55 protein-coding genes (2 of these 55 cut by a window edge) are annotated in these 57671 nt (G+C 33.7%); 33 read left to right on the forward strand and 22 right to left on the reverse strand.

The window, feature by feature from the left end; genetic code table 11:
- The 5 genes from ACZ0AH_RS16335 to ACZ0AH_RS16355 all read right to left on the reverse strand — a co-directional run.
- On the reverse strand, positions 1-1110 hold the 5' portion of the coding sequence (locus tag ACZ0AH_RS16335) for a DegT/DnrJ/EryC1/StrS family aminotransferase (RefSeq protein WP_463476860.1). The gene continues 33 nt to the left of window position 1, outside the view; 1110 of the gene's 1143 nt are visible here — the first part of the coding sequence; it begins with the start codon at positions 1108-1110; the stop codon falls past the left edge of the window.
- A gap of 176 nt (positions 1111-1286) precedes the next feature.
- A complete protein-coding gene (locus tag ACZ0AH_RS16340) occupies positions 1287-2258 on the reverse strand; it encodes a GNAT family N-acetyltransferase (protein WP_463476861.1) in 972 nt (323 codons plus the stop codon).
- Positions 2259-2326: 68 nt separating this feature from the next.
- Complete coding sequence (locus tag ACZ0AH_RS16345) at positions 2327-2929, reverse strand: trimeric intracellular cation channel family protein (RefSeq protein ID WP_463476862.1); 603 nt, start codon at positions 2927-2929, stop codon at positions 2327-2329.
- Between the two features lie 90 nt (positions 2930-3019).
- Complete coding sequence (locus ACZ0AH_RS16350) at positions 3020-3862, reverse strand: hypothetical protein (protein ID WP_463476863.1); 843 nt, start codon at positions 3860-3862, stop codon at positions 3020-3022.
- 301 nt (positions 3863-4163) lie between these two features.
- Positions 4164-4907, reverse strand: coding sequence for an RDD family protein (locus ACZ0AH_RS16355; RefSeq protein WP_463476864.1), 744 nt, complete (start codon positions 4905-4907; stop codon positions 4164-4166).
- 20 nt (positions 4908-4927) lie between these two features.
- Between ACZ0AH_RS16355 and ACZ0AH_RS16360 the strand changes: the two genes are divergently transcribed.
- The 15 genes from ACZ0AH_RS16360 to nudK all read left to right on the forward strand — a co-directional run bounded on the left by ACZ0AH_RS16360 (position 4928) and on the right by nudK (position 22378).
- Positions 4928-5893 (forward strand): stage II sporulation protein M, encoded by a 966-nt coding sequence (locus ACZ0AH_RS16360; protein ID WP_463476865.1) that lies wholly within the window; start codon positions 4928-4930, stop codon positions 5891-5893.
- A 671-nt stretch (positions 5894-6564) separates the two neighbouring features.
- Positions 6565-6840, forward strand: a complete 276-nt coding sequence (locus ACZ0AH_RS16365; RefSeq protein WP_463476866.1) for a hypothetical protein — start codon at positions 6565-6567, stop codon at positions 6838-6840.
- The gene (locus ACZ0AH_RS16370) at positions 6833-7606 is read left to right on the forward strand and encodes a DUF4129 domain-containing protein (RefSeq protein ID WP_463476867.1); all 774 of its coding nucleotides are present in this window, start codon (positions 6833-6835) and stop codon (positions 7604-7606) included. Before ACZ0AH_RS16365 ends, ACZ0AH_RS16370 begins: the two co-directional genes overlap by 8 nt.
- Positions 7599-8804 carry a DUF4350 domain-containing protein gene (locus tag ACZ0AH_RS16375; RefSeq protein WP_463476868.1) on the forward strand — a complete coding sequence of 402 codons (1206 nt, stop codon included), beginning with the start codon at positions 7599-7601 and terminating at the stop codon, positions 8802-8804. Before ACZ0AH_RS16370 ends, ACZ0AH_RS16375 begins: the two co-directional genes overlap by 8 nt.
- A gap of 44 nt (positions 8805-8848) precedes the next feature.
- Complete coding sequence (locus tag ACZ0AH_RS16380; protein WP_463476869.1) at positions 8849-9862, forward strand: AAA family ATPase; 1014 nt, start codon at positions 8849-8851, stop codon at positions 9860-9862.
- A gap of 84 nt (positions 9863-9946) precedes the next feature.
- A complete protein-coding gene (locus ACZ0AH_RS16385; protein ID WP_463476870.1) occupies positions 9947-11278 on the forward strand; it encodes a DUF58 domain-containing protein in 1332 nt (443 codons plus the stop codon).
- Positions 11279-11396: 118 nt separating this feature from the next.
- Positions 11397-12482, forward strand: coding sequence for a phosphoglyceromutase (locus ACZ0AH_RS16390; RefSeq protein ID WP_463476871.1), 1086 nt, complete (start codon positions 11397-11399; stop codon positions 12480-12482).
- 24 nt (positions 12483-12506) lie between these two features.
- Positions 12507-13439, forward strand: coding sequence for a DUF2167 domain-containing protein (locus ACZ0AH_RS16395; RefSeq protein ID WP_463476872.1), 933 nt, complete (start codon positions 12507-12509; stop codon positions 13437-13439).
- 202 nt (positions 13440-13641) lie between these two features.
- Positions 13642-14433, forward strand: a complete 792-nt coding sequence (locus tag ACZ0AH_RS16400; RefSeq protein ID WP_463476873.1) for a TrmH family RNA methyltransferase — start codon at positions 13642-13644, stop codon at positions 14431-14433.
- Between the two features lie 16 nt (positions 14434-14449).
- Complete coding sequence (locus ACZ0AH_RS16405) at positions 14450-15988, forward strand: serine hydrolase (protein WP_463476874.1); 1539 nt, start codon at positions 14450-14452, stop codon at positions 15986-15988.
- 952 nt (positions 15989-16940) lie between these two features.
- A complete protein-coding gene (locus tag ACZ0AH_RS16410) occupies positions 16941-19163 on the forward strand; it encodes a RelA/SpoT family protein (RefSeq protein WP_463476875.1) in 2223 nt (740 codons plus the stop codon).
- Between the two features lie 23 nt (positions 19164-19186).
- The gene (locus ACZ0AH_RS16415) at positions 19187-19729 is read left to right on the forward strand and encodes a hypothetical protein (RefSeq protein ID WP_463476876.1); all 543 of its coding nucleotides are present in this window, start codon (positions 19187-19189) and stop codon (positions 19727-19729) included.
- A gap of 184 nt (positions 19730-19913) precedes the next feature.
- On the forward strand, positions 19914-20372 hold the full coding sequence (locus ACZ0AH_RS16420; RefSeq protein ID WP_026981862.1) for a Fur family transcriptional regulator: 459 nt from the start codon (positions 19914-19916) through the stop codon (positions 20370-20372).
- A gap of 96 nt (positions 20373-20468) precedes the next feature.
- Positions 20469-21740 (forward strand): adenylosuccinate synthase, encoded by a 1272-nt coding sequence (locus tag ACZ0AH_RS16425; RefSeq protein WP_463476877.1) that lies wholly within the window; start codon positions 20469-20471, stop codon positions 21738-21740.
- Positions 21741-21796: 56 nt separating this feature from the next.
- Positions 21797-22378: a GDP-mannose pyrophosphatase NudK gene (gene nudK / locus ACZ0AH_RS16430; RefSeq protein ID WP_463476878.1), complete on the forward strand. Its 582-nt coding sequence runs from the start codon at positions 21797-21799 to the stop codon at positions 22376-22378.
- 15 nt (positions 22379-22393) lie between these two features.
- Here nudK and ACZ0AH_RS16435 read toward each other — a convergent pair whose 3' ends face one another.
- Genes ACZ0AH_RS16435 through ACZ0AH_RS16470 form a run of 8 tightly spaced genes read right to left on the reverse strand, consistent with a single transcriptional unit; the run spans position 22394 to position 31267 of the window.
- Complete coding sequence (locus ACZ0AH_RS16435) at positions 22394-23113, reverse strand: urease accessory protein UreH domain-containing protein (RefSeq protein ID WP_463476879.1); 720 nt, start codon at positions 23111-23113, stop codon at positions 22394-22396.
- A gap of 3 nt (positions 23114-23116) precedes the next feature.
- A complete protein-coding gene (gene hypD, locus ACZ0AH_RS16440; RefSeq protein ID WP_463476880.1) occupies positions 23117-24193 on the reverse strand; it encodes a hydrogenase formation protein HypD in 1077 nt (358 codons plus the stop codon).
- A gap of 1 nt (position 24194) precedes the next feature.
- Positions 24195-24821, reverse strand: coding sequence for an FKBP-type peptidyl-prolyl cis-trans isomerase (locus ACZ0AH_RS16445; RefSeq protein ID WP_463476881.1), 627 nt, complete (start codon positions 24819-24821; stop codon positions 24195-24197).
- Positions 24822-24825: 4 nt separating this feature from the next.
- A complete protein-coding gene (hypF, locus tag ACZ0AH_RS16450; RefSeq protein ID WP_463476882.1) occupies positions 24826-27102 on the reverse strand; it encodes a carbamoyltransferase HypF in 2277 nt (758 codons plus the stop codon).
- Positions 27103-27108: 6 nt separating this feature from the next.
- On the reverse strand, positions 27109-27618 hold the full coding sequence (locus ACZ0AH_RS16455; protein WP_463476883.1) for a HyaD/HybD family hydrogenase maturation endopeptidase: 510 nt from the start codon (positions 27616-27618) through the stop codon (positions 27109-27111).
- A complete protein-coding gene (gene cybH, locus ACZ0AH_RS16460) occupies positions 27615-28373 on the reverse strand; it encodes a Ni/Fe-hydrogenase, b-type cytochrome subunit (protein WP_463476884.1) in 759 nt (252 codons plus the stop codon). The genes ACZ0AH_RS16455 and cybH overlap by 4 nt, the downstream gene beginning before the upstream one ends.
- A gap of 16 nt (positions 28374-28389) precedes the next feature.
- Positions 28390-30126 carry a nickel-dependent hydrogenase large subunit gene (locus ACZ0AH_RS16465; RefSeq protein ID WP_463476885.1) on the reverse strand — a complete coding sequence of 579 codons (1737 nt, stop codon included), beginning with the start codon at positions 30124-30126 and terminating at the stop codon, positions 28390-28392.
- Positions 30127-30142: 16 nt separating this feature from the next.
- Positions 30143-31267: a hydrogenase small subunit gene (locus ACZ0AH_RS16470; RefSeq protein ID WP_463476886.1), complete on the reverse strand. Its 1125-nt coding sequence runs from the start codon at positions 31265-31267 to the stop codon at positions 30143-30145.
- Between the two features lie 203 nt (positions 31268-31470).
- Here ACZ0AH_RS16470 and ACZ0AH_RS16475 point away from each other — a divergent pair, with 203 nt between their 5' ends.
- From ACZ0AH_RS16475 to ACZ0AH_RS16515, 9 genes are all read left to right on the forward strand, one after another.
- Complete coding sequence (locus ACZ0AH_RS16475; protein WP_463476887.1) at positions 31471-31812, forward strand: hydrogenase maturation nickel metallochaperone HypA/HybF; 342 nt, start codon at positions 31471-31473, stop codon at positions 31810-31812.
- A 5-nt stretch (positions 31813-31817) separates the two neighbouring features.
- Complete coding sequence (gene hypB / locus ACZ0AH_RS16480; protein ID WP_463476888.1) at positions 31818-32648, forward strand: hydrogenase nickel incorporation protein HypB; 831 nt, start codon at positions 31818-31820, stop codon at positions 32646-32648.
- Positions 32649-32652: 4 nt separating this feature from the next.
- On the forward strand, positions 32653-32889 hold the full coding sequence (locus tag ACZ0AH_RS16485) for a HypC/HybG/HupF family hydrogenase formation chaperone (RefSeq protein ID WP_463476889.1): 237 nt from the start codon (positions 32653-32655) through the stop codon (positions 32887-32889).
- Positions 32890-32898: 9 nt separating this feature from the next.
- Positions 32899-33915: a hydrogenase expression/formation protein HypE gene (gene hypE / locus ACZ0AH_RS16490; RefSeq protein WP_463476890.1), complete on the forward strand. Its 1017-nt coding sequence runs from the start codon at positions 32899-32901 to the stop codon at positions 33913-33915.
- 148 nt (positions 33916-34063) lie between these two features.
- Entirely contained in the window at positions 34064-35011 is a 948-nt protein-coding gene (locus tag ACZ0AH_RS16495) for an alpha/beta hydrolase (protein WP_463476891.1), read from the forward strand.
- 7 nt (positions 35012-35018) lie between these two features.
- Positions 35019-35594, forward strand: coding sequence for a hypothetical protein (locus tag ACZ0AH_RS16500; protein WP_463476892.1), 576 nt, complete (start codon positions 35019-35021; stop codon positions 35592-35594).
- Between the two features lie 86 nt (positions 35595-35680).
- A complete protein-coding gene (locus ACZ0AH_RS16505; RefSeq protein ID WP_463476893.1) occupies positions 35681-36562 on the forward strand; it encodes a L,D-transpeptidase in 882 nt (293 codons plus the stop codon).
- Between the two features lie 277 nt (positions 36563-36839).
- Complete coding sequence (locus ACZ0AH_RS16510; protein WP_463476894.1) at positions 36840-37430, forward strand: TetR/AcrR family transcriptional regulator; 591 nt, start codon at positions 36840-36842, stop codon at positions 37428-37430.
- Positions 37431-37549: 119 nt separating this feature from the next.
- A complete protein-coding gene (locus tag ACZ0AH_RS16515; RefSeq protein ID WP_463476895.1) occupies positions 37550-38698 on the forward strand; it encodes an FAD-dependent oxidoreductase in 1149 nt (382 codons plus the stop codon).
- Between the two features lie 333 nt (positions 38699-39031).
- On the opposite strand, the gene ACZ0AH_RS16520 is transcribed toward ACZ0AH_RS16515, so the two are convergent.
- The 6 genes from ACZ0AH_RS16520 to ACZ0AH_RS16545 all read right to left on the reverse strand — a co-directional run bounded on the left by ACZ0AH_RS16520 (position 39032) and on the right by ACZ0AH_RS16545 (position 45332).
- Positions 39032-39424 (reverse strand): hypothetical protein, encoded by a 393-nt coding sequence (locus ACZ0AH_RS16520; RefSeq protein ID WP_463476896.1) that lies wholly within the window; start codon positions 39422-39424, stop codon positions 39032-39034.
- 5 nt (positions 39425-39429) lie between these two features.
- Positions 39430-40902: an IMP dehydrogenase gene (gene guaB, locus ACZ0AH_RS16525; protein ID WP_463476897.1), complete on the reverse strand. Its 1473-nt coding sequence runs from the start codon at positions 40900-40902 to the stop codon at positions 39430-39432.
- Between the two features lie 269 nt (positions 40903-41171).
- On the reverse strand, positions 41172-42572 hold the full coding sequence (locus tag ACZ0AH_RS16530) for a DUF5723 family protein (RefSeq protein WP_463476898.1): 1401 nt from the start codon (positions 42570-42572) through the stop codon (positions 41172-41174).
- On the reverse strand, positions 42569-43120 hold the full coding sequence (locus ACZ0AH_RS16535; protein WP_463476899.1) for a hypothetical protein: 552 nt from the start codon (positions 43118-43120) through the stop codon (positions 42569-42571). Before ACZ0AH_RS16535 ends, ACZ0AH_RS16530 begins: the two co-directional genes overlap by 4 nt.
- Before the next feature lie 149 nt (positions 43121-43269).
- Positions 43270-44136 carry a hydroxymethylglutaryl-CoA lyase gene (locus tag ACZ0AH_RS16540; RefSeq protein WP_463476900.1) on the reverse strand — a complete coding sequence of 289 codons (867 nt, stop codon included), beginning with the start codon at positions 44134-44136 and terminating at the stop codon, positions 43270-43272.
- 161 nt (positions 44137-44297) lie between these two features.
- Positions 44298-45332: a quinone-dependent dihydroorotate dehydrogenase gene (locus ACZ0AH_RS16545; RefSeq protein ID WP_463476901.1), complete on the reverse strand. Its 1035-nt coding sequence runs from the start codon at positions 45330-45332 to the stop codon at positions 44298-44300.
- A gap of 367 nt (positions 45333-45699) precedes the next feature.
- Between ACZ0AH_RS16545 and ACZ0AH_RS16550 the strand changes: the two genes are divergently transcribed.
- The 6 genes from ACZ0AH_RS16550 (at position 45700) to ACZ0AH_RS16575 (ending at position 51922) form a co-directional block, all read left to right on the forward strand.
- Complete coding sequence (locus tag ACZ0AH_RS16550; RefSeq protein ID WP_463476902.1) at positions 45700-46290, forward strand: hypothetical protein; 591 nt, start codon at positions 45700-45702, stop codon at positions 46288-46290.
- A 39-nt stretch (positions 46291-46329) separates the two neighbouring features.
- Complete coding sequence (locus ACZ0AH_RS16555) at positions 46330-47550, forward strand: OprO/OprP family phosphate-selective porin (protein WP_463476903.1); 1221 nt, start codon at positions 46330-46332, stop codon at positions 47548-47550.
- A gap of 79 nt (positions 47551-47629) precedes the next feature.
- Positions 47630-48592, forward strand: a complete 963-nt coding sequence (locus ACZ0AH_RS16560) for a DUF6515 family protein (protein ID WP_463476904.1) — start codon at positions 47630-47632, stop codon at positions 48590-48592.
- A 102-nt stretch (positions 48593-48694) separates the two neighbouring features.
- A complete protein-coding gene (locus ACZ0AH_RS16565; protein ID WP_463476905.1) occupies positions 48695-49825 on the forward strand; it encodes a formylglycine-generating enzyme family protein in 1131 nt (376 codons plus the stop codon).
- A gap of 230 nt (positions 49826-50055) precedes the next feature.
- The gene (gene pepT / locus ACZ0AH_RS16570) at positions 50056-51333 is read left to right on the forward strand and encodes a peptidase T (RefSeq protein ID WP_463476906.1); all 1278 of its coding nucleotides are present in this window, start codon (positions 50056-50058) and stop codon (positions 51331-51333) included.
- Position 51334: 1 nt separating this feature from the next.
- The gene (locus tag ACZ0AH_RS16575) at positions 51335-51922 is read left to right on the forward strand and encodes a YdeI/OmpD-associated family protein (RefSeq protein ID WP_463476907.1); all 588 of its coding nucleotides are present in this window, start codon (positions 51335-51337) and stop codon (positions 51920-51922) included.
- Between the two features lie 522 nt (positions 51923-52444).
- Here the strand turns inward: ACZ0AH_RS16575 and yajC are convergent.
- The 3 genes from yajC to ACZ0AH_RS16590 all read right to left on the reverse strand — a co-directional run bounded on the left by yajC (position 52445) and on the right by ACZ0AH_RS16590 (position 55128).
- Positions 52445-52720 carry a preprotein translocase subunit YajC gene (gene yajC, locus ACZ0AH_RS16580; protein WP_463476908.1) on the reverse strand — a complete coding sequence of 92 codons (276 nt, stop codon included), beginning with the start codon at positions 52718-52720 and terminating at the stop codon, positions 52445-52447.
- A gap of 133 nt (positions 52721-52853) precedes the next feature.
- Positions 52854-53765, reverse strand: a complete 912-nt coding sequence (gene nusB / locus ACZ0AH_RS16585) for a transcription antitermination factor NusB (protein WP_463478115.1) — start codon at positions 53763-53765, stop codon at positions 52854-52856.
- A 253-nt stretch (positions 53766-54018) separates the two neighbouring features.
- Positions 54019-55128 carry a Glu/Leu/Phe/Val family dehydrogenase gene (locus ACZ0AH_RS16590; RefSeq protein ID WP_463476909.1) on the reverse strand — a complete coding sequence of 370 codons (1110 nt, stop codon included), beginning with the start codon at positions 55126-55128 and terminating at the stop codon, positions 54019-54021.
- Between the two features lie 203 nt (positions 55129-55331).
- On the opposite strand from ACZ0AH_RS16590, the gene ACZ0AH_RS16595 reads away from it, so the two are divergent.
- From ACZ0AH_RS16595 to ACZ0AH_RS16605, 3 genes are all read left to right on the forward strand, one after another.
- Positions 55332-57110 carry an ABC transporter ATP-binding protein gene (locus tag ACZ0AH_RS16595; protein WP_463476910.1) on the forward strand — a complete coding sequence of 593 codons (1779 nt, stop codon included), beginning with the start codon at positions 55332-55334 and terminating at the stop codon, positions 57108-57110.
- A gap of 69 nt (positions 57111-57179) precedes the next feature.
- Positions 57180-57548, forward strand: coding sequence for a PUR family DNA/RNA-binding protein (locus tag ACZ0AH_RS16600; protein WP_029268690.1), 369 nt, complete (start codon positions 57180-57182; stop codon positions 57546-57548).
- Between the two features lie 117 nt (positions 57549-57665).
- Positions 57666-57671, forward strand: the 5' portion of a protein-coding gene (locus tag ACZ0AH_RS16605) for an alpha/beta hydrolase (protein ID WP_463476911.1). The gene runs 825 nt beyond the window's last position; the window shows 6 of its 831 coding nt (coding positions 1-6); it begins with the start codon at positions 57666-57668; its stop codon lies off the right edge, out of view.

Raw genomic sequence — 57671 nt, forward strand, 5'->3', positions numbered from 1 at the left:
AACTTCGTCATGTGTCAAAACCGGACTTATTGGTAAACTCAAAACTTCGTTATGAATTTTCTCTGTAATTGGAAAAGATAAATTATTCCATCCCGAAGTCTCGGGAGAAAACGCTTTTTGTTTGTGTGGCGGAATTGGATAATGAATTACGGTCTGAATAGTATTCTGAGATAAATATTCCTGTAAAGCTTCTCTGTTTTGGGTTCTTACAACAAATAAATGAAAGACATGATTGTTGGACAAATCCCAAAACGGAAGTTTGATTTTGTCATTTTTAATTTCAGATAAATATCGTTTTGCAATGTTGCGCCGTTTATCATTATCAGCATTTAAATTCGGCAATTTCAGGTTTAAAAAAGAAGCCTGAAGTTCATCTAATCTTGAATTTACACCAATATATTCGTTATGATATTTTTGTTCGGAACCATAATTACGAAGCGAAAAAAGCACTTTTGCCAATGCTGAATCGTTTGTGGTAATTGCTCCGCCGTCGCCTAAACAGCCTAGGTTTTTTCCAGGGTAAAAACTATACGCTTGCGCTGATTGTTGATTGCTGTCTGCATCCGTAGCATTTGGAATTTGGGATTTTAAACTATTGGAATTTGCAACAGCACCATGAGATTGCGCACAATCTTCTATTATTAAAAGATGATTTTGATTGGCAATTTCATTTATTTTGTCCATTTCAGCCAATTGTCCATATAAATGAACGGCTAAAATTGCTTTGGTTTTTGAGGTGATTTTTTCCTGAATCAAATCAGGATTTATGTTGTAGGTTTCTAACTTTGGCTCGACCAAAACCGGAATTAAATCGGCTTGTAAAATGGCTAAAATACTGGCGATATAAGTGTTCGCAGGAACGATAACTTCATCGCCTTTATGGAGTTTGCCAAGTTGAATATACCCTTTAAAAATCAATACTAAAGCATCAAAACCGTTCCCTACTCCAATACAATATTGGGTTTGACAATATTCGGCGAAAGCCTTTTCAAATGTTTCCAGTTCTTTTCCTAAAATATACCAGCCGTTTTCTAAAACCAATTTCAGCTTTTCCTGAAATGCAGTTTCATACGGTTCATTTATTTTTTTAAGATCCAGAAATGGTATCATATTTTTTTATTTTCCACAGATTATTTAAACATATAGAAACAGATTTTCTAACCCAAAAATAGGCGTTTCACTGATTAAAATACACATAGCTATGTGATAGAAATATATATTTTTGCTTCTTTTTAAAATCATAAAAAACTATGTTTCTATGTGTTGAAAAATTTATGCACACCAAACTATTTAATAGCTATTTTATAAAAATCCTGATTGTAAACCGTACAGCCTAATTCTTCTTTTTGTTTTAAAAGTCCGGGATGATAGCCGCTTTCATTTTCTTCATTTACGATTCCCATATCAAAAAAACGTTTGCCTTTACGTTTGTATTTATGCATCAAATTAATGAATAAAAAATCGAGCGCCCTAAATTCTTCGCCTTTTTTTGAGGTTGCTCCGTATTGCGATTTAATTACATTTTTAGTCTCAAAAATAGTAATTCCGGCAATAATTTCATCGTTTTGATAAACGGAATATTGTCTGATATTTTCAGGGAATTTTTGTTTTAAATGCGCTATTTCTTCTTTTGTATGAACTGGTTTTGCATTGAATTTCTCTAATAATCTTGGCTCGAGGATTTCATCCCAAAAAGGTTCAAAATCTTCTTCTTCGACAATATCCAAATCAAGGTTTTCGATTCTTCTAAAGTGTTTTAATTTACTTTTAGAAATCTGCAAAGGCAATTCTAAATTTGCTGCCAGATTCATTTCTTTCCGATCCGGAATTGCTCCTCTTTTAAACAAAAAGAAATCTATTTCGGAATTTCCTTCCGGAAAATAAAAACCCGGAATGGGTTTATAATAAAAGGTTTCAATCGCATTTTCTTTCAAAAAAGATAAAATTTCATCTAAGATCAATTCTACTTTTTCTGCTTTTAATTTAGATGAAAAAACCAAACCTCCATAAGTAAGTCCCTGATGCGAATAAACTGATTTTCCTTGTTTATTGGCTGGCAAAACGGCTTTTAATTTTTGATCTTCAAAAACAAGAAGCGAAAAATCTTCAAAACGATCCTGATGATATTCCATAAAATCTCTTTGGAATAAAAACGTAGCATTTTTGGCCTGATCAATAAAGTCATTCCAGATTTTGTAATCGTTCTGATTGTATTTTTTTACAGTATATTTTGTCAAAGTGTGTTTTTCTTTTGCCACGAATTTCACTAATTAACCCGAATTAATTAGTGAAAATTCGTGGCATTCGTGGCGAATATTTTTAATCTTTATTTGTGATCAAATGCGGGTAAATACCATTTGAATTTTACGGCCATTAATCTCGCCGTAATAATAACTACAGAAGTTAAAAGGTATAAAATATCATTATCTAAATTAAGTTTTTTCAAAGCAAAAAACACGATACCGCCAAAAATGCAAATCGTAGCATAAATTTCCCTTCTAAAAATAGTTGGGATTTCGGTACACAAAATATCTCTTGTAACGCCTCCAAAACAAGCCGTCATAGTTCCTAAAGCAATACAAATTACGGGATGTAAACCTATCGAAATACCTTTTTCAAGACCAATTAAAGTAAAAACACCAAGTCCGATTGTATCAAACAAAAACAGCGAAGTTCGCAGTTTATCAAACTTTTTCCTGAAAAGAATCGCCAGGCCAAAACCCAAAATAATGACATAAACATATTGCAAATCCTTCATCCAGCCCACTGGCGTTCTGCCAATTAAAACATCACGAAGCGTTCCGCCGCCAACCGCTGTAACAAATGCAATGATAAAAACCCCAAACGGATCGAGTTTTTTGTGCATTGCCGTTAAAGCGCCGGACATCGCAAAAGCCATTGTACCAATAAGATCTAATAAATGAAACATTTTATTTTTTTTAGGTTCAAATGTACAAAGTTGCAGAGACGCAAAGATTCAAATTGCCTTAAATTATATTTTTTTATTATACTTTAGGGTTTATTTTTTCACGTAAATCGGGCTTCTTTTCAATAAATACGTGATAGAATCCATCCAGCTGTCTTTTACAGCCAGAAAAGGTTTACGGGTTTGCGAGTATATTTTGGTGTTATTTTTATACATATCAAAATACACCGTGTAGTAATAATAAACTTGTGTATTTGCTGTTGTAGTCGAAATATCGTTTGTTTTAACCTTTTTATTGTTGTCGCTAACTTTAGCATTTCCGCTGTTATAAGTAGTTGCGGTTGTTCCTGAACCAATTGTGTACGAAACTTTTGCAGCTACAATATTATCAACGCCCAGGATTTTTTCAAGATCTTCAATTGGTGTTTCATCAATATTAGTATGATCGATTCCGGCTTTATGCAGTAAACTATTTGTGGTTCTTAAATCCTGAACCGTCAACGGAAAAATATTAGACGCTTTATCTAACAATTTGTTATACATATCGTTCTGAGCAAATTTTGCCATATCTTCAGAACCTTCCTGCGTATCCGAATTCACATACGGAACCGGCAATACCGCAATCGTATTTGGTTTTAATTCTGCAGCAACAATAGATTGATTTGAAGTTGTTTGCGTATTATTTCCCTGACTTACATCAAAAGTTTGTGAGCGTCCGCTGGCAAAATCAATTCGGGCAATTTGCGAAACATCAAGTGAAATCTGAAGCGTTTCTCCCGGCAAAGAATATTCGACCGTTTTATCAGACATTTTTGCAATCGTACATTCAATAATCTGATAATCCCTTTTTATAATTTTGTCCAGTTTTTTTGTTTGGGCAAAAGTAAAAGCCGAAACAAACAACATAATAACGGCAAAAGCTTCTTTTATTCTCATAATCTTGCTAATTAGTCTTTCCTACTCTTTGGCTTTTCGGTTACGCCTTCAAATAAACAATTGTTTTTAAAAAATTACTTACAAACAAAGTTAAGAAATCATCTTGCGTTTACGATAAAATATAGCGCAGTAATTTATTTCTAATTTGATAATAATAAGAATAAGGAGCTATTTCCTGCTGTTCCTTCCAATCTTTTGTGCCTCCCGAAGCCTCGGACCGGCACAAAAGGATTTTCCCTCCCATGAGGGCTAGGGCACCCGTTTTCAAAAGAAATAAAATTTAAATTAAGAAAAAACAACCTTACATATTCTGTGTATAAAAGTTGTAATCTTTTAGAATAACACGAATAAAATCATGATTATTACCGGATTGGTTTTTGATTCCGGTAACACTTTCAATTTTCGAAACCAATTTATAAATTACTTCATGATCGTTTTTAGCATCGGCTTTCTTGAAAGTTTCCTTGATAATTCGCATATCATTATCAGATAATTTAATCACCAAAGGATAAGTTGGCACATACGCGCTTCCTATTTCTTCCAGAATCGTATGGCTAATATCAATCTTGTTTTTTAAAGTAATAACCGCCGTTCCGGCAACCATATCGCCCAATCGCTGTCCTTTTTTGCTTGAAATTACTGTAATCAAAGCCACAACTCCGTACAAAATCGTAATATCAATCAGTCGAAAAAACCAACGCATTAAATAATCGCCAAAACCGGCCTGATAACCGTCTATTTTTACCACTTTTATCTTAACGAGCCGTTTTCCAAACGTTTGACCTTCAAAAACACTTTCTAATGTTATCGAATAAATCAAAATTGGAAAATAAAGAATTAAAAAAATGGAAAAAACAGACCAACTATCTAATTTATTCATTACTTTTTCAAAATGAAAAACATAAAACAATAGTCCCGAAACGACTATTCCGTAAGAGATTTTAATCGCCAAATCAATGAAATACGAACCTATTCGTTCACCAATAGATGCCGCAATAAAATTTATTTTAACATTTTGTGTTGTGTTTATAGATAATTCTGACATATTTTATATTTTAGCCTGCAATGAGAGAAGTCGCCTTCATAAAACAAAATAAAGAAAAATGGCTGGAATTTGAGCTAGCTATTTTTGGTAAAGCTAAAAAAAATCCTGACGAGTTAGCAAATTTGTACATTCAAATGATGAATGACTTGTCGTATGCCCAAACGTATTATCCCAAAAGCAAAACCGTAATTTACCTAAATCACCTTGCTTCGCAGATTTACCAAAAGATTTACAAAACCAAACGTACCGAAAAAAACAGGTTTCTTGAATTCTTTGTAACCGAAGTTCCGTTGCTTGTTTACGAATACAAACGTTATTTGATGTATGCTTTTGTCCTGTTTTTCCTGACAGTTGCTATGGGAGTCGTTTCAGCAAGATACGACCAGAATTTCGTACGCCTGATTTTGGGCGATGGTTATGTAAACATGACGTTAGAAAACATCAAAAAAGGAAATCCAATGGCCGTTTACGGTTCCGGAACCAATTGGGGAAGTTTTATTGGCATCACGATGAACAACCTTTATGTAGGCGCAAGATGTTACATTTATGGCATTTTTGCAGGAATTGGAACTTTCTATATTTTTCTGCAAAACTCATTGATGCTGGGCGCATTTCAGTACTTTTTTTATGATCAGGGCGTTTTCTGGAAAAGCGTTCGCGGAATCTGGATACACGGTTCTATGGAAATTTTTGCCATTGTAATCGAAACTGCAGCAGGATTTATTCTGGGCGCGTCGATATTATTTCCTAAGACATTTTCGAGAATAAATTCTTTAAAAATAGGTTTCAAAAACAGTTTCAAAATATTCCTGAGTACGTTTCCTTTCACCATCAGTGCAGGATTTCTCGAAGGATTTATAACGCGGTATTCTATTGATATGCCAAATTGGTTAAGCAGTTTTATTATATTATTTACATTAGGTATAATTTCGTTTTATTACTTGATTTACCCTTTTATTGTGCACAAAAAAATAACTTCATTATGATGTTTGAACTCTTCAAAAAAAGACAATTAGGCGACTATTTAGTAGACACTTTTGCATTTTTAAAAACTCTTGGAAAACACTTTTTTAAGATTTTCTTTATCATCAATGGTGCTTTTTTAATTATAGTAGCTGCACTGGTATATTGGTTTTTGAAAATTACTTTTCTGGGCTTAGTAAATGACAATTCCGTACAAAGCGGACCTGATTTTTTGCATTTTGTCGATTATAATTATCCGGTTTTAGGGGGCTTTATAGCTGCATTTTTTATTCTAATACTAGTTTTATCCCTATTCAATTCCTCTTATCCAATTTTATATTTAAAATTACTGGCCCAAAAAAGCAACAATAATTTTACTCTAAATGATGTTCTAAAAATCTTTAGACAAAACATATGGAAAATAATAAAATTTGGGATCGGTTTAATATTTCTTGTCGTTCCTGTTTTAATTGTAGTTATAATTATAATATTTCTGCTGTGCTTTATTTTAGTAGGCTTTCCAATTTTGCTAATTGCGATACCAACTTTATTTACATGGTTAAATTTTAGTTTTTATATCTATCTAACCGAAGAAAAAGGTTTTTTTGAATCGTTAAAATATGCCTATTTTTTACTAAAAAAAGATTTCTGGTCCACCATTGGAAATACTTTTTTAATATTAATAATGATTCAGATGATACAAGGATCTATCACAATGTTTTTTTACTTTATCGGAATATTTTTCTTTTTTGTCAGCGCAACAGGAAACTCCAGTTTCGATGTAGCGCCATATGAAGCTTCTCCAATTCTGTCTGCTTTTATCACGCTTATATTTGTTTTATTGCTAACATTAAGCAATATTTTTAATAGCATAATTATGATAAACCAAGGAATTGCGTATTATAGTTTAGGAGCAGAAGATAAAATTTCGACGCAGGAAATTGAATTAATAGGAAACGATAATGAATAGATTTTTAATCCTTTTATCTTTTCTTTTATTCTTTGGTATTTTGCATGCTCAGGATTCTTCGGCTACAGCCGAACCTCCAAAAATAGCTGCCGTAAAATATACTGAGAAAGATATTCAAATTGATTCAACTACTGTTGAAGCTAAAACTTTTTCTAAAAATTTCAAAAAAAAATATACAGATCCAGAATTTGTATATGAACAAAAAGCGCCCGAAAAAAGTGCCTGGGATCATTTTAAAGAATGGCTGGCAAATTTACTGAGTCATATTTTTACATTCGAGAACACAAAATCATCGCTCAACTTTGTCGCAATCCTAATTAGGGTTTTGGCGGTTTTGATTATTATAATCGTAATTTATTTTATTGCAAAAGCTTTAATAAATAAAGAAGGCCAATGGATTTTTGGAAAAAATTCGAATAAAAGAACCGTTTATTATTCTGATATAGAAAAAAATATTCACCTTTTAGATTTCGAAAAACTAATAAAAGAAAGTATACTTTCCGGCGAAAAAAGAATCGCTATCCGATATTATTATCTTTGGTTATTAAAGATTATGGCGCAAAATAATTATATAGAATGGGATATCGAAAAAACCAATTCTGATTATTTGTATGAACTGCAAAGACCGGTTCATAAAGAAGAGTTTACTTATTTGTCTTATCTGTACAATTATATTTGGTACGGCGAATTTGATATTGACGAAAACACCTTCATAAAAGCCGAAAACCGATTTAAAAACGCCATAAAAATGTTTAGCAATGGATAAATCTGTCAAAATTTACATCGCTATTCTGGTTTTTGTTTTAGCCTTAATTTTAATAGCAGATCGCGATCAGGCAAAACCTGTCGATTGGCGACCAACCTATTCTGTCAATGATAAAATACCGTTTGGGTTATACATTTTTGATAAGGAAATTGGCAGTCTTTTCAAAAAACAAAAAATTGAAAGAATCCCGACCTTAACGCCTTATGAATATTTAGATTCAAAATATGATGAAGATACTTTAGTAGAAGATTATAAAATAAAAGGAACATTTTTAAATATCTCAGAACAAAATACGATCGATGACCAATCGATTAAAGAAATTTTTTATTTTGTATCACACGGAAATAATGCTTTTTTAAGCATGAAAACCTTTCCGAAAATTTTATTGGATAGTTTAAAAATACAAGTTGAGTCTAATTTTCTTCAAACAGAAAGCACTTCGCTTTGGCTGGCAAATAAAAAAGTAAGTTCTAAAAAGTATCTTTTTAAAGCACCACTAGAAGATTATTTTTCTAAAATTGATACTTTAAATACTACCGTTTTAGGCTATCAGGGAAATACTAAAAATCAGAAACATATCAACTTTATTAAAATTCCTTATAAAGGCGGTTATTTCTTTTTACATACTCAGCCTGTTGCTTTTACGAATTATAATTTGCTAAAAGACGATCATTATCAATATGCTGAAAATGTATTGTCTTACATACCAAAAGGCGGTATTTTCTGGTACACAAAAGGGCAAACCAGCGAATCGATTTCTGAGTCGCCATTGCGCTATATTTTTAGTCAGCCGGCATTAAAATGGGCCTGGTATTTCTTTTTAATCGGAATGTTGATTTTTATGGTTTTTAATGCCAAACGAAAACAACGAATAGTTCCAATATTGAAACCGTTGCCCAATTTAACCGTTGATTTTACCAAAACCATCGGGAATTTATATTATCAGGAAGGCGATCATGAGAATATCATCGATAAAAAAATCATTTATTTTCTGGAAAAAATTCGAACTGAATATTTGATTGATACCACGAAATTAGATGACGATTTTATCAAAAAAATGCATTATAAAACCGGAAAAGAGGAAAAGGATATTCGGGAACTTGTATTTTTGATAAACGAACACAGAAATAGTTATCACGGAAGCCTCGAAGAAGATTTAATCCGAATTAATAATGCTATTGAAAAGATTTTACATTAGATAAAAAACACAACCAAATTCAGTCAAAAGAAAACATACCAAAAATGGACGATATCAATACAACAGAAAACGAAATCACAAATGAAAATGTGAATTTTGAAACCAGAATAAATTTAGCGCCGCTTTTAGAAAGCATCAGTTCTATCAAAAAAGAATTGGAAACCGTGATTGTGGGACAACACAAAATGATCGATCAGCTTTTGGTTGCGATTTTGTCAAACGGACACGTTTTGCTTGAAGGTGTTCCGGGAGTTGCCAAAACGATTACAGCAAAATTATTATCTAAAACGTTGAATATTGGCTTTAGCCGAATTCAGTTTACGCCGGATTTAATGCCTTCGGATATTTTGGGAACTTCGATTTTTAACTTAAAAAGTTCAGAATTTGAATTCAAAAAAGGGCCAATTTTCTCTAATTTAATTTTAATTGATGAGATCAACCGTGCTCCTGCCAAAACGCAGGCCGCACTTTTTGAAGTTATGGAAGAACGCCAGATCACCATTGACGGATCTGCGTATCAGCTTGAAACTCCGTTTTTGGTAATTGCAACGCAAAATCCAATTGAGCAGGAAGGAACTTATCGTTTGCCGGAAGCGCAATTAGACCGTTTTTTATTCAAAATCACAATTGATTATCCAAAATTAAACGAAGAGATTTTAATCATTCAAAGAGAACATTTATTGCAGGATCACGGAAAGTTAGAAGCTATTAAAACCGTACTTTCCGGACAGGAAATCAAAGAATATCAAGCTTTAATCAAACAAATTAGAGTAGAACAAAATTTATTAGAATACATCGCCAGAATCGTGGTAAACACGCGCGAAAATGCCTTTTTATATTTAGGAGCTTCGCCACGTGCTTCAATCGCAATCCTGAATGCTGCAAAAGGTTTTGCTGCCATTCGCGGATGCGATTTTGTTACTCCGGAAGATATTAAGGAAGCTGCAATCCCGGTTTTGCAACACCGTGTTATTGTAGCGCCGGAACGTGAAATGGAAGGCATTACAAGCTCAGAAATCATTAAACAAATTATCGAAACGGTAGAAATACCAAGATAATTGTTAATGGTTAATTATTATGTTAATACTATATTAACCGAGAATTTGAAACTTGAAACTTGAAAAACCTGAAACTTTAAAACTGTGAAATTTATAAAAAGTCTATATCTAAACAACTTCTTTTTCTATGTGCTTTTGGGCATTATCGGAATGTTTGTTTGCGCTTTTATTTTTCCGAATTTATACAATGCTGTTTGGTTTATTGTTTTGGTTTTAGCAACATTTTTGGGGCTTGATGTCATGCTTTTATATTTTGCCAGAACAGGAATTGAAGCTGAAAGAATTGCACCGGAAAAACTCTCAAATGGTGATTTGAATCCGATAAATATCAAGATAAAAAATCGTTATACTTTTACGATTTCAGTTAAGATTATTGATGAAATTCCGTTCCAGTTTCAGGTACGGGATTTTAAAATCCTGAAAACAATTAAGGCTTCCGCCGAAAAAGAAATTGGATATGATTTGCGTCCAACAGAACGTGGAGAATATTTTTTTGGAAATCTAAATATCTACGTTTCTTCGCCTTTAAAATTAATTTCAAGAAGATTTGCTTTCGATAAAGATCAAATGGTTCCAACATATCCGTCGTATATTCAATTGAGGAAATATGATTTGCTGGCTTTTTCGAATAATTTATACCAATACGGAATCAAGAAAATCCGCCGAATTGGTCACACAATGGAGTTTGAACAAATTAAAGAATATGTTCAGGGTGATGATCTTAGAACTTTAAACTGGAAAGCTACGGCAAAGAAAAACGCTTTGATGGTGAACCAGTTTCAGGACGAAAAATCACAATCGGTTTATATGGCAATTGATAAGGGCCGCGTTATGCAAATGCCTTTTGACGGATTGAGTTTGCTGGATTATGCTATTAATTCGACTTTGGTTTTATCAAATGTAATTCTGAAAAAACAAGATAAAGCCGGAATTTTTGCTTTCTCTAAAAAAGTAGAAAACAGAGTTTTTGCAGAAAAAAGAGCTTCACAGATGCAAAAAATCCTTGAAACGTTATACAACATCAAAACTGACTTTTTCGAAAGTGATTACAGCCGATTGTATGTTGATATCAAGAAAAATATCAATCAGAGAAGTTTGATTATTTTGTACACCAACTTTGAAACAATGGATGGCCTAAATCGTCAATTGCCTTACTTAAAAGGAATTGCAAAAAGTCATTTATTAGTTGTTGTTTTCTTTAGCAATACAGAACTGAATGCGATCATCAACAAAAAAACAGATACGATTCAGGAAATTTACGATAAAGTAATTGCTGAAAAATTCATGTTCGAAAAACGACTAATCGCCAACGAACTCAAGAAATACGGAATATATTCTGTTTTAACACAGCCTGAAAACCTGACTTTGGATACCATTAATAAATATTTGGAAATTAAAGCGCGAGGAATTTTATAATTTTTATCTTCTATTAATTTATAGTTACATTACGTCATCACGTAAAAATCGATTAATTAAATTAAGTAGTTTTGAAACCAAATTCAAACGAATCAATGTAATTTCAAATTAATAAAAGATGAAAAAGTCAATTCTAATTCTGTTCATTTTATTAAGCTATAAATCTTTCGCACAAAAAACAGAAAACATCATTATCATAACTACAGATGGTTTTAGATGGCAGGAAATTTTCAAAGGAATAGATCCTGCAATTGCCAATGACAAAAAATTCAATCAGGGAGACAGCACTTATATCTACAAAAAATATTCGGGTTCTGATTTTGCAGCATCCCGTAAAAAAATCATGCCTTTTTTATGGACTGAAATTGCTGCAAAAGGGCAAATTTATGGCAATCGTGATCTCGGGAATAAAGTAGATGTATCGAATCCGTATTGGTTTAGTTATCCCGGATATAGCGAAATTATGACCGGAAATGTTGATGTTGCCGTTAATTCTAACGGTTACAAAGCGAATCCGAATGTGAATGTTTTGGAGTTTTTAAACCAACAATCAAAGTTAAAAGGAAAAGTTGCCGCTTTTGGCGCGTGGGATGCTTTTGATCGAATTTTAAATGAAGAAAGAAGTGGTTTTCCGGTAATTTCGGCTTTTGATAATGTTGGAGGAAATAAACCAACAGAAATTCAAAAACTATTAAATGAAATGCGTAATAATTCGTTTAAACCTTTTCATGAAGATGAATGTCTGGATGTTTTTACACATTTTGAAGCTTTAAATGAACTAAAAACCAAGAAACCAAAAGTACTATATATCGCTTACGGAGAAACGGATGAATGGGCGCATTCCGGACATTACAGATCGTATCTTGACGCTGCAAACCAAGTAGATAAATGGATTAACGAAATCTGGAATTTTGTTCAAAACGATCCGCAATACAAAAACAAAACAACACTTTTAATAACCGTTGATCACGGTCGCGGCGATAAAACAAAAACACAATGGACAGATCACGGTGCTGATATTGCAGGCGCATCACAAATTTGGTTTGCCGCAATTGGACCAGAAATTGCAGCAAAAGGCGAAATCAAAACAGAATCTCAATTGTACCAAAAACAAATTGCACAAACTATTGCCAAAATAATGGGATATACGTTTACAGCATCTCATCCTGTTGCGAACGAAATTTCAGAAATACTCCAAAAATAAATTAACCAAAACCAATCAATTCCAATGAAAAAAACATTACTATTTCTTTTATTATCTGTCGTTTTTATTCCCAAAATAATAGCGCAACAAACAGATACAATTGCGGCATATTATGACAAAATAGAAAAATCATTAAAATACGAATCAGGCAAAATCACTTTAACGGAAGGTGAAGGAATTTTAAACGTGCCTAAAGGATTTAAATTTCTCGATGCTGCACAAACACAGGACGTTTTATCCAATTTATGGGGAAATCCGGAAGATAAAACAGTTTTAGGATCACTTGTTCCTGACGGAAAAGGTGTTACAAACACCAATAGCTGGATGTTTGTAATTAGTTATCAAGGAGATGGTTTTGTAAAAGATGACGATGCCAGTGACATCGATTATGATGATTTGCTAAAAACCATGAAAGAAGATATGCAGACAGAAAATGTGGAAAGAAAAAAAGGCGGATATCCGGAAGTACAATTAGTGGGCTGGGCATCAAAACCTTATTATGATACTAATTTGAAGGTTTTGCATTGGGCAAAAGAATTAAAATTTGGTCAGGACGCAACAAATACTTTAAATTATGATTTAAGAGTTTTAGGCCGAAAAGGAATGTATAATATTTCTGCAGTTGCATCAATGAGCGAGCTTGCAGAAGTAAAAGCAAGTATTCCGGGAATATTAAAAAGTGTTGAATTTAACGACGGGCACAAATATTTAGACTTTGATGCTGATACTGATACGGTTGCAGCTTGGACAATTGGCGGATTAGTTGCCGGAAAAGTTTTGGCAAAAGTAGGTTTCTTTGCTATTATTGCTAAATTTGGTAAAATCATATTTTTGGCAATTGCAGCAGGTTTCGCAGCCTTTAAGAAATTCTTATTCGGTAAAAAAGATCAGGTGGTATCAAAACCTCAGGAAGAAGAAACGGCACTTTTAGAAGAAAATAACTCTACAGAGGAATAGTTTTTTTTGCCACGAATTACATGAATTTTCACGAATCAGTTTGCTTCAATGCAAATAAAAATTAGTGTACATTCGTGTAATTCGTGGCAAACTTTTTTTGTCTCATTTTGTTTCCTAAATACCTACAAGGTTTTGAAAACCTTGCAGGAAGAAAAAAACCTCAGTATCTTAGCACCTTAGAAACTCAGTACCTTCAAAAAGAATGAAACAAATCACTTCGATCCAAAATCCGTTTATAAAATCACTCGTTTTACTGCAGGAAAAGGCAAAAGCCCGAAAACAAACCGGAACATTTTTGATTGAAGGATTACGCGAAATTTCATTAGCCATAAAAGGCAGTTACGAAATAGAAACCGTTTTATTTTTACCCGAATTGGTTACTGAAAATCAGATCAATAAATTGGTAAACACGCCCGTTTCATTAATCGAAATTAATAAAGAAGTTTATCAAAAACTAGCCTATCGCGATACCACCGAAGGAATTTTGGCTATAGCCAAAACAAAATCGATGTTGTTATCTGATTTAAAATTATCTGATAATCCGCTGATTATTGTGGCTGAAGCTCCTGAAAAACCGGGAAATATTGGCGCACTTTTGCGTACTGCCGATGCTGCAAATCTAGACGCCGTATTGATCGCCAACCCAAAAAGTGATTTATACAACCCCAATATTGTGCGTTCCAGCGTTGGCTGTTTGTTTACGAACCAAATTGCTACGGGAACTACTGCCGAAATCATTGCTTTTTTGAAAGAAAAAAAGATTGATTTTTACTGCGCTACATTACAAAATTCAACATCTTATCATACACAAGACTTTACTACTCCAACTGCTTTGGTTGTGGGCACAGAAGCTACAGGCTTAACGCAGGATTGGCGTGATGCCGCAACCCAAAATATTATAATTCCGATGCAGGGCGAAATCGACAGTATGAATGTTTCGGTTGCAGCGGCTATTTTAATTTTTGAAGCCAAACGTCAAAGAGGATTTAATTAATTAAAAATTATAAGTTATGAATTATAAGTTATTCGCATTACTATTTCTTTTAGGTTTTACAGCTTCTGCTCAAATCACGAATCAGGAAGTAGATGAACTGGTAAATCGCACGATAAAAGCCTTTGATGTTCCCGGAATTGCAGTTGCGATTGTAAAAGACGGAAAAGTAGTCCTTGCAAAAGGTTATGGCGTAAAATCGATAACCACACAGCAAAAAGTAGATGCGAATACCCTTTTCGGAATTGCTTCAAACAGTAAAGCTTTTACAACTGCGGCTCTGGCCATGTTAGTTGATGAAGGTAAAATAAAATGGGACGATAAAGTGACAAAATACCTGCCGGATTTTAAAATGTCTGACGATTATGTAACTCGTGAATTTACGATCCGTGATTTATTAACGCACAGAAGCGGACTTGGACTTGGTGCCGGAGATTTGATGATCTGGCCTGACGGAAGCGATTTTAAAGCACAAGATATCGTTCATAATTTACGTTATTTAAAACCCGTTTCAAGCTTTAGAACGAAATACGATTATGACAATTTAATGTACATTATTGCAGGCGAAATCGTGCATGTGGTGAGCGGTAAAACCTGGGCTGATTTTGTTGAAGAACGCATCATGAAACCGTTAGAAATGAACAATAGTGTGGCTTCGGTAAAACGTTTAAAAGATACTACAAACGTAATCACGCCGCACGTTCCGATTGATGGAAAACTGAAAACGATAAAACGTTACGAAAATCAGCTTTTTGATGGAGCTGCCGGAATTTATTCAAGTGTAAATGATTTGAGTAAATGGGCAATTCTACAAATCAATAATGGTAAATATGGCGATAATAAACAGTTGTTTTCTGAGAAAGAACATGATGAAATGTGGCAATTGCAAACGATTATTCCGGCGAAAACAAGACCTCCGTACAATACGCATTTTTCAGGTTATGGTTTAGGTTGGTTTTTAGCCGATGTAAAAGGATACAAACAAGTTTCGCATACAGGCGGATTAGAAGGAAATGTAACACAGACTACTTTAATTCCGGAATTAGGTTTAGGAATTATTGTCCTTACAAATCAACAATCCGGAGCGGCATTTAGTGCGATTACAAATACGATAAAAGACAGTTATTTAGGCGTTAAATCAGAGGATTATGTAACGGTTTACAGCAACCGAATGAAAGCTAATGAAGAATCTGCTGATAAAGTGACCGATGAAGTTTGGGCAACTGTTGCAAAAAATAAAAAGGACAAATTAAAAATTGATTTCTCGAAAATTACAGGAACTTACAAAGACAATTGGTTTGGTGAAGTTACGATTACAGAGAAAAAAGGAAGAGCTTATTTTGCTTCAAAACGTTCTACACAACTTGTTGGTGAAGTCTTTTTTTATAAAGATGGAAATTATGTTGTAAAATGGAATAACGCTTTTTTTCATGCTGATGCACACTTACTTTTCAAATATGATGAAAGCGGAAAAGTTGTGAACTTAAAAATGCTTCCTATCTCTGAATTGACTGATTTTAGTTATGATTTTCAGGATTTGGATTTTTCGAAGGAGTAATTTTTTAGTTTCAAGTTTCAAGTTTCAAGTTTCAGGTTTCAGGTTCCGGTTTCAGGTTTCAGGTTGAAAACCGATATTCATTTCTGAAAATTTTCTATTTCAATTATAGCCCACAGTTTCAACCGTGGGATACGCATCGTGAATACATAAACGTTCCAACGGTTGAAACCGTGGGCTATGCTTATAACGTGTATTTCTATTTTCAATTTGTGTCAAAATATTAGTTTGATTTAGTTTATTCGGCATCGCTTGATTTTTCTTATATCAAAAAGATAAGATTGTGTGTTTCTATAACAAACTTTGAAAAAAGACAAACATAAACAATAGTCTATATAGTCGCTACGGGCAATGTCATTAAGTTAAGCTTTTAGAGAATAAAATTAATCTCGCAAAGGCGCTAAGACGCAAAGTTTAAGCACAATATTGTCATTTCGACGGAGGAGAAATCACACTCGCTGATCAACAAAGATTGGCTATATTCTTTGCGGAGTTTCTAGTGTGATTTCTCCTCCGTCGAAATGACAAATCTTTGCGATTTCGCATGAGATTTATTCGCCCTAACATTATTATTTTTCTTAACTTAATGACATTGCGCTACGGGGCATTCTTCTGGAGGCGCTTATTTTTTTCTAAAGAGTAAATTTTATTCAGGTTTAATTGCGGCTCGAAATCGAGTCCGTTCGCTCGCGAGAGGGATAGGAGTAAGCTACCGAAGTAGCATGGATAGCCCGACAGCATCCCGATAAGAGGGCGTATATGCGCAAACTACTTTTGCCCTCTTATCGGGATGGTGGCTCGCCCAAAGTATGGTCTTCTTAATTTAGATAAATGACAATCTAAAAAATAAGAAATATCTTCTAAAAATTTTAAAGCCTAAAATCACAAATCAACAATGGATTCCCTTGCGTATGTTTAAACTTATTGCTATTTTTAGTACTTGAACTATGCCGTTATGATAGAAATAGATATTGAAAAAGAAAATAAAGCGATTGCGCAGGAATACAAAGAATTACTTCGAATTAGTTATCAGACTTTAAGTCCTACTGACAAAAAATTGATCCGGAAAGCTTTTGATGTTGCGGTTGATGCTCATAAGGAGCAAAGACGCAAATCTGGTGAGGCGTATATCTTTCATCCTATTGCAGTTGCGAAAATTGTGGCTTCTGAAATTGGTTTGGGAGCGACTTCTATTGCTGCGGCTTTATTGCATGATGTTGTCGAAGATACGCCTGTTACGGTTGAAGATATTGAGCGATTATTTAATCCGAAAGTGGCCCAATTGGTTGAAGGTTTAACCAAAATTTCATTGGTTCAGAAAGATTTAAATGCTTCGATGCAGGCCGAGAATTTCAGAAAAATGATCCTGACTCTGAACGATGACGTTCGTGTTATTTTGATAAAATTGGCGGATCGCTTGCACAATATGCAAACTATGGATTCGATGGCGGAATATAAACAAACCAAAATCGCTTCGGAAACGCTTTATATTTATGCGCCTCTCGCCCATCGTTTGGGACTTTATAATATTAAAACTAAACTGGAAGATTTAGGTTTAAAATATACAGAACCTGCTGTTTACAATGATATTGTAAGCAAAATTAGAGAAACTAAAGAAGAACAGGATGCTTATATCAAAGATATTTCGGATGTTTTGAAGAAGTCTTTGGATTTAGAAAATATCGATTATATTATAAAAGGGCGTCCGAAATCTATTTATTCGATTCGTCGAAAAATGCGTGCTCAAAATGTGAGTTTTGATGAAGTTTACGACAAATTTGCTCTTAGAATTGTCTATAAATCAGATCCTCATGATGAGAAATTTGTGGCCTGGAAAATATATTCTATCGTTACAGATCATTACAGACCGAGTCCGAGTCGTTTGCGTGACTGGATTTCATCTCCAAAATCAACCGGATATGAAGCTTTGCACATTACGGTTATGGGACCAAAAGGCCGCTGGGTTGAAGTTCAGGTTCGAAGCGAACGTATGGATGAAATTGCCGAAAAAGGGTACGCAGCACATTACAAATACAAAAACGGCGCAACTGAAGAAAGCGGTCTTGACGTTTGGTTGAATTTGCTTCGCGAAGCGCTGGAAAATCAGGAAACGAACGCGGTTGATTTTGTTGAAGATTTTAAGATGAATTTATATTCAAAAGAAATCTTTGTCTTTACGCCAAAAGGAGAAATAAAATCGCTGCCAAAAGGTGCGACTTCACTTGACTTTGCGTTTAGCATTCACTCTGAAATTGGAATTAAAACCAGAGGAACCCGTGTAAACGGACGTTTGGTTCCGCTGAATCATGAGCTTAAAAGTGGCGATCAGGTTGAAGTTATTACATCGGCAAACCAGAAACCAACGGTAAACTGGCTGGAATATGTAACGACTTCGAGAGCAAAAAATAAAATCAAAAATGTTCTTAACGAGAACACTAAAAAAATTGCCGAAGAAGGAAAAGAATTGCTTACACGAAAACTGAAGCATTTAAAAATTACGATTAGTGAACAGGTTATCAACGAATTGGTAAACTTTTTTAAACTAAAAACAAGTTTAGATTTATTTTACAGAGTTGGAATTGGCGCGATCGAAAATCAGCAATTAAAAGATTACGCAGCTCAAAAAGGAAATACGATTATCAATTTCTTTAAAAATAAAATTAAAAGAAATAAAGATACAACTGCCGCCGATGATATTCATAAACCTGTAATTAGCAGTAATTATGATATGCTGGTTTTTGGGACTGAACATGATAAACTTGATTACAAACTTTCGCAATGCTGTAACCCAATTCCGGGTGATGATGTTTTTGGATTTGTAACCATTAATGAAGGAATTAAAGTTCATAAAAAAGACTGTCCAAACGCGATTGGTATGCAATCAAATTATGCCTATCGCATTATGAGCGCGAAATGGATTGACTCGTCTCAGGAAGAATTCAAGGCCATTATCAACATTACCGGAATGGATGTTTTAGGTCTTACAAATCAGTTGACAAAAGTGATTTCGAACAATATGAGCGTAAATATTCAGAGTATTTCTTTGAGTACTGACGCTGGGATTTTTCACGGTCAGATTGCGGTTATTGTAAAAAATAATACGATTTTGAAAAAGATGATCAACGCAATTAAAAAAGTGGATGGAGTTGATAAAGTGACGCGTGAATACAGAACCTAAATTTTTTTCTTTTAAAAAATATTATGAAAACAGATTCTTTAGAAATTCCTAAAATACATTTTGATGAAAATGGCGAACTTTTAATTGTTGCTTCGGATTCTTCTTCAAAAGAGGATTTTGATTTTTTTCAGGGAAAATCTGTTATTCGGAACAAAAAATTAAAAACAAGATTTGCAAATTGTACGGAATGGATTGAATTTCCTTCGACTCAGGAAATGTATAAAATCCTGAACGGAATTGGAAATATCGATAATTTTCTCGCCACTTTTGACGGAGAACCTTTTGAAGGAATGACAGTTCGTCTTTTTAATCCGAAAACAAAATTGTGGAGCATTTATTGGGCAGATTCAAATACCGGAATTTTAGATAAACCAGTTGTTGGTTCCTTTGAAAACAAAATTGGACATTTTTTCTCTAAAGATATTTTTGAAGGCAAAAATGTAATACAGGTATTTCGATGGGACGCACGTGATGAAAACAATCCGGTTTGGAGTCAGGCAATGTCTGATGACAAAGGAAAAACCTGGGAATGGAACTGGTATATGTACATGTCTAAAACTAAATAATAATTTGTTAGTTTTTTCATAAATAAAAATAAATATGTTAATTAACTTTTTTTGGATTTCATAAAATTTATCGTTGTAAAAGCCTGTATTTGATGCGTTGTTACTGATCAAATAGAGATTTGAACGTTAAACTTTAAACCCGAAACTTTTATTCATTAAAAATAAAAATTTATCTTTGCCGGATATGACACTCATTTCAACTGACAACACTAAGAATCAAGAAATTGTAAAAAATGTTTTTACAATGTATCTTGAGCAAAAAGGGCATCGCAAAACTCCTGAGCGTTATGCTATACTTCAGGAAATTTACGATAGCGAAGAGCATTTTGATATAGAAAACTTATACATCAAAATGAAAAACAAAAACTATCGTGTGAGTAGGGCTACATTATACAACACGATCGAGTTATTGTTAGACTGCGCTTTGGTTAGAAAACATCAATTTGGGCAAAATCAGGCTTACTACGAAAAATCGTATTTTGATAAACAGCACGATCACATTATCATGACTGATTCTGGTGAAGTAATCGAATTTTGCGACCCAAGAATTCAAACCATCAAAAAAACAATCGAAGAAATATTTGATATCGAAATTACGAATCATTCACTTTATTTCTACGGAAACAAAAAGCAAAAACAATAATCCACAGAAAGGAATTATTCAAAAAATAAAAAAAAGAAAATTAACTACATTAATCAGTAGGGCAACTTAAATTGCCTCAACGCAAATTAAAACAGAATGACCGTAGATTTATTACTAGGATTACAATGGGGAGATGAAGGTAAAGGGAAAATTGTTGACGTTCTTACCTCTAATTATGATATTATTGCACGTTTTCAAGGAGGACCAAACGCAGGACATACATTAGAATTTGACGGAATTAAACATGTACTTAGAACCATTCCTTCTGGAATTTTTCATAAAAATTCAATAAACATCATTGGAAATGGTGTTGTAATAGATCCGGTAGTTTTTCAAAAAGAAATTGAAGGTTTAGCAAAATTCAACATTGATATCAAAAGCAAATTGATCATTTCGAGAAAAGCACATTTAATTTTACCAACACACCGTTTATTGGATGCGGCTTCTGAAGCTTCAAAAGGGAAAGCAAAAATTGGTTCTACATTAAAAGGAATTGGACCAACTTATATGGACAAAACCGGTAGAAATGGATTGCGTGTTGGAGATATCGAATTAGAAGATTTCAAAGAAAGATACAGAGCTTTAGCTGACAAACATGAAGCTATGATCGCTTTTTATGATGTGGCTATTCAATATAACTTAGAAGAACTTGAAAAAGAGTTTTTTGAAGCTATTGAAGAATTAAAAAAATTAGATTTTATTGATAGTGAAGAATATATGTACCAGGCTCAAAAAGCGGGTAAATCTATTTTATGCGAAGGTGCTCAGGGATCTTTATTAGATGTTGATTTTGGAACTTATCCTTTCGTAACCTCATCAAATACTACTGCTGCCGGAGCTTGTACTGGTTTAGGAATTGCTCCTAATAAAATTAAAGAAGTTTACGGAATTTTTAAAGCGTATGTTACCCGTGTTGGCAGTGGCCCATTCCCAACTGAACTTTTTGACGAAGTTGGTGCTACAATGGCAAGAGTTGGTAACGAATTTGGATCTGTTACAGGAAGACAAAGACGTTGTGGATGGTTAGACCTTGTAGCTTTAAAATATGCAGTTCAGGTAAATGGAGTAACACAATTAATGATGATGAAAGGTGATGTTCTTTCAGGATTCGAAACTTTAAAAGTGTGTACAGAGTATAATTATAAAGGACAAAACATTTCTCACTTTCCTTATAACATCGAGCCGGAAAATGTGACTCCAATTTATAAAGAATTTAAAGGATGGCAAGCTGACTTAACAGGATTGACTACTTATGATCAATTGCCAATCGAGCTAAAAGAATATATTGAGTTTATTGAAACTGAAGTTGGAGTGCCAATTAAGATTGTATCTGTTGGACCAGACAGAAAGCAAACAATAACAAAATAACACATTTAAACGCTCTGATAACCAGAGCGTTTTTTTTATACAAACTATTTCTAATTATGAAAAATCCAGAAATTAAAGTTACCGAAACTAAGTTATTATCAGATAATTGGTATATACTAAAGAAAGTGACTTTTGATTACCAAAAGAAAGATGGCAAAGTAGAATCACATATTCGTGAAGTATACGACCGAGGAAACGGTGCAGCTATTTTATTGTATAATTCATCTAAAAAAACAGTAATCCTAACGAGACAATTTCGTTTACCAACTTACCTCAACGGGAATAAAACCGGAATGATGATCGAAGTTTGCGCGGGACTTTTAGACCAGGATAATCCTGAGCAAGCTGTTATTCGCGAAACCGAAGAAGAAACAGGTTACCGTTTAAGCAAAGTTCAAAAAGTGATAGAAACCTATATGTCTCCGGGATCTGTAACAGAAATTCTGTATCTATTTGTGGGTGAATATGATACCACCATGAAAGTAAATGATGGCGGCGGACTTGACGCTGAACAGGAAAATATCGAAGTGCTGGAATATACTTTTGATGAAGCTTATGCGATGATTGAATCTGGTGAAATTACCGATGCAAAAACGATTATGTTATTGCAGCACGCTAAGATAAAAGGGGTGATTTAGTGCTCTTTAAAAATCTTATTTAAAGAAATTCTCATACACTACTTTTAATCCGTAAACGATACAAAGCAAAGAAGAAATTATAATTAAAGCATATTGTAATTTTTGAGATTTAAGTACATTTTTGGCAAAGGGAATACTGAATATTCCTGATGCCAAAAACATCCCGATAATGGATCCTAAACCAAAAATCAGGATATACAGTAATCCTTCTAAAACTGTTTTCATCTGAGAAATTACCAGAACGACTAAAGCGCCGCTTCCTGCTAATCCGTGAACGAGCCCTACTCCAAATGCAGCTTTATATCCTTTTGACTCATCCGGATGTTCGTGCTGAAATATATCTATGGGATGTGAATGTGTGTAGGTATGCGAATGCAAATGGGTGTGCGTAATTCCGTTGCTGTGTGTATGCGCATGAGAATGTGAATAGGTATGTGTGTGCGTGTTTTTCTTAAACAATTTCAGTAAACGATAAATTCCTAATAGAATTAGCATTATACCAACGATTCCTTCCAGATAACTAAAAATGTATTCATTTATAACTACCTTAAAACCAATCATAACAACTCCAATTACAAAGATTGTAAAGGTGTGACCAATTCCCCAGTATAAACCGTCTTTAGCCGCTTGTTTAATGTTATTTCTATTTGTTGCTAAACTATTAACGGCCAACAAATGATCTGCTTCAAAAGCATGTTCTAATCCGGCATAAATTGTTATTACAATTCCAATCATAATTTATTGATAATTATGATACGCTGCACAGGCGCCTTCAGAGGAAACCATTGGCGCGCCTAAGGGATTGGAAGGTTTGCACTTTTTACCAAATTCAGGGCATTGGTTTGGCTTTTTGGTTCCTCTCAAAATTTCGCCAGCAATACAATTTTTATCTGCTTTTTCATTGGATATCTGAATCGAAAATCGGGAACTGGCGTCGTACTTTTTATAATTTTCTCTCATTACAAGTCCGCTATTTTTAATTTTACCAATACTTCTCCATTCCTGATCTCCTATGGTAAAAACGGTATTGACAACCTCTTTTGCTTTTGTATTTCCTTCTTCTTTTACCAATCTCGCATATTGATTTTCTACTTCAAATTTTCCTGCTTCTAATTGTAATACAGCATGATAAATAGCTTGCAACATATCAACAGGTTCAAATCCCGATATTACAATTGGAATTTTATATTTTGCTGAAATCGGGTAATATTCTTCGAGTCCCATTATGGTACAAACGTGTCCCGCACCCAAAAATGCATTGATCGTACAAAACTCATCTGCCAAAATGGTTTCCATTGCCGGAGGAACCAAAACATGTGATACTAATAAACTAAAATTATTCAGATCTAATTTCTCAGCATGCAGAACGGATAAAGCGATACTTGGCGCAGTAGTCTCAAAACCAACGGCAAAAAAGACAATTTCTCTGTCAGGATTTTTTGCTGCTATGTTTACGGCTTCTAAAGGCGAGTATAAAATACGCAAATCACCGCCTTCTGCCTTAGCCTGCAAAAGACTTTTAGAAGATCCGGGAACGCGCGTCATATCTCCAAATGAGCATAGAATTACACCTTGTTTCATTAATTCAATCGCCTTGTCGATTAACGAAATTGGCGTAACACAAACCGGACAGCCCGGACCATGAATCATTCTGATTTTAGAAGGCAGCAAATCCAGCAATCCATTTTTGACTAATGAGTGTGTTTGTCCGCCGCAAATCTCCATAATGTTCCATTGCTTTGTGGTAACTTTATGCAATTCAGCAATGTAATGTTTGGCTAATTCAGGGTTTCTATACTCAGAAAGGTATTTCATCTTAAACGATATTTAAAAGTTCAATTATAAAAACCAAAGTTGAATTGGGCTGAATCATTGGAGGTGCACCAATATGACCGTATGCTAAATCATGCGGAATATAAGCTTTCCAGCGAGAACCTTTGGGCATTAACTGCAAGACTTCCTGCCAGCCTGTTAAGGTTTGTACAACTTTCATTTTTTGAGGTCCCGTTTCTTTAGTCGAATCAAAAACATCTTTATTCAGCAAATAACCTTCGTAAATAACATTTATAGTATCTGTAATTTTAGGAACTTCGCCTTTTCCTTCTACCAAAACTTCATATTGCAAACCACTTGCAAGTGTAATAATTCCTTCTTTTTTAGCATTTTTTTCTAAAAAGGCTTTTCCAATTTCAGCATTTTTAACCTTTAACTCTTCTTGTAAAAGCGCTACATAATTATTGAAAATTTCAATGGAACGTTTAGGAGAAATTTTTGAACCAGATTTATCAAATACACTTTGCATTCCGTCAATAAAATCTTCGTATTTAATTTCTTCAAAGCCAATATCTTTAAGACTTAACGCCATAACCACTCCCGCTGAATAGGAAATTTTATCTTTCTCTTCGGTTTTACCAACATGACCTAATAATTCTAAAATATCCATAATTTTATTTTTTGATGTGTAAATAATAATTGAGTTGCCCGTATGAAATATTCTCATCATTTGGAGAAATTATTTCATGGAAATGAAATTTATATTCTGGATCTAAATGATCAATAATCAAATCAATCAGAACTGAATTCTGAAAAACACCTCCGCTAAAGGCCAATTCTTTTGAGTTTGAAAATTTTGCCACTTTATCAATACATTTAATTAAAGTGTAATGGAAATTAAGCGCGATACTTTCACTTTTTATATTTTTTTGAAGCGCTTCTGTAATTTGCAATAGAATTTTTCTAGTCGGAATTATGTTCGTAATTATTTCATTTTCTAAATAATCTTCTAACTCTAAATTAGGTTCCTGATACCCTTTTTGAGCTAAATTTTCAAGATATAAACTTGCTTCTCCTTCAAACAAAATACTATTCTTAAAACCCAGCGTAAAAGCAACTGCATCAAATAATCGTCCCATTGACGATGTTTTTATTCTCGCGAGTTCAATTTCTTTGGTGTAAATTTTTAATTCATTTTCATTGAAAGAACTTTGAAAAAAAACATTGTTATCGCTGATAGAAAGTGCCGATATTTTTGGATTTACAGACATTTTATCGCCTAAAATCCAGGAGTAATAATCTAAATGAGCAATTCTGTTTATTTTGTTGTTATCGTAAATAAAGAATTCTCCTCCACGAATTTCTGTTTCGTTTTCAAAACCATTTCCGTCCCAGATAATGCCCAAAATATTATTCTGTTCCCATAAATTTTTCTCTCCTAAAATTGCTGCAAAATGTGCTTTATGATGTTGGACTTTTAAAATTTCATAACTATTACAAGAAAGAAGTTTAATCATCTGATTGTTTTGATAATTTGGATATTTATCGCAAACCATAATCTCCGGCACAAAATCAAAAATTTGGAGATAGCTTTTTATTTTTTCTTCAAATCGATTATAAGTATCATAATTGCTTAAATCGCCCATATATTCGCTTACATAACATTGATTATTGGGACTGATTGTAATGGTATTTTTTAAATTTGATCCTAAACAAAGTATTTTTTGATTGTTGCCTTTTGAAAAATCTGCGCTAAAATTAGGTGCAAAACCTCTTGATCTTCTTAAGATTATTTTTGCTTTATTTTTTTCGGAAAACTTAATTACGGTATCGTCTTGCGAATGTTGAATTACTAAATTATGATGTAGAAAAAAGTCAGCTATCGTATTTAAAAAAGAAACTGCTTCTTTTTCATTTGCACATATTGGCGATCCATGAAAATTACCACTAGTTGCGATTAATGGTTTATTAAAAACTTGCGAGATTAATTGCAAAATCCCCGAATTTGGCAGCATCGCTCCAATTGTGTTACTATTTGGATTAATCCTGTTAATCGCTAAATTTCCTCGGTTTTTTAAGTTTAAAATGACAATAGGCGCTTCCGGAGATTTCAGCTGCTTTTCCTCGATTTCACTAATAGATAAATGGTTCGCTATTTGATTGAAATTTGGAAATAAAACTGCAAAAGGCTTTGTTGGACGTTTTTTTCTGTCTCTTAATTCTTTTACAGCTTTTGAATTTGTAGCGTCACATAGCAATATATAACCTGAAATATTTTTTACGGCTACAATCTTTCCTTCACTTAATTTCTTTGAAATGAGTTTGAATATTTGCTCATTTGTTCCTTCAATTTTTTGATTTTCCTGATCGGCAAAAACAATCTGAACTCCGCAATTGGGACATGAATTTGTCTGTGAATGAAAACGAATATCCTTTGGATTGCTATATTCTTTGAGACAATCTTTGCACATTTCAAATTGATTCATGCTGGTATTTTCTCTTTCAAAAGGAAATTTTATCGTAATGGAATAACGAGGACCACATTGTGTGCAGGTAGTAAAAGGATAAAAATAACGTTTGTTTTTAGGATATGTAATTTCTCTTTTACAGCTTTCGCAAATCGCAAAATCAGGAGTTAAAGGCAAGTTTGCCGAAGTGTTTTTTGCTGTTTGTTTTATATAAAAGGTTTGAAAATCTTCCTCTTCAAATTCTTCAAAAATTTCAGAAATTTCAATGTCCGTTATTTTACCATTTTTCGGGCATCTTTTTTCTATTTCTTTATAAAATTCTGAAACCCTTTCAGTTGCTCCTTTTACGATTACAATTACTCCAAATTCATTATTAGAAACGTAACCCTTCAATTTAAATTCAGCAGCTAAATTATAAATGAAAGGACGAAAACCTACACCTTGTACACGTCCGGAAATGATTATTTGAAAAGAATTGCTCAATACTTTTTAATTAAAATTATCAATTAACCGAATGATTTTATCTGTCACTTCTTTTATTGCAGCATCCACTTTTGGAGAAAGTTTCATACACATGGGTTCCATTTTAGAGATCGTAATCGTATACAAATAAATTTCAGGCATCGTATCGAGCATGGTTAAAATTTCTACCATGTCTTTTAATCCAAAATTATGACCGCTTAAAGAAATAGGAAAGTCGTTAGAAAATTTAGGTTTTAAAAGAGCGATAGTTCCCTCTTCTTTTCCATCGATTGTTGCATCGACAATAATCACTTTTCTGTGATTTTCGATATAAGGAATTAAAGTAAAGCCTCCCGTTCCTCCGTCTATAAAAGAAATATTATCGGGAAAATCAGATTCCTGAATTCTATTAATAAAGTGAACACCAACTCCTTCATCTCCCATTAGATAATTTCCAATACCAAGTACCAGGATTTCGTTTCCATTCGAATGAAATTCATCTAATTTAACTTCTGTATGAAATTTTTCTGTGATCATTTTTTCTGCTTTACAACTTTTTGTTCCTGATCTTCCATTTCTATTTCTTTAGCGGTTTCTTCTTTTTTAACTCTTTCTGCATGAACAAACTTATACCCGCTAACCATAGCCGAAACTTCTCCTCGTCCTTCTAACCAATCGTGGAAAAAAACCAGATAAATGTGTACAATTGCAAACAAAATAAAAGTCCAGGTAGTAAAATGATGAATGATTCTGACATTAAAATCCCCGCCTAAAAGATCCGTAACCCAGCCAAACATCTTTGGTAAAAACCAAGTCGAAGCCGGAGCATATAAAGCAAATCCTGTTGCTATCATAACAAGCGCCATCAAAAACATGACTAGATAAGAAGCTGCCGCAACACTATTATGCCCAACAACAGCATTGGGCGGAATATTGCCTTTTTCGTTTTGTAAAAAAATATCATATTTAATTACATGCCACATTCTTCCGAAGCCTTCTTTTTTGAAGGGAAAAAACACTTTCCAATTGGCGTATTTATTTCCTTTAAAGGCAAAATAAACCCTCAAAATAAAGACAGCCAAAAACAGATAGGCTGATATAAAATGAATTTCCCGGATGTATCCAAACCAAAATTGTCCTGAAGCTTCTTTATTCGATATTATCCCGGGCGGATTTGCAATAATAAATCCTGTAATAACCAGTACTGTGATGGATAAAGCATTTACCCAATGAAAAATTCGTATGGGTAATTCCCAAATGTAGGCTCTTTTATAATCGCTAGTTTGTGGCATAACCTATTGTTGAATGTTAAACAATACAAGTTGTAATATCATTTATGGCCTTAATTATTTCGCCTTTTTCATCATATAAATGCACAGCGCATGCAATGCAGGGATCAAAAGAATGTATCGTTCTAATAATTTCTAATGGCAATTCCGCATTTGCAACCGGGGTATTTAATAATGAACTTTCATAAGGTGATCGCTGTCCTTTTGGATCTCTTGGAGAAGCATTCCAGGTTGATGGAACTACTTGCTGATAATTGGCTACTTTGGCATCTTTGATCACAATCCAGTGGTTCAAAGCACCTCTTGGAGCTTCTACAATTCCTACTCCTTTCGATTCTTTTGGCCAGGTTGAAGTTTCCCATTTTTCCATGTTGGCCATTTTGGTATCTCCATTTTTGATATTATTGATCAAATTATCAAAAAATTCTAAGTTCCAATTGGCAACCAATTGCGATTCTAAAGCTCTTGCAGCCGTTCTTCCTAAAGTCGAAAATAAGGCTCCGGCAGGAACTTGTAATTTAGATAAAGCTGAATCTATAATTTCTTTAAACTCTTCTCTTCCGGAAGCATAACCAACTAACATTCTTGCCAATGGACCTACTTCCATCGCATGACCTTTCCATCTTGGCGTTTTTATAAAGCTATATTTTTTATCTACATCTAAATGCGTGTAAGGCGGTTTTGGGCCTGTGTAGTTTATTTTGGTTTCTCCGCTCCAGGGTTGTTTTCCTAAATTTCCATCTCCTTCATAATCATACCAGGAACTATTTACATACTCTTCTACGGTTTTTAGATCTCTTAAATCTAAGTCATGAACTTTGGTTAAATCCTTATTTAAAATAACTCCTGACGGAAATTTGAAATTGATATCATTGGTATTATTATGTCCCTGCATAGGAAATTCTCTGGAAGACATAAAATTATGAAACCCGCCAATAGCACCCCAATCCTTATAATAACCAGCAATAGCCAGAACATCCGGAAGATAAACTTGTTCTACAAATCTTTTTCCTTCTTCTAAAAGCTGTCTTACATGAGCTAGTCTTTCTGCATTTAAACCACTTGCATCGTCAAGATTTATGGAGCAAGCCATACCTCCTACCAAAAAGTTAGGATGTGGATTTTTACCTCCAAAAATAGCATGAACTTTTACAATTTCTTTTTGCCATTCTAAGGCTTCCAGATAATGCGCTGTAGCCATTAAATTAGCCTCAGGCGGTAATTTCATTTGAGGATGTCCCCAATATCCATTTGCAAAAATGCCCAGTTGACCACTTGCTACAAATCGTTTTAATCTTTTTTGTAAATCTGAGAAATAACCCGGCGAGCTTTTTGGCCAATTTGAAACTGATTGTGCCAATTGCGATGTTTTTACCGGATCTGCGTTTAAACCACTGATTACATCGACCCAATCAAAAGCATGAAGATGATAAAAATGAACTACGTGATCGTGCAGGTACAAAGCGCCAAGCATCATATTTCGAACCATTTCGGCATTTGGCGGAACTACAATTCCAAGCGCATCTTCAACAGAACGTATTGAGGCTGTAGCATGCGAAGCCGTGCAAACCCCACAAGTACGTTGTACAAATGCCCAAACATCTTTTGGGTTTCTGTCTTTTACAATATTTTCAAGACCCCTAACCATCGTAGAAGATAAAAAAGCTTCTTGTATCGTACCATCAGAGATTTCTACTTCGGCTCTAAGATGTCCTTCTATTCTAGTAATGGGATCAACCACTATTCTTTCTGACATTTTTTTATCTTTTATATTATAAATCTTCTAATTTTTTTTCGTTTTCGATGCCTTGATTTATTCCGTCATTCAGCTCTTTTCTTTTAGAAGCATTCGAAATAACAGCATGCGCTCCAAGTCCAACTACGGTCGCTCCCAGCGCTAGTTTTCCTAAAGTATCAGCATTTAACTCGACATCGCCTCCTATTGATAAATCTCTGGAATAGAAACTTCCGGCATCCCAAAAATCTTTGGCGCTACAGCCTAAACAACCGTGTCCGGATTGAATTGGGTAACTTACTCCACCATTCCATTTCATGTTTCCGCAGGCATTGTAAGTACTCGGTCCTTTACAGCCCACTTTGTATAAACAATATCCTTTTTTGGCATTTTCATCATCAAAATTTTCAGCAAATAATCCTGCGTCAAAATATGGTCGGCGGTAGCAGCTGTCATGAACTCTTTTTGAATAAAATGCTTTTGGTCTGCCTGCACTGTCTAATTCAGGTAATTTTCCGAAAGCCACAACGTGTACAATAATACCCGCCATAACTTCCCCTATTGGAGGACAGCCCGGCACATTGATTATGGGTTTATCTGTAATGATTTTATTGATAGGCACAGCGCCTGTAGGGTTTGGTTTTGCAGCCTGCACGCATCCTGATGTTGCACAGCTTCCCCAGGCAATAATTGCTTTTGCGCCTGCCGCAGATTCTTTTAGTATTTCTACAGCACTTCGGCCTCCAATACAGCAGTAATTTCCATCGGCTCCCATCGGGATAGAACCTTCCACACAAAGAATATATTCTCCTTTGTATTTATCCATTGTGGCTTTTTTAGCCGCTTCCGCCTGATGACCGGATGCCGCCATTAAGGTTAATGTATAATCTAAAGAAATTTTGTCCAAAATAATATCTGCAACGATAGGATGATCTGAACGAATAAAAGATTCGCTGCAACAGGTACATTCCTGAAAATGTTCCCAGATGACAGGTAATCTTGGTGTTGTTTCTAATGCCTTTGTAATTTGTCCAATAGCAGAGCTCTGAACCCCCATGTAAGCTCCTATATAAGCTACGAATTTTAAAAAATCCCTTCTATTGTAGCCCTGCCTTTCTATACTATTATAATAGGTCTCATTAATTTTTTCTCTATCCTCCATCTGAATTAATTTTTAAAATACCTCATCCTTTTTTACTTTACTGGATAGCTAATAATGCAAACAAACTCTTCATTCTATATATTTTTGCCAAATTTTATCTAATATTTATAGTAATTATATGACAAATGTCATATTGTTCTTTTTTTTATCAACTTAAATTGCTCCTGAAAAATGTCTTTATCCTAAAGAAAAAAATTATCGATATGCATGAACTTTCTATTGTCTCTTCGATTGTAAAAACAGCGCATGAAGAGGTGGTTAAAATTAAAGGGCAAAAAATTTTAGCCATTTATCTGGAAATAGGAAAATTGTCCGGAATCGAGATGGATTCTTTCTATTTTATTTGGCCACAATGTATTAACAATAGTGTTTTAGATAAGGCGAAGTTGTTTGTGGATCAACCAATTGGAAAAGGCAAATGTGCGGAATGTGGCCATATCTTTTTTATCGAAAAAATATATGACAGCTGCCCCGATTGCAATAGTCCTTTCAAAGAAATTTTGACTGGTAAAGAACTAAAAATCAAAAAATTAATTATAAAATAAATTGTATGTGTACCACTTGCGGATGTAGTTCAGATGAGAATGAAGTAAGATTTACTAAAATGGGCGAAAAACATTCTCATAATACTAATTTTCACCATCATCATAATAATGAGTTGTTTCATGATCATGAACACGATCACGACCATCATCATGACCACGATAATAGTCATCATCACAGTCACGAAATAAACATTGTACAATTAGAAAAAGATATTTTACAAAAAAACCAGTTAAAGGCTGAAAGAAACAGAGGGTATTTTGAAGCCTTAAATATTTTTTCAATCAACCTGGTCAGTTCTCCCGGATCTGGTAAAACATCTTTATTAGAACGAACAATTGCCGATTTAAAAAATAAAATAGATTTCTCTGTTATTGAAGGAGACCAGCAAACTACAAATGATGCAGACCGAATTCATAAACTTAATGTTCCTGTTATCCAAATAAATACCGGAAAAGGCTGTCATCTTGATAGCGAAATGATTTCGAGAGCCATTAAGGAATTAAAACCAAAACCGGATTCTATCATGATGATTGAAAATGTTGGAAATTTAGTTTGTCCTGCTATGTTTGATCTCGGAGAATCTAAGCGTATTGTAATTATATCGGTAACTGAAGGTGAAGACAAACCGTTAAAATATCCAGATATGTTTGATGGATCGCAGGTTTGTATTATCAATAAAATTGACTTGCTGCCGTATTTAAAATTTGATTTAAATAAATTGAAAGAATACGCAAAAAAGGTAAATCCAAAACTAGAGTTTTTTGAAGTTTCTGCCACATCAGGAGAAGGATTAGAAGCTTGGTACACGTATTTAAAACAATCTGTAAAACAATAATAGTATGTGTCTAGCTATTCCGGGTCAGCTCAAAAGAGTAACCACACAACTTGATGAAACGTTTAGAATTGGCGAAGTTTCTTTTGAAGGAATTATTAAAGAAGTAAACTTAACACTTGTTCCTGAAGCAAAAGAAGGCGATTATGTTTTAGTGCATGTTGGTGCCGCTATTGGAATTATTGATGAAGAAGAAGCAAAACTCACCATGGCGGTTTTAAAGGAAATGGGTGAAGAAATTTAAATGTAAAAGATGAGTAATTCTACAAGTTCAGAAGCAATTTACCTGCATCACGGAAGTGGTGGAGAACACATGACGCAATTATTAAACAATGTCATTTTAAAAATTTTAAAAAATGATATTTTAGATGTTCGCCACGACGGCGCTTTTATAAATCTGCAAGGCAGCTTAGCATTTTCTACCGATAGTTATGTGATTTCTCCAGTATTTTTCAAGGGAGGAAATATTGGCGAACTTGCTGTAAACGGTACTGTAAATGACCTTTCAATGTGTGGTGCGATTCCTAAATACCTTTCTTTATCCTTAATAATCGAAGAAGGTTTTAGCTTAGATGAATTTACTCAAATCATCAAATCTGTGAAATCTGCAGCCGACAAAGCTGGCGTTTTTATAGTTACCGGAGATACAAAAGTGGTCGAAAAAGGGAAAGGTGATAAAATTTATATCAATACTTCAGGAATCGGAATTGTTCATCAAAACACAGCTATAAAAATTCAAAATATTCTTAAAAACGATGCTGTTCTTATAAATGGTCCCATTGCATCTCACGGAATGGCGATTATGTCAGAGCGGGAAGGTCTTGAATTTGAAAGTGATATTTTGAGCGATACCACAAACTTAAATGAAATTGTTTTTGATCTAATTGAAAAATATGGCGATAAAATTCATTTTTTGAGAGATGCTACGCGCGGCGGATTAGCCTCTGTATTACACGAAATCGTAACGGAAAGCAATTTTGGAATTACACTTTTTGACGAAAACATTAAAGTCGAAAATCAGGTAAAAAGTGCCTGCGAATTACTTGGACTTGATCCTTTGTATGTAGCAAATGAAGGTGTATTTGTTTGTATCGTTGATGAAAAAATTAAAGAAGATGTATTGAAAGTTTTACAAAACGCAAATCCAAATGCCTCGTGTATTGGTTTTGTTACTCCTGAACATCCTTCAAAAATAGTGGTTAAGAGTGCATTTGGAGGAAAACGGGTTTTATCGCCACTAATTGGGGAACAATTACCCCGAATTTGTTGATTTATTTAAATTGTTATTTTATTTCGTTTTTTAAATTTCCTGATTCATTTTTTTGAGTATTTTTAGATTCAAAATATACACAGTTTGAGTATAATTTGAAACCTGTTGAATAAGGACAATATCGTTCTTTTTATTACACAAACTCTCAATGAAATTATTTAAAAATTGGAAAAAATATAGTATTCTCATCCTGATTGTTTTTCTATTTGTCAATATTATTGCTTTTTTTCATGCCTACAAATTTACCCATTTTACAGAAAACGAATCTGTAAAAACTGATAGTCCCGAAAAACTATCTTCGTTTGAAAAGGCAAAAACTTTATTTTTTGGAGTGAATAATCCTAAACCAAAAAATACAAAATTTCCTCTTCAAAAATATCAAACCTTAAGATTAAAAAGCAATAAGGAAATTGAATGTTGGTTAATCAAAACTAAAAATTCAAAAGGAACAATTATTCTATTTCATGGTTATGGTGGAAACAAATCTGCAATGATTGATAAATCTAATGAATTTATAAAACTTGGCTTCAATACAATGCTTGTAGATTTTATGGGAAGTGGAAACTCAGATGGAAATCAAACTACAATTGGATATAAAGAAGCTGAAGAAGTAAAAACAACATTTGATTATTTAACGCAAACAGGAGAAAAAAACATATACTTATTTGGTACTTCCATGGGAGCGGCTGCAATAATGAAATGTATTAATGATAACCAAATAAAACCAAAAGGAATAATAATCGAATGTCCGTTTGGTACAATGTACGAAACAGTTTGCGCGAGATTCAATAAAATGAATGTACCAACTTTTCCAATGGCTGGGATTTTATTGTTTTGGGGAGGAATTGAAAATGGTTTTTGGGGATTTAGCCATAACCCGACTGCATATGCAAAAACTATAAGCTGTCCAACTTTATTATTGTATGGAGAAAAAGATAAAAGTGTTAGCCGAAAAGAAATCGATGAAATTTATGCGAATTTGAAAGGTCTAAAAAAACTAAGCATCTATAAAAATACGGGACATGAAAACTACCTGATAAAAAACCAAGTAGAATGGACTAAGAATGTTTCTGAATTTCTAACCAGCATTAAATAAAGAATCAATGCTAGACGCTTCTAAAAATAAAATCAATATCTGGCAAGAATTTGCAAAAGAAACCAATGGAACTTTTGCAGAAGGCTATTCCTGGCGATCGGATTCGGCAACAATTGAATACAAAAATTGGAAAATTGTTTTTGATAATTATAGACTGTGGTCAGGAAAACATAGTAGTTTCCTAACGCGTGTTATTGCACCAATTGCGGTAAAAGATAATTTGAAATTTGAAATTTACAACGAAGGATTTATCCGTAAAATAGAAAAAATATTTGGAGCACAAGATATTCAAATTGGTTATCCTGATTTTGATAAAGCGTTTACTATCAAAAGCAATAATGAGTTTAAAACAAAAACATTATTACGTAATAAAGAAATCAGAAACAGTATTATATTACAAAAGGAAGTAAATATCCAGATTTGTGATCAAAAAGGAATTTGGGAGGGAAAACTTCCGGAAAATGAATTTGAATTATCATATTATATGGATGGTAAAGTCGATAATCTTGAAACTTTAAATTCATTGTTTGAACTTTTTAAAGTGTTACTGGACGAAATGTTTGAACTGAAATTAATCTTGTAAATGAGAATCAAATAAACAAATCAAAAAATTGTGTAAGCTTTTTAAGAGGTGAATAAAATAACTTTACAGTAATAAAAAACCAGTTTATGAAAAAGTTATATTACACATCAAATATCCTCCTTGTACTTGTCTTAGTTTTATTAGGTTCATGCAAAAAAAATGAGTCAACTGAAACAAAAGAGAAAGCTAAACCCAAAAAAACAATTGAACATACAAAGCCAAAATCTGTTTCGTATCACTTTGAAAAAACAAAAGAATGGCTAAAAGCTAATGAAACTGACAGTAGTAAATTGCGTATTGCATTTGCTTTAAACAGAACCGATAAAGCCAATTTTGCTAAATTAGATTCAGTTGTAATTCCTGAGGATTTTAGTGGCGATATAGTTTATTATCTTCCGTTTCCAACACATGTAGCAGCTTTAGAAGATATTTCAAAAGTAATTATTTTTTCTTATCCCGCTCAGGCTTTTGCCGCATACGAAAATGGCGAATTGGTTCTTACAGGTCCCACTAACATGGGAAGAAAAAAAGATCCTACTCCAACCGGATTATTTTTCACGAATTGGAAAGCCGAAAAAACAACCAGCACTTTTAACGACGAATGGGATTTAAAATGGAATTTTAATATCGAAAATAAATTAGGCGTTGGTTTTCACGAATATGCATTACCTGGATATCCAGCTTCGCATTCTTGTTTAAGATTACAAGAAAGTGACGCCAAATATCTTTATAAATGGGCCGATGAATGGATCTTAAAAGATAAAGAAAATGTAAAAGTTAAGGGAACTCCGGTAATTGTTTTTGGAAGTTATAATTTTGATGGACCAAAACCATGGCTCGGATTAGTTAAAGATCCTAAAGCGCTGGATATTTCAGAATCTGAAATAGAAACCCAAACCCAACCTTTTTTACAAAAGATTTTAGACAATCAAAAGCTTAGAGAAGGCGAGCAAACTCCTACTCCATAATTATAGCATATATTTTAAAAGTTATTATAAAAACTAATTTTCAATTTCCTTACAGATTCAGCCGATACTAAATGTATTGGCTGTTTTTTTTGTATTAAAGTCGCGAAGACGCAAAGCTATTGATTTGTCAATTTCGACGAAGGAGAAATCTTCGTCCGAAATGACATAAAATGAGAAAAACCTTGTACTCTGAAACTTTGCAACTTTGCATCTTTTTTTAATAAATAAGCGAACGTTCATTTATTTTTAATATATTTGCATCATAATAAATCAGATTATGAGAACAAGAGATAATAATAAAGAAGAAATTGTAAAGCAAAAAGCCATAGAAATGCTGGTTTCACAAGGTGTTGAAGGTTTTGGTATGAACCGATTAGCGAAAGAATGTAGCATTTCTGTAGCGACACTTTATATATATTATTCTGATAAAGAAGATTTGATTCGGAAGATTGGAATTGATATTGGAAAAAAATTCTTTGAAGAAATGCTTGTCGGATTTTCTCCAGAAATGTCATTTGTAGAAGGTTTACGCAAACAATGGGAAAACAGATCAAGATATACAATCCAGTTTCCTTTGCAAGTTGATTGTATAGAACTCTTAAAACATTCGACTTACGGCGATGCTATTTTATCTGAAATCACTACAGACTTTAAGGAACAAATGTCAAAATTTATTACCAAGTCTATCGAAAAGAAAGAACTTCTTGCTATCACGTTTGAAGTTTTTTGGAGCATTGCTTATGGAACGCTTTATTCTCTTTTAGAACTTCACAGAGAAGGAAAATCCATGTCCGGAAAGCCGTTTGTTTTCACAAAAGAAATAAATGATGAAGCTTTTAATCTAGTTATAAAAGCTTTGACGCCTTAAAATAAATATCAATGACAATATCAATGACAATATCAAAAGTTAATTGCAATTGCAATGTCAAAATTCAATTGTAATGACAATCAATTTCAATCATACAATATCAATTAAATAAAATACAAATGAATACTTCACTTATAGAAAATAAAAAAATTGCCATTATTGGTGGCGGACCAGTTGGATTAACTACTGCCAGAATTTTACAAATTAATGGCGCTGATGTAACGGTTTACGAAAGAGATTTAAATGCACAAGCCAGAACTTCAGGCGGAACGCTGGACATTCATGCTGATTCAGGACAAAAAGCGATTCAAAAAGCGGGTTTAATGGAGGAATTCTATAAATACGCAAGACCAACCGGTGAAAAAATGGCTGATATGCACGGAAATATAACTTCGGATGAAATTCCAACTGAAGAAAATGCTTATTCAAGACCTGAAATCGACCGAAACGATTTAAGAAAAATTATGTTGGACAATCTTCAGGAAAATACAGTTGCATGGGACAGTCAATTGACAAATATTGAAAAAGTTGGGGAACAGTATTTTTTGGAATTCAAAAACGGAAATAAAGTTACTGCTGACTTTGTAATTGTTGCCAATGGAGGAAGATCAAATGCCCGAAAATTTGTAACCGATAAAGAACCTCCACTTTCCGGAACTTATATTATTCAGGGTGAAATCGAAAATCCAGATCACGATTATCCGGAATTTAAACCTAAATATGGTGACGGAAATGTAATGGCAATGGGCGAACAAAAAATGTTTTATACACATACTTTACGCGACGGATCAATACATTTTGGAGTTTCTTTTAAAGCTGATGAGAACTGGGTTTTAAACCACGGTATTGCGTTTGAAGATAATACTTCGGTTATTGCTTTTTTAAACAAAACTTTTGAAAATTGGGGCGACGATTATAAAAAATTCTTCTCTGCTGCTACAGATTTCTCTGGCTTGCCTCTAAGATTATTTTCTTTGGAAGAGCCCTGGAAAAAACATTCAAATATTACTTTAGTCGGTGACGCAGCGCATTTAATGCCTCCATTCGCAGGAGAAGGTGTGAATATGGGCTTGTTAGATGCTTATCATTTAACAGAAAATTTAACTAATGGTGAATTTTCAGATTTACAATCGGCTATTGATGATTACGAGCAAAAAATGTTTGGTTATGCTTTAGAAGCACAGCGAATGACAAAAAAAATGGAAGGGTTATTACATTCTGATATTACTGCTGAAGATATTTTGAATAGTCGTGGTGGTGAGAATTAAATAATTTTTTTTCACCATATAAGTGATATAAGTTCATTTTAATCGGACGTTAAATAGATTGCGCATGGCATGTCATTGCGAGGAACGAAGCAACCTCACTAATAATTGACATAAGTTTTGATTTTGCAAATGTGGTTGCTTCGTTCCTCGCAATGACAATGCAAACGAAATATTCTTATGAAAACTACTGTCCTAGCCCCGATAGAAGTGGAAATCCTTTTGTGGCGGGGTTCGCCACAAAAGATTATAACGGATAGCGGGATTAGCTGCAAAAAAACAAAAAAAGGCGTAAGAATCAAACTCTTACGCCTTTTTGTTAATTATCTAAATATTCTAACAAATTAATATTTCAACTTCATCTAACTGAATTTGCTTCTGTTTTATTCCAAATAGCTTTTTTAACAAATTAAAAATACTAAATGGATTGGTCCCGATCATTGAATGAGTTACTGTTAAGTCTTCATAATTATGAACAGAAATTCTATACCTTGACTTATTAGCAACCTGAAAGCTAAAAAATTTCACAGCTCTTTTTCTATTTTTATAATCTCGGGGTTTTAAGTTTTTTTCTCTTAAAAGCATTGATTCATTTGTTTTTAAATCAATAATTTCAACAAAAAAATCATCATTTACCTTTACATCAAAACCACCTAAAATATAGATATCATAAAATCCATAATACAATTCAACTTCAAGAACATCTTTTAATTTAAACTCTAAATTCATTAAAATTATCTCGAATAATTTGGAGCTTCTTTAGTGATTGTAACATTATGTGGATGACTTTCAGTAATTCCGCTTGACGTGATTCTTACAAAACGTCCGGTTTCTTGTAAAGTCGGGATGTCTTTTGAACCACAGTATCCCATTCCGGCACGAAGACCTCCAACAAACTGAAGCATACTTTCGTTTAATTCACCTTTGTAAGGAACACGACCTACGATTCCTTCCGGAACTAATTTTTTAACGTCGTCTTCAACATCCTGAAAATAACGGTCTTTTGAACCGGTTTGCATGGCTTCAACTGAACCCATTCCGCGGTATGATTTGAATTTTCTTCCTTCAAAGATGATCGTTTCACCCGGAGATTCTTTTGTTCCTGCCAATAATGAACCCAACATTACACAGTCAGCTCCTGCAGCGATTGCTTTAGGAATATCACCTGTATAACGAATTCCACCATCTGCAATTACCGGAACTCCAGTTCCTTTTATAGCAGCTGCTACTTCAAGAACTGCTGAAAATTGAGGAAAACCAACACCTGCAACGATACGGGTTGTACAGATAGAACCCGGTCCGATTCCTACTTTTACACCATCAGCTCCATTTTCAACTAAATATTTAGCTGCTTCCGGAGTTGCAATGTTTCCAACAATTACATCAATATTTGGGAATTTTGATTTTATTTCTTTTAAGGTATTCACAACACCTTCTGTATGTCCGTGAGCTGTATCAATTATGATAGCATCTACTCCGGCATTTACTAATGCTTCTGCTCTTTGAACTGCATCACCTGTAACTCCAATTGCGGCAGCGACTCTTAAACGACCAAAAACATCTTTGTTAGCGATTGGTTTTTGAGTCAATTTTGTAATATCTCTGAAAGTGATTAAACCAACTAATTCATAATTAGCGTTTACAACTGGTAATTTTTCAATTTTATGTCCTTGTAAAACTACTTCGGCTTGTTCTAATGAAGTTCCTTCGGCAACAGTTACTAAGTTTGAACTTGTCATTACCTCAGCGATTGGTCTTGATCCGTTTTTTTCGAAACGTAAATCACGGTTTGTAACGATTCCTTTTAAGATTCTGTTCTCGTCAACGATTGGAATTCCGCCAATTCCGAATTCTTTCATCGCGTTTTTTGCATCTGCAATTGTCGAAGTCATTGGCAAAGTTACCGGATCGATAATCATTCCTGATTCAGCACGCTTTACTTTTCTAACCTTCGCCGCTTGCTGCTCGATGGTCATATTTTTATGCAAAACACCAATTCCGCCTTCTTGCGCCATAGCAATTGCCATTGCACTTTCGGTAACAGTATCCATAGCAGCTGATACTATAGGAACGTTTAGTGTTATATTTCGTGAAAATTTTGATTTGATACTCACTTCGCGAGGAAGCACATTCGAGTAGTTAGGTACTAATAATACATCGTCGTAAGTTAAACCTTCGCCGATAATCTTGGAGTTGTGTGCTATCATGTTGCAATTTCTAGTTGAATTGCGTGCAAATATAGTGAATAAATTGGAAACTTGATTACTAACTTATTCATAAATTTAACTTTACAGGAAGATTCTTATAAATTAATAAATACCATTTTAACCATATAAGTGATACAAGTTCATTTAATTTCTTAGGTCTAATTGATATTACTTTACGTATAGTTCTCGACTCCGCTCGAACTGACAAGCCATATTACTGGTACTAAAAATGGATGAAATGAACTTACATCACTTATATGGTAAAAAAATCAGTCCTCCGAATTTTGGAAAACCAAGTTGAAACCAAATTGAAATGCGATACTATTAGCTTTTGAGACGTCTTTATATTCGAGGACATTATCAACGAGAACATACATATTTAATTTTCCGAGTGTTCCTGAAAGCCCTAAACCAATGTTTTTATTAGAATACGGATCGAATGTATAAGTGGCTTTAAAATCTAATTTTTCGAAAATACTTCGTTTATAAAAAGCGGTTAAAGCAACGTATGGTTCGGTTGGCATTGTCATGGCAAATAGTTGTCCGCCAACTGCATTTAGATATCTGCTATTGATTTTTCCTTTGCAATTGCATTCATCGCCAGAGCGGGATTCTCCAAATGAATATTGAATTGACGAGTATAATTTTGTTGGCCGCCAAGTCGTGTATTTATTATATAAAGTATCACGCGGAATAGCTTTTTTAAAGTCATCAAAAACATCATCAGGATTATTTGAAGCATCAAAACTAGGATTTGCACCGTTATAAGTATAATTTCCTTTATAGGTTAATGTTTCAATATCTTTTGACTGTTTTATAAAACCCAGATCTATGATACTTGCCGTAAATTGCAGATTATCTTTAATATAATAAGTAATTCCGGCATCAAGGCCCAAACCTAAACTTCCGTTAAAAAAAGTATTGTGCGCAATATCACTCGGAATACTGCCTTCGTATTCGTCTTTGGTAAATTTGCTAAGACCGGAGGTTTTCAATTCTAAATTAGAAGAAATGACCTGATTGTACATATTAGGTCCGTCAATACTTTTTCCCGTATAAATATATCCTGAATTATGGGTTGATGTAGCGTTGGCGCCACTGGAATAAATTTTGGCACGTCCTCCTAAAACAACTTTTTCATTTATTTTTTTATGAAATCCTACATGAAAAACAGAAAGAACCTCAGCTCTAACATTAAGATCGGCGAGATTGAAGGATTTACCAATATAATTTTGATTTCCATCTACTGCTAAAATTGCAATATCTTTTGGAAAGTACATTAAAAAATCAAATTCCTGATAAGCTCCAAACGAAATATAAGATTGACTTTCCTTTCCTCCTACTCTAAAACCTCCTGAAAATATTTCGAGCTGTTGGTTGACCTGAGTTTTATCTTTATTGGATGAATGGTTTATAATATTTCTGACTTTATCATTAAAATCAACGCCGTTATTGCCAAATAAATCATAAGCAGAAAAACTGCTGGATCCTAAATTAGCAGAAATTCCGGATAAAATTGGAACTCCGAAATAAAATTTATACGAAACATCGGCTCCGGGATTTACGAGCAATGATTGCGGAATGGCGGTAAAATTATACAGCACTTCTTTATTTTGAGCAAAGCAGGAAAGCTGAAAACCTAGTACTAAAATCAGATATATTATTCTCATTCGATTTCCATATAAACAGTTGCACCTGAGCGAAATTTTAAATCACCTGTACTATTTTTATCTAATGGAGGTCCAGGCGCCATTGTAACTAAAAAACCTAGTTTTACGGTTCTTTTTAAGAGATCTAATCTTTGGTTTTCGAATACCTCTGTTGGAAATTTAATAATATTTGAGGTTCCTGAATAGGCCGGAACATTATACGAATCTGTTTCAAGTACCTGATCATTAGCATCCAAAAGCATGATATCGATTCTAAATGCTCTGATTATGGTATTTTCGATTTCGAAATCGAGTTCTGCCTTAACCAGATGATCTGAAAAGTATTTATCTCTGAAAGCATCAAAATTAGCTACATCAGGATAGACCTCTAAACTTCCGTCATTTATAAGTTGAGTTGCAGGAATGTCAAAATAAGCCAAATTTGCTACGAAAACAGGTTCCAATTTGAAATCATTAACCTGATCAAAATCTAAATCACTTGAGCATGAAAAGAATAAAGGAACTAAAATTAAAATTTTAGAAATCGTGCTGATAAAGTTTGATTTCATGGCTGAGTATTTGAATAAATATAAACAACGTTATTTGATAGTTGTTTATTGTTTGTATTTATACGTAAATGTAGTCTTTTTATTATTTAATAGTATAATGGGAATATTAAATATTTGTACTTGAAATTATTTTATTTCGTCTTTTTCTTCTAATGAAATTTTCCAAATAATTTTGAAGCTTCGTTATAAGCACTTTCAAAACTTAATGAATTTAAGCCAGTTGATTTTTTATTGGCAGTAAAATAAGAAATCAATTTTTCTGTGGGCATATTTCCTGTCAATTTATCAGTTGCCATTGGGCATCCGCCAAAACCCTGAATTGCGCCATCGAAACGTGTACAGCCAGCTTTAGAAGCGGCATCGATTTTTTCGAACCAGCTGTTTGGTGTTGTATGCAAATGTGCACCAAATTCTATTTGAGGATATTGTGGAATTAAATTGGAGAAAAGATACGTGATCACTTCCGGCGTTGAAGTCCCAACAGTATCAGAAAGGGATAAAATTTTCACTCCCATTTTAGAAAGTCTTTCAGTCCATTCGCTTACAATTTCAACATTCCACGGATCTCCATACGGATTTCCGAAACCCATTGAAAGATAGGTTACTACTTCCTTATTTTTTTTATCGGCAATTTCAAGAATTTCTTCCAATGTTACTAAAGATTCTGCTATAGTTTTATGCGTATTACGCATTTGAAAATTCTCTGATATCGAAAAAGGAAATCCCAGATACTGAATAGATTCCTGTTCTGAAGCCAAAGCAGCTCCTTGTGTATTGGCAATTATAGCCAATAATTTGCTCGTAGTCTGAGAAAGATCAAGTTGTGCCAAAACTTCGGCAGTATCCTGCATTTGCGGAATTGCTTTGGGAGAAACAAAACTTCCAACATCAATGGTATCAAACCCTACGCGAAGCAAAGCCTGAATGTAGATAACTTTATTTTCAGTGGGAATAAAAGTTTTGATGCCTTGCATGGCATCACGAGGACATTCGATAATTTTGATTTCTTTATTCAAAGCTTATTCTTTTGTAAAGGCTAAGTTAGTTTCTTTTTTAAAGAAATAAAAGTTATAATTTTCTTTATTTATATGTATAAAAAATCGGAATATTTTAAATTAATACCTTTTTACAGCATAATTCATAATATTCCGATTTATTTATCAAAAAGATATTGCTTTTACAATTGCTTTAAAATCTTTTTATTGATGGCTTTTATCAATGCCGGGCCTTCATAAATAAATCCGGTATACAATTGTACTAAGCTTGCACCGGCGTTTAATTTTTCGATAGCATCATCTGCAGCATGTATTCCTCCTACTCCAATAATCGGGAATGCTTTATTGCTTTTTTCCGAAAGAAAACGAATTACTTCTGTCGAACGTTTGGTTAATGGCTTTCCTGATAATCCGCCCATTTCTGATTGGTTTTCAGATTGTAAACCATCTCTTGAAATCGTCGTATTTGTTGCAATTACTCCTGCAATTTGAGTTGTTTTTACAATATCAATAATATCCAGTAATTGCTCGTCTGTAAGATCCGGAGCAATTTTCAGTAATATTGGTTTTATTTTTTGAGTGCTTGTTTTTTGCTTTTCAACATTTCTGTTTTGTAAGGTTTGCAACAAAGCTGTCAAAGGTTCTTTATCTTGTAATGCCCTTAAATTTGGTGTATTTGGCGAACTTACATTCACAACAAAATAGTCAGCATGATCAAACAAAGCATCAAAACAAATGACATAATCGTCAACGGCATTTTCGTTTGGCGTTACTTTGTTTTTACCTATATTTCCACCAATTAAAACGCCTGAATTCTTTTTTAAACGTTCTACGGCTTCAAGAACTCCGCCGTTATTAAACCCCATTCGGTTAATAATCGCCTGATCTTCTTTTAAACGGAACAAACGCTTTTTAGGATTTCCTTCCTGTCCAACCGGCGTTACCGTTCCTATTTCGATAAATCCAAAACCAAAATCAGAAAGTTCCTTATACAGCTTCGCATCCTTATCAAATCCTGCTGCAAGTCCAACCGGATTTTTGAATTTAATTCCGAAAACTTCACGTTCTAAACGAGTGTCTTTTACTTCGTAAACTGATTTGATAATGGATGAAACGCCTGGAATTTTTGAAATGAATTTAACAAATGAAAAAGTAAAGTAATGCACTTCTTCCGGATCAAACCAAAAAAGTATTGGACGAATTATCAATTTATACATAGTAAGTGTTGTTGTTGTTTTTCAGGTGGCAAATTTAATTATTATACTTGAAAGTGACTATTTTTTATAAAAACAAATCATAAGAGTTTCAAAATCTATTCTTATAAATTGAAGATTGTTATAACACCCTAAATACAAACTCATTATACAAAGGAAAGTTTATCCTCAAAAACTTAAAATATTTTAAATTGCAAAATCATAAGCGAAAATGAATTTTTAACGTTGCAAATTATAAAATGAAACAATGTCAAGTCTTTCAATATCCCTTTTAGATCTTTTAATAATTAATTTTGAATGAAACAATAAATATTAAGAAAATCCTTGTTTTGAAACAATCATAATTGTTTGATTTTAAATTCATAATAAAATGCTGTATAGAAATAGTTCTTTCAATAAATCCTTTCTTTTTATACTAGTTTTTAGTTCGATTGGCAGTATTAAATCTATTGCTCAGGAAAATATTAAAAAAGAAGCTTTTAAGCCGCATCATCAAATTGGAATTTCAATTAATCATGTTCATGTATTTGAAGGAATTGACGATGACGGAAACAGAGAAGTTCTGGCATTACCAGCCTGGGGAATTGATTATACTTATCATCTAAGTCAAAAATGGGCAATTGGCCTGCATACCGATTTTATTATTGAAAAATTTAAAGTCGAAAAAAATCTTGCTAGCGGCGAAGACAAAGAAACCGTTGAAAGAAGTTATCCTATTGCTCCTGCCCTTATGGGAATTTATAAACTCAACGATCACTGGAGTTTTTTACTGGGAATGGGAGGCGAATTTGCTAAGGAAGAAGATTTTCTTTTAACGCGTGCCGGAGCTGAATATGGTTATGAACTACCAAAAGGATGGGAAATATTTGGAACTTTTAGTTACGACATTAAATGGAATGCGTATGATAGCTGGGGAATTGGATTAGGAATTGCTAAAAATTTTGGAAGAAAGAATAATTAGAAAATCGTTATCAAATTTTGTGTAAACTCAATAAAACGTATGCATTATCAAAACAAAATAATATACCTAAAAAAAGGTTTGGCTGTAATCATACTGTTCTTATTTAGTATAGCTGGTCAGGCACAGTTAGAAAAAGATACCACCAAAATTATTACTTTTAGATATGGTGATAAAGGAATTGAATTAAGAACGAAAGACAATAAATTCCTTTTTCAGTTACAAAGCCGTTTACAGTTTAGGTTTTCTACTCCAAATGATCAGGATCCTTTAACTTATGATGATTACAGTCAGGATAAACAAACTACTTTTAAGATTAATCGTGCCAGGTTAAAAGTTGGCGGACATGCTTTTGAGCCCTGGCTGAAATATTATTGGGAATACGAACTGAGCCAGTCTAATTTATTGGATTTTAGAATCATGGTTGAAAAATGGGAATGGCTAAGTTTTAAAGCCGGCCAATGGAAAGTTGAATATACACGAGAACGATTCATAAGCAGCGGCGAACAGCAAACTGTAGATCGATCTTTAATTAATCGCCAGTTTACCGCAGACAGACAAATGGGAGTTGAAATCTACGGTCATCTTAAAGGAAAGGGAATTGCTGATTTTAATTATTGGGCAGCTGCCCTAACCGGAACTGGTAGAGGAAATACTTCAAACGATGATAATAATCTAATGTATTTTGGTCGTGCACAATGGAATTTTCTGGGGAGATTTCTGGATTTTGAAGGTAGCGATTTGGAATTTCATGAAAAACCAACTCCAATTATCGCTTTTTCAGGATTAACAAATCGTAGTCCGTATACTCGATTTTCGCAATCCGGAGGCGGTTATTTAGAAGGTTATGAAAACGGACTTCCGGGGCAATATCGTGTAAACCAATGGAATTTTGAAACTGCATTTATGTATCATGGTTTTTCATGGCAAAGCGAATGGCACACCAAACAAATTATAGATAAACTTAATAATGATGATACAACAACCTTAAAAGGATATTATGTTCAGGCTGGATATTTTTTTCATAATGTTTTTAATTGGTGGCCGGAACATTTAGAAATGGCCGGAAGACATGCGGCATACCGGCCTGATAATACCATTAGACAGAATTTGCAGGACGAAACTACGATAGCTTTTAACTGGTTTTTTAAAGGACATAAAAACAAACTTACATCTGAATTTAGTTATTTCAGTTTTCAGGACAAAACCCTCCCTCTGGAAGCCGGTTGGCGATTTAGGATTCAATGGGATATTTCTTTATAAATCACCTTAAAATATTGTCACTATTTTCGTATTGAAATTATTTTTTTTTAATAACTTTAGCTAATATAAAACTCTGAAAATGAAAAGTATAAAAAGAATTCTTAGAAAAACAGCACTGATGTGTTTAATGGGATCATTTTTTTTGATTTCAATTGATAGTATAGCACAACGTCATGGCGGTGGTGGTGCGCACAGAGCTGGCGGTGGCGTTCAGGCGAGACCTGCAAGACCTGCAACACAGGCAAGACCTGCAGTAAACAGACCAGCATCAGGATCTGGAATTAAAAAACCAACAACTGCCAACAGACCTGGATATAATGGAAGCGGAACCAAAATTAACAGACCTTCAACAGGTATAAATAATAGAAATTCAAATACTATAAACAGAAATAAAACAGGAAACAAAAACACCAATATTAGCGGTAATACAATTAATAGAAACCGAAATAATGTAAATATCAATGTAAACAATAGTGTACATGTACGCAACAACCGTAATACAATAGTAAGACCCGGCGTAAGACCATATGTTCGCCCTCCTTACGTATATGCCGGTTATCGATATCGTGCTTATAACCCTTATTTCTTTCATCCATACAGACCTTTTTATTGGGGACCAGTTTGGCATCCGTGGGGATTTTTTGTGGCGACGTTAGCCGTTACTGCAATTGTGGTAAGTGTAGAAAGTACCCAATATCATTATGATCAGGGCGTTTGGTATACACCTACAAGCGGAGGTTATACAGCTGTGCCCGCGCCAGTTGGAGGAACCGTAAATAATATTCCGAGTGGTGCCGAGACCGTAAATACAGGAACAGTCAATAATTATTATTACGGAGGAACGTATTATGAAAAAGACGGCAGCAGTTATAAAGTAGTTGCACCAACAGCAGGAACTCTTGTAGACAACTTGCCAGAAGGCGGTGAAGAAGTGACTATAGGAGATGTAAAATATGTAAAATTTGGAGAAACATATTATCAACCCGTTCAGGTTGACGGTAAAGACAAATACGAAGTTGTTCAGGTTGAGGAAGATAAATAAAACTATAGTAACCTTATCAAATAAATAGAGTTTTATAAAGTTATTTTTTTTAATTTTATCGTTCTATTGCCAAAACCACTATTTAGATTAAAAATAATTATAATGAAAAATAAAACCTACTGGATTTTAGCCATACTTACAATATCCATCATTTCAATTGCTTATGGATACACAAAACTAATTGTTCCAAAACAAAAATTGGCTGCAATGGATTGTGCGGAAACTCCAAATACTTCAGAATCTTCATTATTTAAACCTACAATCGAAAATAAAAACAAACCATCAGGCAAAGTTCCTAAAGGAATGGTTTGGATTCCAGGCGGAGAATTTTCGATGGGAAGCAACGTTGAAGATGAAAGTTTGTGCAGCATAAAAGGTGTTACAAAAGATGCCGCGCCTATACACAGGGTTTATGTAGACGGTTTTTATATGGATCAGACTGAAGTTACAAACGAACAATTTGAAGCTTTCGTAAAAGCGACAGGTTATGTAACATTAGCTGAAATAAAGCCAACTCACGAAGAATATCCTGATGCTCCAATAGAAAATTTAATTGCAGGATCAGCAGTTTTCACACCTACTCCCGCTAAAGTCGATTTAGGCAATTATATGCAATGGTGGTCTTATGTTCATGGTGCTGACTGGAGACATCCGGAAGGAGCCGGAAGTTCTATAAAAGGAAGAGAGAAATATCCTGTAGTTCAGGTTTCTTATGACGATGCCGCTGCTTATGCAAAATGGGCAGGCAAAAGATTACCAACTGAAGCCGAATGGGAATTTGCTGCTCGCGGCGGAAAATCAGGACAGCTTTATGCGTGGGGAAACACATTAAAACCTAAAGGAAAATTTCAGGCAAATATTTATCAGGGACACTTTCCTATCGAGAAAGGCGATACTGGCGAAGATGGTTATATTGGTATTGCGCCAACTGCCCAATTTGAACCAAATCCTTATGGTCTTTATGATATTGGCGGAAATGTTTGGGAATGGACAAACGATTGGTATACTGCAGATTATTACTCTGTTATAAGCGAAGAAGGCAAAGTGGTCAAAAATCCGCAAGGTCCTGAATCATCATACGATCCCGGAGAACCCAACTTACCTAAAAAAGTACAACGTGGCGGGTCATTTTTATGTACAGATCAATATTGTACACGTTATATGGTAGGAACCAGAGGAAAAGGCGATTATAAATCACCTGCGAACCATATTGGTTTTAGATGCGTTCAGTAAACTGTCTTAAAAAAAGTTAGCCACGAATTCACGAATTAATTTAAATATAAAATCCAATTTAGCGAATTGTAATTCGTTAAATTGGATTTTATATTTAGCATGCAACCACTATTTATTAGCAAAAATTCTTGAATTCGTGGCTAACTTTTTTCAACCCGCTTTTTCATTTTTCATAATTTAGAGCTTTACAACGCCTAATTATTTGCTTATATTTGCTAAAAAACAAACAAATGCAACATATTATAGATCGTTTTATTAGTTATGTAACTATTGATACTGAATCAGATCCAAATTCACAAACAACGCCGAGTACAGAAAAACAATGGAATCTTGCCAATAAATTAGTCGAAGAACTAAAATCAATCGGACTTTCAGATGTTACTATAGACGACAAAGCCTATATCATGGCGACTTTGCCAAGTAATGTTGAACATGAAGTTCCTACGATTGGTTTTGTTTCTCATTTTGATACTTCGCCGGATTTTAGCGGAGCAAACGTAAAACCTCAAATTTTTGAAAATTACGACGGAAAAGACATCATTCTGAATGCAGAAAAAAATATCATTTTATCTCCAAATTACTTTAAAGATTTATTGCAATATAAAGGTCAAACTATTATCACAACTGACGGAACTACTTTGCTTGGCGCCGATGATAAAGCCGGAATTACCGAGATTGTTTCTGCAATGGAATATTTAATTCAGCATCCGGAAATTAAACACGGAAAAATCAGAATTGGTTTTACTCCAGATGAAGAAATTGGTCGCGGTGCGCATCATTTTGATGTAGAAAAGTTTGGTGCACAATGGGCTTATACGATGGACGGAAGCCAGATTGGCGAACTGGAATATGAAAATTTTAATGCGGCTGGAGCCAAAATTACGTTCAAAGGAAAAAGCGTTCATCCGGGTTATGCCAAAGGAAAAATGATCAATTCGATGTTGATTGCAAATGATTTCATTAATGAATTACCAAAAGGAGAAACACCTCAGGAAACTAAAGGGTATGAAGGTTTCTTTCATGTGCATCATTTAACCGGAAGTATCGAAGAAACGGTTTTAGAATTGATTATCAGAGATCATAACAAACTAAAATTCGAAAAAAGAAAAGATCTGATTGAGAAAATTGCCAAAAAAATCAATAAAAAATTTGCAAAACAATTTGGTGAAGTTATTGTAACTACCGAAGTCAAAGATCAGTATTACAATATGAAAGAAAAAGTGCTTCCTGTAAAACATATTGTTGATATTGCTGAAAAAGCAATGAGAGAATTGAACATTAAACCGATCATAAAACCTATTCGCGGCGGAACTGATGGTTCTCAATTGTCATTTATGGGATTGCCTTGTCCAAATATATTTGCCGGCGGACATAACTTTCACGGAAAATACGAATATGTTCCTGCCGAAAGTATCCAGAAAGCAACTGATGTAATTGTAAAAATTGCCGAATTAACTGCTATTCCCGACATTTTTGACGTAACCGAAAAACCGAAAAGAAAAAAATAAATTGGAACCGAATTCTGAGAAAAAACACGTTTGGGACAAAGTCAATAAATGGGAAGAAGAACTTCTTTTCCTGAAATCAATTATTGACAAAACTGAACTGGTTGAAACCATAAAATGGGGCGGTCCTATTTATGTTTACAACAAAAGAAATGTTATCGGAATTGGCGGTTTTAAAGATTATTTTGCAATTTGGTTTCTGAATGGTGTTTTCCTGAAAGATGAGAAAAAGAGATTAATCAATGCTCAGGAAGACAAAACAAAATCGATGCGTCAATGGCGTTTTACTTCTAAAGAAGAAGTAGATGAAAAAGAAATTTTAGCATATATAGCAGAAGCGATTGAAAACGAAAAGCAGGGAAAAGTTATAAAACCTTCTAAAAAAGAAGCCATTATATCTGAACTTCTCCAAAAAGAAATGGGCAAAAATCCAGCTTTAGCAGAAGCTTTTCAGAAATTCAGTCCGTATAAACAATATGAATTTCTGGAATATATTGAAACCGCCAAACAAGAGAAAACGAAACTTACGAGAATTGCAAAAGTGATTCCGATGATTTTGGAGAATATTGGGTTGAATGATAAATACAGGTAAAGGTTTAGAAAATTCCAAATTCCATCCCGATAGCTATCGGGACTGAGCGAAGTCGAAGAGCCAAATTCAAATTGAAATGAGACCTTTGTCAAAGTTTTAAACTTTGACAAAGGTTTTTTATTGCGGTTAGTCTTTGCGAGGAACGAAGCAATCTAATTTGCTAAATCTGCCACTTTTTTATTCTGCTCATTTTTTGTCTTCCTGAGCGAAGTCGAAGGATCGGTTGGTTAATCACATTGCGGGACTTCGACTTCGCTCAGGAAGACAAACTAGCATATGAATGTCACAAAACAATCACTTTTACAAAATCAAACTTTGTGTCAATTGTTAGTGAGATTGCTTCGTTCCTCGCAAGGACAAGATTGCGACTACGTTGTGTGTAAACTTTTGTCGAATTACGAATGAGATTGCTTCGTCCCAAAGACACGAAATGCGCTTAAACGTCAAACCAAAAAAAATCCCAAACTCCAATTTATCATTGGAATTTGGGATTTATATTTTATTGGAATTTCTAAAAAAGTATTAAGCTTTTTTATTCAAAGCAGCGCTCATCTCCATAGAAATAGCCGAACGTTCGATTTTTAATTTTCCAGACATTGTTTCGATAACTGCACTTGTTTCTGCAAGTTCAACTACTTTACCGTGAAAACCACTTTTAGTAATTATCCTATCACCTACTTTTAGGCTATTTTCAAATTCTTTTTCGTTTTTTGCTCTTTTTTGTTGTGGTCTGATCATGAAGAAATAGATTACCACGAACATTAATAGAAATGGCGCAAATTGAGTTAATTGTCCCATAATTTAAATTCTGTTTTTGATTTGATTTATTGTTTAATATTTTCTTTTAAAATTTAGCTCTTAGACTCCGCTCAGTCCCGATAGCTATCGGGATGGAATTTGGAATTTTAAAAAATTGGGATTCCCCAAAGTTTTACATTAATCCACGCCCAACCTTAATCATCTTTTTATTAGCCGTAAGCTCTTTAACCAGATTATCTAAAATTCCGTTGATAAAAATACTACTTTTTGGTGTAGAATATTCTTTAGCAATTTCTAAATATTCGTTTAGTGTTACTTTTACTGGAATTGAAGGGAATTTTAAAAATTCACAAATTGCCATTTTCAGGATAATAGTATCAATTTCAGCAATTCTTTCGCTATCCCAGTTTGGTGTTTTATCATCGTATTCTTTTGCCAGGATCGATTCGTTTAAAACTGTTCTTCTGAACAAATCTTTGGCAAAATCTTTATCCTCAACATCTTTATACAATTTTGGCACTCTAAAATCATCCGGATCTTCGGTTTTAATTGCTTTCAATTGTTTAACGATATGCGTATTTACAACCGGAATATCATCAACCCATGTTAATTTGTCATCTTCTAAATACTCATATAATTTTTCATTCGGAACAATTACATCAGCAAATAAATCAATTACAAATTGTCTGTCTTCTTCAAAAGTATTTGCCGTTGTGCTCATGTATTTTGCATACAAATCGCTTGACTTAATGTCATTTAAAAGTAAAATGATATAATCATCATTTAAAGACCAGTTGTTGATTTTTCGATTTTCTAAAGCAATACTTAGAGGATTGCTTTCGGCAAGAAGTTGAAAAATTTTGTTTTTGATAAATTTTTCGTTTGGATTACGTTCTGCAGCAGTTGCAAGATGTTTTTTGCTTGAAAGATGTAAAAAAACAGATTCTTTTTTGCAGATTTCAATCAATGAAGAAAGCATTATAAGATATAAGTCCTGAATATTATCAATACTGTAAAAAAGAAATTTCTCTTCTTTTTCCATATTATCAGAACCGCTTTGATGCATTGCATAAATGGATTGCATTACTTTAACGCGTATGTGTCTTCTATTTACCACCTTGTAAGAACATTTAAAAATTAGTCTGCAAAATTAGGAATTTCAATCCTGATATTAAAATTAATTCGTAAAAAAGTCGCAGTTTTTAGTATCAGTTTTCAGAATAAAGAAAGTCACCGTTTTCAGTAATTTTTAAACCACATAAAAAAGTCCCGGTATTCAGTAACAGTTTACATTGCAACTGAGACTGAATACCGGGACTGAGACTATAAACTAATAATTATTTCTTAGCCGCGTTTTCAATTTTTCTCAAATCGATACGATTTTGAGCAATTGTAAGAGCAGCTTTATGCGTTGTCATTCCGTTTTTTACAGCGTAATCGATAATTTCTAAAGTAGTATTATAGATATTTTCTGTTTTTGTCATGATTTCAGCTTTACCGTAATGCTCTAATTCAGCATAAACATTGATAATTCCACCAGCGTTGATTAAGAAATCAGGTGCATATAAAATACCTCTTTCCTGTAATCTTAAACCATGAACATTTTCATCAGCTAACTGATTGTTTGCAGCACCGGCAATAACCTTAGCTTTAATTTTGTTTACCGTATCGTCATTGATAATTGCTCCCATTGCACATGGCGCATAAATATCAACATCTGCACTGTATAAATCATCACCTGTAAATATTGTAGCACCGTATTTTGCAGCTACCTGATATAATTTTTCTTCGTTGATATCAGTAATGCTAACGATCGCTCCTTCTTTAGTCAAATATTCTACCAAAGCTTCACCAACGTGACCAATTCCCTGAACCAAAACTTTTTTACCCTCTAAAACATCAGAACCAAATTGGCTTTTTGCAGCCGCTTTCATTCCTAAATAAACACCGTAAGCTGTTATTGGAGAAGGGTTTCCAGAACCACCTCTTTCTTCAGAAATACCAGTAACATAAGGCGTTACGTCTCTAACAGTGTCCATATCTTTAGTTTCCATTCCAACATCTTCAGCCGTAATATATCTTCCGCCCAAAGAGTGAACAAATTCACCAAACTTGCGCATTAATTCAGGTGTTTTTTGCGTTTTAGCATCACCAATAATTACTGCTTTACCACCACCAATATTTAATCCTGTAATGGCAGATTTATATGTCATACCTCTTGAAAGACGCAAAACATCGTTTAATGCTTCCCATTCAGTATTGTAATTCCACATTCTAGTACCTCCTAAAGCTGGTCCCATAACTGAGTTATGAATACCAATAATTGCTTTTAAACCTGTATCTTTGTCATTGCAAAATACAATTTGTTCGTGATCGTCAAAAGATAACTGACCAAAAACAGGATCCATTTTCTGAAGTTCTTTTCCAGTTGCGAAAGTTGCATCCATAGCGCTACTATTTATTTGTTAAAATTATGAATTTGTCAAAAAGACTTCTCAAATTTATATAAAAAATATACATGTGCTAATTTTTTATCTTTAAAATAACAATTTAACAATCAGTTTGTTTTGATTAAATTATACATTCCATTACTTTTAATTCATAATAATTTATAAAATCGAAACATTTCAACATTGAATCTCTTAAAAAAATGAAAGAATTAAGCTATTTAAACAAATATTTCATCAAATATAAATATAGTTTCTCACTAGGAATTTTAATCACCATAATCGCACAAATCTTCTCTTTATTCACTCCAAAGCTAATTAGCAAGTCATTAAACGCGATCGAAAAGTTCGATAAACTACCAAAAACAGATCAGGTATCTGAAGCAATTATTGGTACATATCGCGAAGGTTTAATTCATAACGTGCTGTTAATCATCGCAACAACAATTGTCGCAGGATTCTTAACCTTCTTAATGCGCCAGACTTTAATCGTAATGTCGCGTCATATAGAATTTGATCTGAAAAATGAGGTTTTTAAACAATATGAGAATCTTTCACAAAATTTCTACAAGCAAAACCGAACCGGAGATTTAATGAATCGTATCAGCGAAGATGTTTCAAAGGTCCGTATGTATGTTGGTCCCGCGGTTATGTACACGATTAATACCTTTATCAGATTCGCAATCGTAATCATATATATGTATAATGTTTCGCCATTATTGACTTTATATACGATTTTGCCTTTGCCGATTCTTTCGTATTGTATTTTCAAATTAAGTTCAGAAATCAATAAACGAAGCACGACTTTCCAACAATATTTATCGAAAGTTTCGAGTTTTACTCAGGAAATATTTTCAGGAATTCGTGTTATAAAAGCGTATTCTTTAGAAGATCAGCATCAGAATAATATGGTGGCTCTTGCCGATGAAAGCAAAAAGAAGAGTTTAGATTTAGCAAAAGTTCAATCTTTATTTGGCCCTTTAATGATTGCCTTAATCGGGATTAGTAATTTGGTTGTCATTTATTTTGGCGGTGTGATGTACATCAACGGAACGATTGCAAATATTGGTACAATTGCCGAATTTATTTTATATGTAAATATGCTTACATGGCCTGTTGCGTCATTAGGCTGGGTTTCGTCGATGGTTCAGGAAGCAGAAGCCTCTCAGAAACGTTTGAATGAGTTTTTGAAAATTGAACCGGAAATCAAAAATAAAAATGAAAATTCATCCGATATTCAAGGTTCGATTGCTTTCGAAAATGTGAGTTATACATATGAAGATACAAATATTGAAGCACTTAAAAACGTAACTTTTACAGTCAAAAAAGGAGAAACATTAGCCATTTTAGGAAAAACAGGTTCTGGTAAATCGACTATTCTATCTTTAATTTCCCGTTTATACGATGTTACCGACGGAAAAATTACAATTGACCAAAATGAAATAAGCAATTTAAATTTAAATGACTTAAGAAACAACATTGGGATTGTGCCTCAGGATGCTTTTTTATTCTCAGATACCATTAAAAATAACATCAAATTTGGCAATCAAAATGCCACTGACGAAGAAGTTATAGAAGCTGCCAAAAGTGCTGTGGTTCACGATAATATCATCGCATTTAACAAACAATACGATACGATTTTGGGCGAGAGAGGAATCACACTTTCGGGCGGACAAAAGCAACGTGTCTCTATTGCGAGAGCGATTATCAAAGATCCTGCAATCTTACTTTTTGATGATTGTTTGTCTGCTGTTGATACTGAAACCGAAGAAACAATCCTGAATAATTTATTTGAAATTTGTAACAATAAGACTACAATTATCGTAAGCCACCGCGTCTCATCTGCAAAAAACGCTGATAAAATTATCATTTTAGAAGACGGCAGAATCATTCAACAAGGCTCTCATAATCAATTAATAAATCAGGAAGGTTATTATTCATCGTTATATTTAAAACAACTTTCGGAAAAAGAATTACTTTAATTGTTGCGTAATAGATAAATTTTTATGATTTTTGAGTACTATTAATTCCAAAAAATGATAGAACGTATTATGAGAGAAAATGACATGTTAGAAAAAGAAGAGATTTTTTCTAAAGTATTACGAGCAGGAAGAAGGACTTATTTCTTTGATGTGAGAGCTACTAAGGCTGACGATTATTATATCACAATTACTGAAAGCAAAAAATTTACTGAAGAAGATGGTTCGTTTCATTTTAAAAAACACAAAATTTATTTATACAAAGAAGATTTTAGTGCTTTTGCCGAAATACTAGAAGAAATGACTTCATATGTCTTGAACCACAAAGGCGAAGAAGTAATTTCAGAAAGACATCAAAAAGATTTTAAAAAAGAATACGGTTCTGATAAACCTGAAGGACAAAGATCTAGTTTTACTGATATTGATTTTGATGATATTTAGTCCCAAATAACTTTTTAAAAAATACGAGTCCAATATGTCCTGCATTTTGGACTTTTTTTATACAAACCTATTATTTTAGATTTAGACCTTAAATATCTCATTCACAACTCTTACCAAATGAAA

Source organism: Flavobacterium sp. AC105 (assembly GCF_979258495.1).

Excerpts from the sequence above, each read along its gene's own strand:
- ACZ0AH_RS16555 (WP_463476903.1), top strand. The coding sequence starts at position 46,330 with ATGCATTATCAAAACAAAATAATATACCTAAAAAAAGGTTTGGCTGTA.
- ACZ0AH_RS16475 (WP_463476887.1), top strand. The coding sequence starts at position 31,471 with ATGCATGAACTTTCTATTGTCTCTTCGATTGTAAAAACAGCGCATGAA.
- ACZ0AH_RS16565 (WP_463476905.1), top strand. The coding sequence starts at position 48,695 with ATGAAAAATAAAACCTACTGGATTTTAGCCATACTTACAATATCCATC.
- ACZ0AH_RS16470 (WP_463476886.1), bottom strand. The coding sequence starts at position 31,267 with ATGGAGGATAGAGAAAAAATTAATGAGACCTATTATAATAGTATAGAA.
- ACZ0AH_RS16425 (WP_463476877.1), top strand. The coding sequence starts at position 20,469 with ATGACCGTAGATTTATTACTAGGATTACAATGGGGAGATGAAGGTAAA.
- ACZ0AH_RS16455 (WP_463476883.1), bottom strand. The coding sequence starts at position 27,618 with ATGATCACAGAAAAATTTCATACAGAAGTTAAATTAGATGAATTTCAT.
- ACZ0AH_RS16485 (WP_463476889.1), top strand. The coding sequence starts at position 32,653 with ATGTGTCTAGCTATTCCGGGTCAGCTCAAAAGAGTAACCACACAACTT.
- nudK (WP_463476878.1), top strand. The coding sequence starts at position 21,797 with ATGAAAAATCCAGAAATTAAAGTTACCGAAACTAAGTTATTATCAGAT.
- ACZ0AH_RS16410 (WP_463476875.1), top strand. The coding sequence starts at position 16,941 with ATGATAGAAATAGATATTGAAAAAGAAAATAAAGCGATTGCGCAGGAA.
- hypD (WP_463476880.1), bottom strand. The coding sequence starts at position 24,193 with ATGAAATACCTTTCTGAGTATAGAAACCCTGAATTAGCCAAACATTAC.
- ACZ0AH_RS16400 (WP_463476873.1), top strand. The coding sequence starts at position 13,642 with ATGAAACAAATCACTTCGATCCAAAATCCGTTTATAAAATCACTCGTT.
- ACZ0AH_RS16415 (WP_463476876.1), top strand. The coding sequence starts at position 19,187 with ATGAAAACAGATTCTTTAGAAATTCCTAAAATACATTTTGATGAAAAT.
- ACZ0AH_RS16530 (WP_463476898.1), bottom strand. The coding sequence starts at position 42,572 with ATGAGAATAATATATCTGATTTTAGTACTAGGTTTTCAGCTTTCCTGC.
- ACZ0AH_RS16370 (WP_463476867.1), top strand. The coding sequence starts at position 6,833 with ATGAATAGATTTTTAATCCTTTTATCTTTTCTTTTATTCTTTGGTATT.
- ACZ0AH_RS16595 (WP_463476910.1), top strand. The coding sequence starts at position 55,332 with ATGAAAGAATTAAGCTATTTAAACAAATATTTCATCAAATATAAATAT.
- hypE (WP_463476890.1), top strand. The coding sequence starts at position 32,899 with ATGAGTAATTCTACAAGTTCAGAAGCAATTTACCTGCATCACGGAAGT.
- ACZ0AH_RS16365 (WP_463476866.1), top strand. The coding sequence starts at position 6,565 with ATGATACAAGGATCTATCACAATGTTTTTTTACTTTATCGGAATATTT.
- ACZ0AH_RS16590 (WP_463476909.1), bottom strand. The coding sequence starts at position 55,128 with ATGGATGCAACTTTCGCAACTGGAAAAGAACTTCAGAAAATGGATCCT.
- ACZ0AH_RS16345 (WP_463476862.1), bottom strand. The coding sequence starts at position 2,929 with ATGTTTCATTTATTAGATCTTATTGGTACAATGGCTTTTGCGATGTCC.
- ACZ0AH_RS16545 (WP_463476901.1), bottom strand. The coding sequence starts at position 45,332 with ATGTATAAATTGATAATTCGTCCAATACTTTTTTGGTTTGATCCGGAA.
- ACZ0AH_RS16465 (WP_463476885.1), bottom strand. The coding sequence starts at position 30,126 with ATGTCAGAAAGAATAGTGGTTGATCCCATTACTAGAATAGAAGGACAT.
- ACZ0AH_RS16390 (WP_463476871.1), top strand. The coding sequence starts at position 11,397 with ATGAAAAAGTCAATTCTAATTCTGTTCATTTTATTAAGCTATAAATCT.
- ACZ0AH_RS16355 (WP_463476864.1), bottom strand. The coding sequence starts at position 4,907 with ATGTCAGAATTATCTATAAACACAACACAAAATGTTAAAATAAATTTT.
- ACZ0AH_RS16360 (WP_463476865.1), top strand. The coding sequence starts at position 4,928 with ATGAGAGAAGTCGCCTTCATAAAACAAAATAAAGAAAAATGGCTGGAA.
- yajC (WP_463476908.1), bottom strand. The coding sequence starts at position 52,720 with ATGGGACAATTAACTCAATTTGCGCCATTTCTATTAATGTTCGTGGTA.
- ACZ0AH_RS16350 (WP_463476863.1), bottom strand. The coding sequence starts at position 3,862 with ATGAGAATAAAAGAAGCTTTTGCCGTTATTATGTTGTTTGTTTCGGCT.
- ACZ0AH_RS16445 (WP_463476881.1), bottom strand. The coding sequence starts at position 24,821 with ATGGATATTTTAGAATTATTAGGTCATGTTGGTAAAACCGAAGAGAAA.
- ACZ0AH_RS16395 (WP_463476872.1), top strand. The coding sequence starts at position 12,507 with ATGAAAAAAACATTACTATTTCTTTTATTATCTGTCGTTTTTATTCCC.
- ACZ0AH_RS16375 (WP_463476868.1), top strand. The coding sequence starts at position 7,599 with ATGGATAAATCTGTCAAAATTTACATCGCTATTCTGGTTTTTGTTTTA.
- nusB (WP_463478115.1), bottom strand. The coding sequence starts at position 53,765 with ATGCAATCCATTTATGCAATGCATCAAAGCGGTTCTGATAATATGGAA.
- ACZ0AH_RS16505 (WP_463476893.1), top strand. The coding sequence starts at position 35,681 with ATGAAAAAGTTATATTACACATCAAATATCCTCCTTGTACTTGTCTTA.
- ACZ0AH_RS16420 (WP_026981862.1), top strand. The coding sequence starts at position 19,914 with ATGACACTCATTTCAACTGACAACACTAAGAATCAAGAAATTGTAAAA.
- hypB (WP_463476888.1), top strand. The coding sequence starts at position 31,818 with ATGTGTACCACTTGCGGATGTAGTTCAGATGAGAATGAAGTAAGATTT.
- ACZ0AH_RS16495 (WP_463476891.1), top strand. The coding sequence starts at position 34,064 with ATGAAATTATTTAAAAATTGGAAAAAATATAGTATTCTCATCCTGATT.
- guaB (WP_463476897.1), bottom strand. The coding sequence starts at position 40,902 with ATGATAGCACACAACTCCAAGATTATCGGCGAAGGTTTAACTTACGAC.
- pepT (WP_463476906.1), top strand. The coding sequence starts at position 50,056 with ATGCAACATATTATAGATCGTTTTATTAGTTATGTAACTATTGATACT.
- ACZ0AH_RS16600 (WP_029268690.1), top strand. The coding sequence starts at position 57,180 with ATGAGAGAAAATGACATGTTAGAAAAAGAAGAGATTTTTTCTAAAGTA.
- ACZ0AH_RS16515 (WP_463476895.1), top strand. The coding sequence starts at position 37,550 with ATGAATACTTCACTTATAGAAAATAAAAAAATTGCCATTATTGGTGGC.
- ACZ0AH_RS16510 (WP_463476894.1), top strand. The coding sequence starts at position 36,840 with ATGAGAACAAGAGATAATAATAAAGAAGAAATTGTAAAGCAAAAAGCC.
- ACZ0AH_RS16380 (WP_463476869.1), top strand. The coding sequence starts at position 8,849 with ATGGACGATATCAATACAACAGAAAACGAAATCACAAATGAAAATGTG.
- ACZ0AH_RS16560 (WP_463476904.1), top strand. The coding sequence starts at position 47,630 with ATGAAAAGTATAAAAAGAATTCTTAGAAAAACAGCACTGATGTGTTTA.
- cybH (WP_463476884.1), bottom strand. The coding sequence starts at position 28,373 with ATGCCACAAACTAGCGATTATAAAAGAGCCTACATTTGGGAATTACCC.
- ACZ0AH_RS16550 (WP_463476902.1), top strand. The coding sequence starts at position 45,700 with ATGCTGTATAGAAATAGTTCTTTCAATAAATCCTTTCTTTTTATACTA.
- ACZ0AH_RS16535 (WP_463476899.1), bottom strand. The coding sequence starts at position 43,120 with ATGAAATCAAACTTTATCAGCACGATTTCTAAAATTTTAATTTTAGTT.
- ACZ0AH_RS16405 (WP_463476874.1), top strand. The coding sequence starts at position 14,450 with ATGAATTATAAGTTATTCGCATTACTATTTCTTTTAGGTTTTACAGCT.
- ACZ0AH_RS16500 (WP_463476892.1), top strand. The coding sequence starts at position 35,019 with ATGCTAGACGCTTCTAAAAATAAAATCAATATCTGGCAAGAATTTGCA.
- ACZ0AH_RS16435 (WP_463476879.1), bottom strand. The coding sequence starts at position 23,113 with ATGATTGGAATTGTAATAACAATTTATGCCGGATTAGAACATGCTTTT.
- ACZ0AH_RS16520 (WP_463476896.1), bottom strand. The coding sequence starts at position 39,424 with ATGAATTTAGAGTTTAAATTAAAAGATGTTCTTGAAGTTGAATTGTAT.